Here is a 56,687-nt window from a genome sequence, read left to right as displayed (position 1 = left end):
GCATGCGGTTATCCACCACACGCTCTTCTTCCGCCTGAATCAGGAGTGTTGGCGTGTCGTCGTTGTCGACACCAGCCAGCACCTGCTCACCGGCAAGGATACCTTCCCGTACCCAGTGATATGTCGGGCCACCCACGCGCAGGCGGGGCTCATCGGCATAAAAACGCAGGTTACGACGATAGCGCTGGCGACTGTGCGTCAGCACGTTCATCGCAAACGGCAGCGCCCGCCAGCGTCCCGTCCCGATGGCATAGCCTTCCCGAATGCGCTGATGGCCCTCAGCCCAGTCGAGAATATGGCGTACCATCCAGTCAGGAAAGCGCATGACGATGCCATACATCGGCGCGGTGAGCGCAATGGCGTCGCACTGGTGAGCGTGGCGCTGTAAAAACAGCGTTGAAATCGCACCGCCCATTGAGTGCGCCAGAATATAGCGCTTCCGCCAGGGGCCTGGCTCGACCTCCTGCTGCCAGAACGCGGCGAGATCGTCGACGTAATCGCTGAAGTTATCCACGTGGCCGCGATGGGTATCCGATAACAGGCGCCCTGACAGCCCCTGCCCGCGGTGATCGATAATCAGCACATCGAAGCCCAGATGGAACAGGTCATAGGCCAGTTCGGCGTATTTGATGTAGCTCTCAATACGTCCGGGGCAGACCACAATGACCCGGTCATTTTTCTTGTCGTGAAAACGCACAAAGCGTACTGGAATATCGCCGACGCCCGTAAACTCATCTTCCTCACGCTGGCGCCAGAAATCGGTCAGCGGCCCCATGGAGAAAGCAGCAAATGCGTTTTCTCGTGTTTCCCAGTCCTTTTTCTGCTGAAACATTGGGTTTCTACTCACCTAAGCCAAGGAATATCGTTTTTTCGTAACCGGTCACAAAATGACTCAACAATAGCGTATTGTGGCATAAAAACAGACAATTCGGGAGTTTCAAATGACCTTCGAGTGGTGGTTCGCTTACCTGCTGACATCCATCATCCTTAGCCTTTCACCGGGCTCGGGCGCCATTAACACCATGACCACCTCCATCAACCACGGCTATCGCGGCGCGGCGGCGTCCATTGCCGGTTTGCAGACCGGGCTGGGCATTCATATCGTGCTGGTCGGGATTGGTCTGGGCACCCTGTTCTCCCGCTCCGTACTGGCCTTTGAAGTGCTGAAATGGGCCGGGGCGGCCTATCTGATTTGGCTCGGCATCCAGCAGTGGCGCGCGGCAGGCTCCATTAACCTGAATACGCTCGCTCAGACGCAAAACCGCGGTCATCTGTTTAAGCGTGCGGTTTTCGTCAACCTGACCAACCCGAAGAGCATCGTTTTCCTCGCCGCGCTGTTCCCGCAGTTTATCGTGCCGCATCAGCCGCAGGTGATGCAGTACGTAGTGCTGGGCGCGACCACCATTATCGTCGATATTATCGTCATGATTGGTTACGCGACGCTGGCGCAGCGGATTGCGGCGTGGATTAAAGGGCCTAAGCAGATGAAGGCCCTGAATAAAGTCTTTGGTTCGCTGTTTATGCTGGTTGGCGCGCTGCTTGCGTCAGCGCGTCATGCTTAGCGAGAAATGATGAGATGAATGCCGAAGCCGGCGAACAGCGCGCCGGCGAAGCCGTCGATCCACTTCGCAATACGCTGGTAGCCGCGGCGCATCGCCGGTAAGGCGAACAGACTGGCCACGATGGTAAACCAGGCAAAGGTTTCAACGACGATCAGCAGGAAGATGCCCCAGCGTGCGCCCGCACCGACGCTATCTCCCACAAACAGTGAGAACACGGAGCCGAAATAGATAATCGCTTTCGGGTTCGCCAGGTTGGTCAGCAGCCCTTTTACAAAGCTGCGGCCGCCCGTTGCCAGCTCGACCTTTGGCTCTTCCGGTTTTTTCTCTTCTTTTTTCAGCGCCCCGCGCAGCATCTGGTAGCCCATCCAGCACAGGTACAGCCCGCCGCCGACCATAATGATGTTATGCAGCCAGGCCATCTTCTCCAGGATCAGGTTCAGACCGAGCAGCGCAACCGCCGCCCAGACCATTACGCCCATGGTGATACCGAGCACACCCATCATCGCCTCCTTGCGGGAGCGGCTGACGGCCGTTTGCGACACGAAGAAAAAGTCAGGTCCCGGGCTCATCAGCGCAACGATGTGCACTAACGCCACGGTGAGAAATAGCATTAACATAATTAGCTCGCGGGGAAATAATTCAGTAAGTCATCATCCTGGCACTTTTTCGCCCGGCTGACTACTCCTCATCATCACCATCAACGTGGGAACGGATGAGCGCCATAAACTCTTTACCGAAGCGCTCCAGCTTGCGCGTACCGACGCCGTTGACGCTGAGCATTTCGCTGGCGCTGAGCGGCATCTGCTCGGCCATCTCAATGAGCGTCGCGTCGTTGAACACCACGTAAGGCGGGATGTTCTCTTCATCAGCGATGGCCTTACGCAGCTTGCGCAGTTTGGCGAACAGCTTGCGGTCGTAGTTGCCGCCGTAGGATTTCTGCATCACGCGCGGCTTGAGGGCGACCACGCGCGGCACGGCGAGCTTCAGTTCAACGTCACCGCGCAGCACCGGACGCGCCGCTTCGGTCAGCTGTAGCGCGGAGTGCTGAGCAATGTTCTGCGTAGCAAAGCCGAGATGAATCAGCTGGCGAATAATGCTGACCCAGTGCTCGTGGCTCTGATCCTTGCCAATACCGTAGACAGGCAGCTTGTCGTGGCCCATGTCGCGGATACGCTGGTTGTTGGCACCGCGCAGCACTTCCACCACGTAGCCCATCCCGAAGCGCTGGTTTACGCGGTAAATGGTCGAGAGCGCCTTACGCGCGTCCATCAGGCCATCGTACTGTTTTGGGGGATCCAGGCAGATATCGCAGTTACCGCACGGCTCCTGCCGCCCTTCACCAAAGTAGTTGAGCAGCACCAGACGACGGCAGGTTTGCGCTTCGGCAAACGCGCCCATCGCGTTGAGCTTGTGGCGCTCGATATCCTGCAGCTGGCCCTGCGGCTTCTCTTCCAGACAGCGGCGCAGCCACGCCATATCGGCCGGATCGTAAAACAGCATCGCTTCCGCAGGCAGGCCGTCACGTCCGGCGCGGCCGGTCTCCTGATAGTAGGATTCGATATTGCGCGGAATGTCGAAGTGCACCACAAAGCGCACGTTCGGCTTGTTGATCCCCATCCCGAACGCCACCGTCGCGACGACGATTTGCAGGTCGTCGCGCTGGAATTTTTCCTGCACGTCGGCGCGGATGTGGTTCTCTAACCCGGCATGGTATGCCGCCGCGCTAAAGCCACGGTTTTGCAGACGCGCAGCGGTGTCTTCCACCTTTGCGCGGCTGTTGCAGTAGATGATGCCGGACTTGCCGCGCTGCTCCTGGACGTAGCGCAGGAGCTGATCCAGCGGCTTGAATTTTTCCATCAGCATGTAGCGGATGTTCGGACGGTCGAAGCTGCTGACCTGAATATACGGGTCGTTCAGCCCCAGCAGGCGAACGATATCCTGGCGCGTGGTGTCATCCGCCGTGGCGGTAAGTGCCATAAACGGCAGCTCGGGGAAGCGCTGACGCAGCTGGCCGAGGGCGGCGTATTCCGGGCGGAAATCGTGTCCCCACTGGGAGATACAGTGCGCTTCATCCACCGCCAGCAGAACCGGATTCCAGTGCGCGAGATGGTCGAGGAAGTTATCCAGCATCAGGCGTTCCGGCGCGATATACAGCAGGCGGATCTGCCCGGTGCGGCACCCGGCCATCACCTCTTGCTGCTGCTCCCGGGTTTGCGTCGAGTTCAGACAGGCCGCCGCGACGCCGTTGGCGAGCAGCTGGTCAACCTGGTCTTTCATTAGCGAAATGAGCGGGGATACCACGACCGTCAGGCCGTTAAGCACCAGCGCGGGCACCTGATAACAGAGGGACTTACCGCCGCCGGTCGGCATCACCACCAGACAGTCACGGCCTTGCAGCACCGTTTCAATGATGGTTTCCTGGCCAGGGCGGAACTGCTGGTAGCCAAAGGTTTCATGCAAAACCTGTTTAGCCAGCGACTCCTGATTCAATACTTCCGCCTGCGCCACATTAACCCCATATGCGAAAAATAAAACAGGCGCTATTTTCAGCGCCTGAGAGAGAAACTTCAACGTTTAACGCAAAAACATTCGAGCAACCTAGAGAATATCGTTCAGCATCACGCCCACGCCGACGCGGGTCTGGTTGAAGTTGTAATCGATAAGCGACTCGCCGTAACCGCTGTAGACCTGCGTATAGATGCGAACGTGCTTCGTCATAGGATAGCTTAAGCCCACTTCCGCGCCGCCGTAACCTGTATTCCAGTTATACTGCCCCTTCGCGCTCAGTACGGCATCGCCCAGCTGATAGCCGACTTTGAGCTGGTAGTAGCCCATGTATTTGGTGATGTCCGGGTTGTCATCAGTGCTGCCGACCACATACCACGGCTTCACCTCCACCATCCAGTTACCGTTCTGCGCCATCAGGCGCGTATAGGCGCGGTTCCAGCTACGGGATGTCGGATCGGAACGTCCGTTAGAATCATGGTTAAAGCCCACTTCGACGTCACGCAGCGTCCAGCCGGCGAATTCATAATCCGTTGCGAACCCGAGGAACAGCTGCGGCTCGTAGTTGGTTTCGCGGAACGGCGAGGATTCCCCGCTGTTAGAGAGCTGCCACCAGGACTTCTGCGTGTAAGACGCACCAAGCACCGAGTTCGGCCCCAGAATGCCGCGCCAGAACGGGAACGCGAGGCTGAGCTGGAACTTCACCTCATCTTTACGCGCATTATCAGACCAGTTATAGGAGCTTATCGCCTCTTTGTTGAGGTCGCTGGTCTGGGTGTAAATCACGTAGTTGGTGTCGTACGGATAGAGCGTGAACGGATTGTCATGCTCCTGAAGAAGGTTCGCGATAATGCTACCGTGCACGGCAGGCTTATCATGCACCTCTTTAATTGTCGCTTCCTGCGCATAGGCTGTGAGGGGCAGCGAAATCGCCGCCAGTAACCAGGCCAGATACGTCCGCATCGGTGGTGTTCTCCTGCAAAAGAGTAAAATTACCTGAATAGTTATGTGGCGAACATTCTACAGACTTCTGCGACAACTGCTGCATCCTCGTTTCTGAAAGTAGCATTCCTAGTTGCTGAGGCATAAAATCAACATTTCGTTAACAATAAGGATGTGATGCCTCATGTCAGCCATGCTTACCGCCGAAGAAGTGTTAAAACTCGTGGGCGAGATATTTGTTTACCATATGCCGTTTAACCGCGCGCTGGGACTGGAGCTGGAGCGTTACGAGAAAGACTTTGCCCAGCTGAGTTTCAATAACCAGCCGATGATGGTCGGGAACTGGGCGCAAAGTATTTTACACGGCGGCGTGATTGCCTCCGCGCTGGACGTGGCGGCAGGACTGGTCTGCGTGGGCAGTACGTTGACGCGCCATGACACCATCAACGAAGACGAACTTCGCCAGCGTCTGGCGCGCATGGGCACCATTGATTTGCGCGTCGACTATCTTCGCCCGGGGCGCGGAAACCGCTTCACCTGTACCAGCAGCCTGCTGCGCGCCGGGAATAAAGTTGCCGTGGCGCGCGTGGAATTACACAACGAAGAACAGGTTTATATCGCCAGCGCAACCGCCACTTATATGGTGGGTTGAGGCGGCAAAATCGGGTAAAATTGATTCACTTTTTTGTAACGGATTTTCCCGATGGATGCTAAACAGACGCGGCAGGGCGTTTTACTCGCCCTTGCCGCTTATTTTATTTGGGGTATCGCCCCGGCGTACTTCAAGCTAATCGCCTACGTTCCGGCTGATGAGATCCTCACTCACCGCGTCATCTGGTCTTTCTTCTTTATGATTGCGCTGATGAGCCTCAGCCGTCAGTGGTCGGGCGTCAAAACGCTGCTGCAGACCCCGAAGAAGATCTTCCTGCTGGCGCTCTCTGCCGTGCTGATTGGCGGTAACTGGCTGCTGTTTATCTGGGCAGTGAATAACCATCACATGCTCGAAGCGAGCCTGGGGTACTTCATTAACCCGCTGGTGAACATCGTGCTGGGGATGATTTTCCTCGGTGAGCGCTTCCGCCGGATGCAGTGGGTGGCGGTGATTCTGGCCTTCTGCGGCGTGCTGGTGCAGCTGTGGACGTTCGGCTCGCTGCCAATTATCGCCCTCGGTCTTGCGTTCAGCTTTGCCTTCTACGGCCTGGTGCGTAAGAAGATTGCGGTGGAAGCGCAGACGGGGATGCTGTTTGAAACCCTGTGGCTGCTGCCGGTGGCGGCGATTTATCTCTTCGGCATCGCCGACAGCCCAACCAGCCACATGGGCAGCAATCCGTGGTCGCTGAACCTGATGCTGATGGCGGCGGGCGTGGTAACCACCATTCCACTGCTGTGCTTCACCGGTGCAGCGACGCGCCTGCGTCTCTCCACGCTGGGCTTCTTCCAGTACATTGGCCCGACGCTGATGTTCCTGCTGGCAGTGGTGTTTTACGGCGAAGTGCCGGGTGCGGATAAGATGGTGACGTTCGCCTTTATCTGGGTGGCATTGGCGATCTTTGTTGCGGATGCGATTTATACCCAGCGCAGGGGGCGCAAAGGGCTGTAGGCCTTTTTGCCGGATGGCGGCTGCGCCTTATCCGGCCTACAAGATCTGTAGGCCCGGTAAGCGTAGCGCCACCGGGCGGATTCTCAAAGCCAGTTACGACGCTTAAAGTACAGATACGGCGCCAGCCCGGCGAGGATCATGAAGATAATCGCCCCCGGGTAGCCAAAGCTCCACTTCAGCTCCGGCATAAACTCGAAGTTCATCCCGTAGCTGGACGCCACCAGCGTCGGCGGCAGGAACACCACGGACACCACCGAGAAGATCTTAATGATGCGGTTCTGCTCGATGTTGATAAAGCCCATCGCCGCCTGCATCAGGAAGTTGACCTTCTGGAACAGGGATTCGTTGTGCGGCAGCAGGGATTCGATATCGCGCAGGATCTCACGCGCCTGCTCCAGCTGACCGCCCGGCAGACGCGCCTTGCGCACCAGGAAGTTCAGCGCGCGCTGGGTATCCATCAGACACAAACGCACCTTCCAGCCGATATCTTCCAGCTCCGCCAGGGTGGAGAGCGCTTCGTCGTACTCATCGCCCTGATGGCCTTCCATGATCACGCGACTCAGCTTTTCCAGATCGCTGTAGATGTTTTCAATTTCATCCGCCAGCTGTTCAATTTTGGTCTCGAACAGATCGAGCAGCAGCTCATAGGCGTTGCCGTCCACCATCGCCTGGCTGCGGGCGCGCATGCGGTAAAGGCGGAATGCCGGTAGCTCACGCTCGCGCAGGGTAAACAGACGACCGTCGCGAATGGTAAACGCCACGGTGGAGTTGCCCGCGTGGTCTTCGGCATCTTCGAAGAAGAAGAAGGAGTGAATGTGCAGGCCGTCTTCGTCTTCAAAAAAACGGGCGGATGCTTCGATGTCTTCCAGTTCCGGGCGCGTTGCCAGGCTTTGCCCCAGCTCAGATTGTACGCGAAGGCGCTCATCGTCGTCCGGCTCGACCAGATCCACCCATACGGCATCAATGAGGGGCTGTGACTCTTCGGCTTCAAGCCGAGTCAGTCGGTTATTTTCGAGTTGAAATGCGCTCAACATGACCGGGACTCCCAATGCAAAAAATATCGGACAGTTCGGTGGGCACACAGAAACAAATTGGGTTTCAGACCATTAAACAGCCTGACTCAGCGCGACGGGAATAATGCAGTCGCTGACAACCACTAAGGCCATCAGCAAGAGGAGATAGCCTTAGGAGTTGTTCCTGGATGACAGGGAATTGAGCCAGTATCTACTGGGTGTGTCCAAGGCGAATGTCCTCTTAGCGTAATCGTGCGCGCATGTTACGCCAGCTATAACTGTGGCGTCAACACGCAACGAAACGCTGAAAGGCATTAATTGACCTTCAACGTATAAGGCTAGCAGATTATTACAAAATAATGATATTTTTCTGAAAGTTAGACTGTTTCCAGCTTCGCGTAGGCGGCCACCAGCCATTTAATCCCCTGCCCCTGGAACGCCACCTGCAGGCGGCTGTGCTCGCCGCTGCCTTCCAGATTCACAATGGTGCCTTCGCCAAACTTCGAATGGCGCACGCGCTGGCCCAGCTTGTAGCCGGTGTCGGTTTCCGCAATCGGCGAGCCCATGCGCTGATGGCTGACCGGACGGCTGATGCTCGCCCGCAGACGTACCTCTTCGACACACTCTTCCGGCAGTTCACCGATAAAGCGCGACGGACGGTGATAGACCTCTTTGCCATACAAACGGCGGGTTTCAGCGTAGGTCAGCGTCAGCTTTTGCATCGCTCGCGTCACGCCCACGTAGGCCAGACGGCGTTCCTCTTCCAGACGTCCGCCTTCATCCAGCGACATCTGGCTCGGGAACATCCCCTCTTCCATGCCAACAATAAACACCTGCGGGAACTCCAGACCTTTGGCGGAGTGCAGGGTCATGAGCTGAACCGCATCCTGCCAGGTGTCCGCCTGCCCTTCCCCCGCTTCCAGCGCGGCGTGGGAGAGGAATGCCTGCAGCGGCATCAGGTCCTCGTCTTCTTCGTTGTAGCTGAACTGGCGCGTTGCCGTGACCAGTTCCTCTAAGTTCTCAATACGGGTCTGGCCCTTCTCGCCTTTTTCCTGCTCGTACATGGTGCGCAGGCCGGAGTCTTTAATCACCCGGTCGGTCTGCACGTGCAGCGGCATGTCGGCGGTTTCCTGCGCCAGGGCGTCAATCAGTTCAAGGAAGCGCTGCAGGGCGCTGGCCGCGCGTCCGGCAAGGGCCTTTTCCTGCAGCAGCTCGCGGCACGCCTGCCACAGCGTCAGCTGACGGTCGCGCGAGGCCTGACGCACCACGTCCAGCGTACGGTCGCCAATCCCGCGGGTCGGCGTGTTGACCACGCGTTCAAACGCCGCGTCGTCGTTACGGTTGGCAATCAGACGCAGATACGAGAGCGCATCTTTGATTTCCTGACGTTCGAAGAAGCGCATACCGCCGTAAATGCGGTACGGCATCCCCACCTGCAGCAGCGCCTCTTCCAGCACGCGCGACTGGGCGTTGCTGCGATAGAGAATGGCGCACTGCTCCAGCGCGCCGCCGTTGTCCTGCCAGGTTTTGATGCGGTTGACCACGAAGCGCGCTTCGTCGAGCTCGTTGAAGGCGCAGTAAATCGAAATCGGTTCGCCGTCGACGCCGTCGGTCCACAGCTTTTTACCCAGACGCCCGTTGTTATTCTCAATCAGGGCGTTGGCCGCGCTCAGAATGTTGCTGGTTGAGCGGTAGTTCTGCTCCAGACGGATGGTTTGCGCGCCGGGGAAATCGTTGAGGAAGCGCTGAATGTTCTCCACCTGCGCCCCGCGCCAGCCGTAGATCGACTGGTCGTCATCGCCCACGATCATCACCTTGCCGGTATCGCAGGCCAGCAGGCGGATCCATGCGTACTGGATGTTGTTGGTATCCTGGAATTCGTCCACCAGAATGTTGGTGAAGCGTTCGCGGTAGTGCTGCAGGATGTGCGGCTTGTTGAGCCACAGCTCGTGAGCGCGCAGCAGCAGCTCGGCGAAATCCACTAGGCCGGCGCGATCGCACGCTTCCTGATAGGCCTTGTAGACGTTCTGCCAGGTCTGCTCGACCGGGTTGCCGAAGCTCTGAATGTGGTGCGGGCGCAGCCCCTCGTCTTTCTGACCGTTGATGTACCACATCGCCTGACGCGGCGGCCACTGCTTCTCGTCGAGGTTCATCGCCTTGATCAGGCGCTTCAGCAAACGGAGCTGATCTTCGCTGTCGAGGATCTGGAAATCCTGCGGCAGGTTGGCGTCCATGTGGTGCGCCCGCAGCAGACGGTGCGCCAGACCGTGGAAGGTACCGACCCACATCCCGCCCTGGCTGGTGCCCATCAGCTGGGCGATGCGGTGGCGCATCTCCGCCGCCGCCTTGTTGGTGAACGTGACCGCCATGATGGAGTACGGCGAGCAGTTTTCCACGCTCTGCAGCCAGGCGATACGGTGAACCAGCACGCGCGTCTTACCACTGCCCGCTCCAGCCAGCACCAGCAGGTTGGTGCGCGAGGCGGCAACCGCGTCACGCTGTTTGTCATTAAGGCTGTCGAGCAGGTAAGAAACGTCCATTGGCACCGTCACATAGTATTCAGGAACAGAGCAAAACGCCCGGTGGCGCTTCGCTTACCGGGCCTACAACAGCAAAACCCTGGTAATTTATACAATATTACTGGTGATTATATCAGCGTCGTGAGGGATGCCAACCGCGAAATTTCCACGTGCGGCAGAAGACGGCTATCGGAGGCGATCATCAGGTCAGCGTTTTCCGGCTTGATCCAGCAGGCCTGCATGCCGCAGCGGATGGCGCCCGCCACGTCTGTGGTCAGGTCATCCCCCACGTGCAGGATCTTACCCAGCGGCAGGTTAAGCTTATCCGCCGCCAGATGGTACATGTCGCTGAACGGCTTCGCGCGCCCGTGAGGACCCGCACGCAGCACGAATTCAAAGTAATCGCTGAGGCCGAACAGCTCCGGCTGGGCATTGCCGTTGGTGATGGCCACCAGCGGCCACTTTTCGGCAAGCGTCGCCAGCGTGTCGTGGGTTTCCTGCGGCACGTCGATACGGCTGCGCCATTTGGCGAAGTTTTCCATGGCCGCTTCCGCCCCAATGGCGGCATCCTGCGCACTCAGGCCTACATTCAGCATCGCCTGCTCAACCGCGCGACGACGCCATTCGGTCACGTCGTGGTAAATGTCCGGCTCGGTCTCCCGCAGGGACTGACGCAGCTTCTGGAAGTCCTTGTTCTGCATCGTCTTCAGCGCGGGATGGTAGTTCTGCACAAACGCCAGCGACTCCTGCTCGGTACGCAGGATCACCTCGCGGTTGTCATAAAGAGTGTCATCAAGGTCAAACGTCAGGGCTGAGATCTGACCGAGTGGGCGGTAAAAACGCATTATTTCCCCCGTTTGGCGCGTGGATGCGCCGCGTCATACACCGAGGCAAGGTGTTGGAAGTCTAAGTGGGTATAAATTTGAGTCGTCGACAGGTTCGCGTGGCCAAGCAGTTCCTGCACGCCGCGCAGATCGCCGCTCGACTCAAGCATGTGTGTTGCAAAAGAGTGGCGCAGCTTGTGGGGATGCACGTGGCTGTTCAGCCCCTGCTTAATGCCCCACTCCGCAAAGCGCTTCTGCACGTTACGCGCCGAGATCCGCTTGCCGAGTTTCGACAGGAACAGCGCATCTTCGTCGGTGCCAAACAGCCCGCGCAGGTCAAGCCAGTGCTCAATCCAGGAAACCGCATTGCGGCCAATCGGCAGGCGGCGCTCTTTGCTGCCCTTCCCCATTACCCACACTTCGCCCGATTCCAGGTCGAGATGCTTGAGATCAAGGTTGACGAGTTCAGATAAACGCAGCCCGGCACCGTACATCACCTCCAGCATCGCGCGATCGCGGACGGCCAGCGGATCGTTCAGATCGATATCCAGCAGGCGGTTTACGTCGTCAACGTCAATATTTTTAGGCAGATGGCGCGGCGCTTTCGGCGTGGCGATCCCTTTTGCCGGGTTGGCTTTTATGCCGCCCTGGCTGACCAGCCAGTCGAAGAAGCTGCGCAGCGCAGAGAGCCTGAGCGCCAGGCTTGCCGGGCTGAGATTTTTTTTGCGGCTACGCACAACGAACGCGCGTACCGTCGCAGCATCACATTGTTGCCAGCTTTTCAGGCCGATCTCGTCGGCGATCTGCATGATGGCATCAAGCTGACGCTGATAGTTAAGGAGCGTAATGGGGCTAAGCTGGCGTTCCACGCCGAGATAGCGCAGAAAGCGCGAGACGTCAGTGGCGAGCAGTCCGTCCGTCATACGCGCTCAATCCAGCGCTCCAGCAGCTCGGGCAGCATCAGGGCGATCTCCTGCAGCAGGTGCGTGGCTTGCCCCTGCTCATAGTGATGCGCGTCGCGGCTGGTAAATAAGATGACGCCCAGATCGCCATCGCGCCCCATCAGCGACATCGCCACCGAGCCAATCGCTTTGGCCTCCGGTAACACGACCAGCAGCTCAGGTCCGTTAAGCGGCCCCAGATAGTGGTGCTCATGGCCCAGACGCTGAATGCGCAGCGGTTCAAACGCCTGACGGCTCAGTGCCAGATGGGTAAATCCCGACGGTGCGCCGATGCGCCAGCGGTCAGGGAAAAGACGAATCGTTGCACCCGCCAGCCCCAGCTCGCGGGCCCAGCGGTGGAAGCGGCTGAGGAACTCGTCAAGACTGTGCGCCGACGCCAGACGCGCCTGCAGATGCAGCAGACGATAGAACAGGCTTTCATTGGTGCTGGCCTGCTCCATCAGCAGCGTCATGTTCTCTTCAAGCTGGCTGATGTGGTTGCGCGCGCGCGCCATGTGCCATTCTACCAGCGACACGGTTCCGCGAACCGGATGCGGCACGCGCATCTCTTCGACGACGCGTGCATTGCGAATAAAAAACTCAGGATTGCGCAGCAGATAATCAACAACAGCTCTGTCGTCCAGTTCCGTCACTGTTTCCTGCAGTTCTTCCCCTGGTTGTTTCATAGATGGATAAACCCGTCATAGACATGTGCCGCCGGGCCCGTCATATACAGTGGATGACCCGGTCCTTTCCAGGCGATATCAAGCCGACCGCCCGGTAATTCCACGCGAACCTCTTCAGCCAGTAACCCCTGGGAGATGCCCACGGCCACTGCCGCACAGGCTCCGCTTCCGCAGGCCTGCGTCTCGCCCGCACCGCGCTCGTAAACCCGCAGACGAATGTGCTCGCGCTTCACCACCTGCATAAAACCGATGTTCGCGCGCTCCGGGAAACGTTCGTGGCTTTCCAGCACCGGGCCGAGCGTTTCGACCGCGGCAGTTTCCACATCATCAACCTGAATCACGCAGTGTGGGTTACCCATAGAGACGACGCCGCACAATACTGTCTGCTCGGCCGCCCGCATAATATAGGTCTTTTCCGCTTTGTTTGCGCGAAACGGCACGACGGAAGGCTCGAAGTTAGGCTCGCCCATGTTCACGCGCACCAGCTCATCATCGGTGACGCTGAGCACCATGCGACCATTGGCTGTACTGACGCGAATATCACGCTTGTTAGTCAGCCCTTTCAGGCGGACAAAGCGGGCGAAACAGCGCGCGCCGTTGCCGCACTGGTTCACTTCGCTGCCGTCCGCGTTAAAAATACGGTAGTGGAAATCGAGGTCGGGATCGTACGGCGGCTCAACCACCAGCAGCTGATCGAACCCCACGCCCAGATGCCGATCCGCCAGACGACGGATCAGTTCCGGTGAGAAAAACACATTCTGCGTTACCGCGTCGACGACCATAAAATCGTTGCCAAGGCCATGCATTTTAGAGAACTGCATCATTTGCTCCATTGCGCGGGTACAGAACGTTGTCGTCAGAGATTAACCTGAGTCGGGCCGCCGTTGTCGCCACGGTCGTTAGTATCTGGCGTGGAAGACTCAATGCCGCTGTTAACCGGTTTCGTCGGCGGCGGTGCGGTTTTATCCGCAGGCGGAAAGTACAGTGGTCCCTTCAGCCCGCAGCCAGTCAAGCTAAACAGCGTGATGAGAACGGCAAGCGTTCGGAAAGCGTTTTTCATTATAAAGTTGCCCGTAAGTTCAAATCTGTTTCTATCATCGCAGGAGAAGACACAAAAGCAAGAGTTTGCCGCTTTCCTGCAACGGGAATTATTTAGGGTTATACTGCCGGCATCACGAAAAACAGGAACAAAACCATGAACGACAGTGAATTCCATCGCCTTGCCGACAACCTGTGGATGACCATCGAAGAGCGTCTTGACGACTGGGACGGCGACAGCGATATCGATTGTGAAATCAACGGCGGTATTCTGACCCTGAGCTTCGAAAATGGCAGCAAAATTATTATTAACCGTCAGGAGCCGCTTCACCAGGTGTGGCTGGCGGCCAAACAGGGCGGCTATCACTTCGATCTGAAGGGTGATGAGTGGGTGTGCGACCGTAGCGGCGTACCGTTCTGGGATCTGCTGGAACAGGCCGCGACCGCGCAGGCGGGTGAGGAAGTGCGTTTCAGGTAGTTTTGTTGCCCGGTGGCGGCTGCGCCTAACCGGGCCTACAACGGCTCGAACCGTAGGCCGGGTAAGCATTAGCCACCCGGCGAAAAGGCTCAGGAGAAATACTGCTGCAACAGCGGCGCGGTGTCCTGATTGGCAGGCGCGGCAGGCGTGACGGCCTGAGTGCGGAACGGGATCACCTGCGCACGGCCATCGACGTTCACAATCTGGTAGAACTGCGGCAGGTTAAAGTTGATAAAGCTTGAGCCGTAGGTAAAGCGGTCATGCGAAGAGGAGTAGAAGCGGCTGACGTCGCGCACCAGCTCCTCTTTACTGCCTTCACAATGGTGATACACCTCGGCGCGGTTGGTCTCATCCAGAATGTAGATGTTGAACCCGGCATCGTCGCCCGACTCTTCAAAGAAGAACTGAATAATCCCTTCACTGGCAAAGCCGTCCACCACCTGCGGGAGCTTAACGTGGTTGGTTTCCACCTGCACCGACAGGCCATGCAGCTTGTTATGCGAAATCGCGCCGTAGAATTCAATGGCGTTTTCCAGCTTCTGTACCGACACGTTGAGACGTTCAAAGAACAGACCCCAGGTCTGGCCGGAGACGCGCAGCGCCTTAAAGCGCCCGGTTTCCTGACGGGTACTGGAGAGACGCAGCTCGATACACTCGGAGACCAGCTGCTGCACGCGGGTACGAATCAACCCGCGCAGGTGCTGGCTGTAGCAGAACACTTCCACGCTGTCCGGCGGCGCGGCATCCTGGTGCATCTTGCCGAGAATGGTTTTCAGCGCTTCGATCATCGCCTGCTCGCCGTTGAAGTGCAGGGTACGCACTTCGTTCCACGAGTTGCGGTACAGCAGGTCCACGCTGCCCACCAGGCAGTTTTGCTGCTCGCCAAAGCTAAAGACGTCCAGCTTGCGGAAGTCAAAATGGACCACCTGATTGCGGAAGGCCGCCGTCGGGTCGTATTCCAGGTTGACGATGATCGCCAGATGGCGAATCTCGCACGGGCTGTAGAGCGCTTTTGGCGTCGGCGCAGGCAGACGCAGCGGGAAGTGGTGCGACACATCCGCGACCATCTCCTGCAGCTTAGCGAGATCGACCACCTCGTTGCCTTTGATAAACAGGCGCGTGCGCGAGGTCAGCAGGCCGTTAAACCAGGCCCAGGCCACCAGCTTGTTCAGATAGCGGTTATATTCCAGCGGCTGATGGCTGATGATGGAATCCATGCTTGGCGCACGGTTGTACAGATACCACCCGGTGCGGTTCGCGCGGCCCGGCGGCACGTAGATAAAGGTCAGGTTCGGTTCTGACAGGTCAGGCGAAATCTGCGGGTTAACCAGCGTGACTTTACCCGGCAGCGCTTCAAACGCGGCGTACAGCTTACGGGTCAATACCCCGATATCCTGCGGACTGGCGGAAACGCTGAGGTTGTTGCGGCGCGCAAAGCGGATCAGATTACGGTAGCTTTGCATCATTGCATCGAGCAGTTCGTTGTGCGCTTCACGCACCTGATCGATTTTCCAGTTGGCCCGGTTGTCGAGCATGGACAGACGCGCGTCGTCCCATCCCCACTCTTTTACTAACTGGCTGACCACTTCACGACGCCAGCCCACGCAGGCGCGTTCGCGGCTCAACTTCTCACAGACTTTGAGATAGAAACATCGACGTACCAGGTCCAGACGCGTGGTGTCATCAATGGCTTTCAGGTATTCGGTTACGCGCTCCAGCATCATGCAGTAAGCGTCCAGCCCGAAGGAGACGATCTCCCCGTCGTGCAGGCGCTGCTTGATGTCTTTCGCCAGCAGGCGCGGCGTCGGGTATTCCCAGGAGTAGGCTTCAAGCAGCAGCGTTTTCAGCACCGCTTTGTACGGTGAGTCGATACTCTTATAGAGCTGCCAGAGGCTTGCGCCGAAATACTCTTCCGCAGACAGTGAGCTGAGACCGCCGAGGTCCAGCCATTCGTTTGGCGTCAGTACGCCCTGCGCATAAAGCGACATGACGTAATCGTCGTAATGCTCTTCTTCTTCGCACGGGACCATATTCCACAGAATACGTTTCCCGGCCAGGCGAACGGCAGTACGGTAGAATTCATCCAGCAATAAGATGTGCTGGGTCGAGCCGCAGTCCTCACCACCCAGACTGCCGCTTTCGTTATGGCGGAAACGGTTTTCATCAATCAGGAAGAAGCTCACTTCCACGCCGAGCGAGGCCGCCCAGCTCTCCAGCAGGCTGCATTTACGCTGCAGCAGCTGACGCTCTTCGTTATCGAGCCAGGACTGATGACATACCCAGATGTCCAGGTCAGAAGAACAGCTTTGCCCTACTGATGAGGTGCTCCCCATAGAGTAAACGCCGGTAATCGGCAGTTCACCTTTCGGGGACTCCTGTGGCGGCATGCCCCGGTAGAGTTCCAGCTCGTTCAAATAATGCTGTTGGGTTTCATCAGGCGTGAAAAGGCAAATGCCCTGGGGAACGTTACCATCAAGGTAGCCAGGCATCAGCGGGTGGTGATAGTGCAATAATGTCGGCAGCAGACTGTATACCTGCTGGAAAGCAGGGCCCATAGCAGCAAGCGCGCGATCCACACGCAGTTGATTTATGGCATCCAGTCTCTGTTTCAGAGTCTCAATATAGAGGTACAAGACGTATCGCCTGATGTTTCCGGGTGTCGCAGCTATTCAAAACACGAGTAACAGCGGACCCGCAGTATTTCAAAAAGATAACCGTTACCCTTTTTCGCCCTTATCATTTTTGGTGGTACCGACGAAAAAATGGTCTAAAACGTGATCAATTTAACACCTTGCCGATTGACCGTAAAGAAAGATGCGCTACATACAAGTGTAGCACCGTTCTGTACGTGTAAATTCCTGAATACGGCTCTGGCTGACGAATACGCCGCCTTGTCCCTCTCACTCTTCATCAACCGTAAAACTGCCATCCCAGAGTCAACAATGTTAGGATGGTTAGCGATTGATAATGACGGTAACAAGCATGTTAGACAATGTTTTGAGAATTGCCACACGCCAAAGCCCTCTCGCGCTCTGGCAGGCACATTATGTGAAGCAGCGCCTGGAAGCCTGCCACAGTGGATTGCGCGTCGAGCTGGTGCCGATGGTCACGCGCGGTGACGTGATCCTCGATACGCCGCTGGCGAAAGTGGGCGGCAAGGGCCTGTTTGTCAAAGAACTGGAACTGGCATTGCTTGAGAACCGCGCCGATATCGCCGTACATTCGATGAAAGATGTGCCCGTCGAGTTCCCGGAAGGGCTGGGGCTAGTGACCATCTGCGAGCGCGAAGACCCGCGCGATGCGTTTGTCTCTAACCGCTATGACTCGCTCGACGCGCTGCCAGCGGGTAGCGTGGTTGGCACGTCGAGTTTACGCCGTCAGTGTCAGCTGGCGGAGCGTCGTCCTGACCTGATCATCCGCTCGCTGCGCGGTAACGTCGGCACGCGTCTGGGCAAGCTGGATAACGGCGATTACGATGCCATTATCCTCGCCGTTGCCGGCCTGAAGCGTCTGGGGCTGGAAGAACGTATTCGCGTAGCGCTGCCGCCAGAGCTCTCACTGCCCGCTGTTGGCCAGGGTGCCGTCGGCATCGAGTGCCGTCTGGACGATGCGCGTACCCGCGAGCTGCTTGCCCCACTGAATCATGACGAAACCGCTACGCGCGTAAAAGCGGAGCGGGCGATGAATACCCGCCTCGAAGGCGGGTGCCAGGTGCCAATTGGCAGCTATGCTGAATTGACGAATGGCGAACTGTGGCTGCGCGCGCTGGTAGGCGCCCCGGACGGTTCGCAGATGGTGCGCGGCGAACGTCGCGGTAACGCGCAAGATGCCGAAAAGCTTGGCGTGTCGCTGGCGGAAGAGTTACTGGATAACGGCGCCCGCGAGATCCTGGCTGACGTATATAATGGAGAGCCCCCTGCATGAGTATTCTCGTCACCCGCCCTTCTCCCGCAGGAGAGCAGTTAGTGAGCCGTCTGCGCGCACTGGGGCAGGTGGCCTGGAGTTTTCCGCTCATTGAATTCTCCCCCGGTCGCGAGCTCTCTGCGCTCGCCGACCAGATGAATACCCTTCAGGACGGTGACCTGCTGTTTGCGCTGTCGCAGCATGCCGTGGAATTTGCCCACGCACAGCTGCAGCAGCAGGACATGGCCTGGCCAACCGCCCCCGGCTATTTCGCGATTGGCCGCACAACGGCACTGGCGCTGCATACCGTAAGCGGCGCGGACGTTCGTTACCCGTTAGATCGGGAAATCACTGAAGTCTTGCTACAATTACCTGAATTACAAACTGTTGCCGGAAAGCGTGCGCTCATTTTGCGCGGCAATGGGGGGCGCGAGCTGCTGGGCGAAACGCTGCGTGAACGTGGTGCGAACGTGACGTTCGTTGAGTGCTATCAGCGCTGTGCAAAACACTACGACGGTGCGGAAGAGGCGATGCGCTGGCACGCGCGAGGCATCAATACGCTGGTGGTCACCAGCGGTGAAATGTTACAACAGCTTTGGACGCTGATACCGCTTTGGTATCGCGAAAACTGGTTACTCCGCTGTCGGCTTCTGGTCGTCAGTGAGCGTCTGGCGAACCAGGCCCGGGAACTGGGCTGGCAGGATATTCGGATCGCTGATAACGCCGACAACGATGCGCTGCTGCGCGCATTACAATAACTCTCAAATGGGAAGCCATAATGACGGAACACGACAAATCCTCCGCCGTGGTTGAAGAGACCAGGGAGACTGTGGAGACGACGCCACAGCCAGAGACGACTGAGAAAACCGCTGAGAAGAAAAACGGCAGCAACAAAACAAGCCTCACGCTGAGCGCGATTGCCATCGCCATTGCGCTGGCAGCGGGGGCTGGCCTCTACGGGCTGGTGAAGCAACAGAGCGCTAACCAGACGTCCACCAGCGATGCGCTGGTGAATCAGCTCACTGCCCTGCAAAAAGAGCAGGAGACGCAGAAAACCGAGCTGGAAGCCGTGATTAAGCAGCAGGCCGCCGCGCTTGCCGAAGCGAACAGCAAACAGGAAGAGCTGACCAAACAGCTGGGTGAAGTACAGCAGAAAGTCGCCACGATTTCCGGCACCGATGCCAAAACCTGGCTGCTCTCGCAGGCTGACTTCCTGGTGAAGCTCGCCGGACGTAAGCTCTGGAGCGATCAGGACGTCACCACTGCCGCCGCGCTGCTGAAAAGCGCCGATGCAAGCCTGGCGGACATGAACGACCCGAGCCTCATTACCGCCCGTCGCGCGATTACCGAAGACATCGCCAGCCTATCCGCCGTTTCGCAGGTGGATTACGACGGCATTATCCTTAAAGTGAATCAGCTGTCGAATCAAATTGATAACCTGCAGCTGGCGGATAACAACGACGACGACTCCCCGATGGATTCCGACGGTACCGAACTTTCCAGCTCCCTGAGCGAATGGCGCATAAACCTGCAGAAAAGCTGGCAGAACTTTATGGACAGCTTTATCACTATCCGCCGTCGCGACGAAACTGCCGTACCGCTGCTCGCGCCGAACCAGGACATCTATCTGCGCGAGAACATTCGTTCCCGCCTGCTGGTGGCGGCCCAGGCCGTGCCGCGTCATCAGGAAGAGACCTATAAACAGGCGCTGGATAACGTCTCAACGTGGGTACGCGCTTACTACAACACCGATGATGCGACGACCACCGCCTTCCTCGAAGACATTGATAAGCTGAGTCAGCAGAACATCACCATGAACGTGCCGGACAAGCTGACCAGCCAGCCGATTCTGGAGAAACTGATGCAGACGCGCGTGCGTAACCTGCTGGCGCAGCCGGGCGTGCCGGCTGAGCAAACGGGCGGAGCGGCACCTGCTCCGGCTCCTGCGCCTGAAAGCGCACCGCAGGGAGAGTAACGATGCTAAAAGTCCTCTTACTCTTTATCCTGCTGATCGCCGGGATCGTCCTGGGACCTATGCTTGCGGGTCATCAGGGTTATGTCCTGATCCAGACCGATAACTACAACATTGAAACCAGCGTAACGGGTCTGACGATCATTCTGATCCTCGGCGTGGTGGTGCTGTTTGCGATCGAGTGGATCCTGCGCCGTATTTTCCGTACCGGTGCCCATACCCGCTGCTGGTTCATTGGCCGTAAGCGCCGCCGCGCCCGTAAACAGACCGAGCAGGCGCTGCTTAAGCTCGCAGAGGGTGACTATCAGCAGGTTGAAAAGCTGATGTCGAAAAACGCCGACCATGCCGAACAGCCGGTGGTGAACTATCTGCTGGCGGCCGAAGCGGCGCAGCAGCGCGGTGATGAAGCCCGCGCGAATCAGCACCTGGAGCGAGCGGCTGAGCTGGCTCACGGCGACCCGATTCCGGTGGAAATCACGCGCGTTCGTCTGCAGCTGGCACGCAATGAGAATCACGCGGCTCGCCACGGCATCGACCGTCTGCTGGAAGTCGCGCCGCGTCATCCGGAAGTGCTGCGTCTTGCCGAGCAGGCCTATATTCGTACCGGCGCCTGGGGCTCACTGCTGGACATCATTCCGTCGATGGCGAAGGCCGAGGTGGGCGACGATGAACATCGTGATGAGCTTCAGCGTCTGGCGTGGATTGGCCTGATGGATCAGGCGCGCGCAGACCTGGGCAGCGACGGCCTGAAAACGTGGTGGAAGAATCAGAGCCGTAAAACGCGTCAGCAGGTTCCTCTGCAGGTGGCGATGGCGGAACACCTCATCGAGTGTGACGATCACGACACGGCTCAGGCGATCCTCCTCGACGGTCTGAAGCGTCAGTACGACGATCGTCTGGTGATGGTGATTCCGCGCCTGAAAACCAACAATCCTGAGCAAATCGAAAAAGTGCTGCGTCAGCAGATTAAAACCGTCGGCGATCGACCGCTGCTGTGGAGCACGCTCGGCCAGTCGTTGATGAAGCACGGCGAATGGCAGGAGGCGAGCCTCGCCTTCCGTGCAGCGCTGAAGCAGCGTCCGGACGCCTTCGACTACGCCTGGCTTGCCGATACGCTGGACAAGCAGCATAAGCCGGAAGAGGCCGCCGCCATGCGCCGTGACGGGCTGTTGCTGACCCTGCAAAACAACGGTACCCAGCAATAATCAAAAAGGAGGCCAAACGGCCTCCTTTTTTTATCGCCTTTCTGCTGCTACATTCTTTACACCTGCATCCGCAAACGAGCCCGCCAATGTAACGATCTCTTTTCATTAACTTTTTCTCACACACGCGCACATTCTGCAGCGTGGACTAAATCGTTTTTGAAAGGAAATCGTCATGAACTCGCTTCTGTATGCGCTGATTGAAGCGCTGCGCTGCCACCGCTGGCTGCGCCTCCTTGCTTGTGCTTTTATCTTTTCTTCGCTGGGGAATGGCTTAACCCAGGTCGTGGTCTTCGGCTTGCTGTTAGCATGGTCAGCCCCGCCCGCACTGCTCACCCTCGCTTTTCTTTTCGCTACGGTGCCGGGGTTTATCGGGAGTACGATCGGCGAAAAGCTGTGCTCCCGATGTTCTCCGATCGCCCTGCTGATACTGACCGAGGCACTGGGATTGCTCGCCCTGCTCTTTCCCCTCCTTGGTGTGGGTTATCACAGCGTTACCGCGTTACTCGCCGTGCAATCCACCGAAGCGCTGCTCAGCGGGATGAGCTGGCCCGCGCTGACGTTGCTCTTCAAGCGCGGTCTCAGCGAAGCGGAGCTGCCTGCTGCGACCTGTCTGGAAAATGTGATTTTTGCTTCTCAGGTTTTGCTGGGGACCGGCCTGGGCGTGATGCTGTTTCAGAAGATATCCGTATTTACCCTTCTGGCCATTGATGCCGCCAGCTTTCTCGTGTCACTGCTCATGCTATGGCTGGCTGGACGCCGGTTTTCTGCGCCATCACTCCCGTCCCTCGAGGAAGAGGAAGCCCCTGCGGCATTACGCTGGCGGACGTTGACCGTTCGGCAGAAACGCAGTCTGCTCATCCTGCCAGCGCTGGCGGCCGTCGGCTCGCCGGCCATGGCACTGCTTCCGGCACTGGCACAGCAAATCCATCCTCAGGATGCGGCGGGCCTTGCTCTGCCGCTGCTTTTCGCCAGGAGCCTGGGACAGCTTTGCGGCCCCATGTTGCTAAAAAAAGAGAGCCTGACGCGCTTTGCCGCTCGCACGCCACGCATCATCGTTTGTCTCGGCATCTTTCTGGCCGCTTATGGAATGCTGCCGTTGTTGTCCGGGTGGATGGCATGTGCGCTGGGGATGATCTTTATCGCGCATCTGGCTTCGAATGTTCTGTTCGCGGCCGGGACGTTTGGCGTTCTCAGTAGTTTTCATATTACGCAAACCGCTTCGGCCAGTGGTAAAGCCTGGCGCTGGCAAACGCTCAGCGCCTCTCTCTTCACCGGCATCGCAGCGGCAGTGGCTGCCGGGTTTGGCTCAGTAGCCGCGCTGTATGCTGTCTCGTCAGCGGCCCTTGTGATGGTTGCCCTGATCGTGCGCCGGTATCGGGAATAAGGCATAAAAAAACGCCTGCTATAAAAGCAGGCGTTAAAACAGGTCTGTAAGACAACATATTTGGTGCTTCACTCAACGTTATGTCCATGGTGTCTGATGAGGCCGAAGCGACATCTGTCAGTGGACGATAAGCACCGTAAATGGCTCTGCGTCATTCCGGAGTTTATGAGGCACGAAGGCGAACATAAGAGATGGAATGAGCATCTACACGCATATTATTGCACGTAACGTGCCAACATGACACTCTGAACTTTTACATGACGCAACATTTTAAGATAAAAGGAAATTATGCTGTTAAGCGTCGTCTTAATCGCTACAACATATCGGTCAACGCAGAAATATGTCGCCAGGAGGAGACAGCAAAACCTATGGATAGTAAATATGTTTATTTTCAATGCATTATATGTCGCTGAATCGCGACAATGAAACAGGGCGCTGTCGGGGAATCACTACAGGGGTGAAAAGTGGCACAAAACAAAAAACCCCGCCGAAGCGGGGTTCAAAATTGGTCGGCGAGAGAGGATTCGAACCTCCGACCCACTGGTCCCAAACCAGTTGCGCTACCAAGCTGCGCTACTCGCCGATGTACTGCTTTTTGAATTTTTAGTTCAATTCATTTAAAAAGTCGTGGTGCGAGGGGGGGGACTCGAACCCCCACATCCTAAGGACACTAACACCTGAAGCTAGCGCGTCTACCAATTCCGCCACCTTCGCAATTCACAACTCTTTCAATAATGGGGTGGCTAATGGGATTCGAACCCACGACAACTGGAATCACAATCCAGGGCTCTACCAACTGAGCTATAGCCACCACTGTATTCTTTCACGCGGTACTGACTACTTCTCAGACCACCGCAGCTCTAGCGCCGGGACTAAAATGGCGCGCCCGACAGGATTCGAACCTGAGACCTCTGCCTCCGGAGGGCAGCGCTCTATCCAGCTGAGCTACGGGCGCTTAGCGCCGTTGCGGGGCTGGATATTACGTACCTCCGTCCCCGCTGTCTAGTGCTTTTTTGAAAAAAATGCGCGTTTGGTTATCGTTTGCACATTTTGCCGCTTATTCCTCCACTTTCTGCGTGGTGGCACGGCGACCGAGACCAAAAAGCTTATAGGCAGCCGTTACAGCGGCCAGGAAGATCATCCCGACAAACAGCGACATGCGGGTATCTTCATTAAAGTACATTCCGATTAATACGCAAATCAGGAACGCCATCGTTAAATAGTTCGCATACGGGAACAGAATTGAACGGAACGGATGGCTTTCAATCGCCTTTTTATGCGCATGACGGAAACGCAGCTGGCTGATGAGGATAACAAACCACGGCACCATGCCCGGCAGGACGCTGGCGCTGTAGACGTAAACGAACACCCGCTGCGGATTGGGAATGATGTAATTCAGGCAAGAACCAATCAGCAGGATCGCAATCGAAACCGCCACGCCCGCCACCGGCACGCCAGCACGTGACACTTTGCTCATCGCCGCAGGCAGCTGGTTATTCTTCGAGAGCGCATAGAGCATACGCCCACAGCTGTACATCCCGCTGTTACAGCCTGACAGCGCGGCCGTCAGGACCACAAAGTTAATGATGCCCGCCGCCGCCGTGATACCAATTTTGGCAAAGGTTAAAACAAACGGGCTACCCGTCGTGCCAATTTCGTTCCACGGGAAGATGGTTACGATAACGAAGATCGCGCCCACATAGAAAATCAGGATGCGCCACAGCACTTTGCCCACCGCGCTACGCAGCGTGACCTGAGGATTTTTCGCTTCACCGGCAGTAATACCGATCAGCTCCACGCCCTGATACGAAGCCACAACGATACACAGCGCCGTCAGGAAACCCTTCCAGCCGCCGGCAAAGAAGCCGCCGTTTTCGGTCAGGTTACCGAAACCGATAGCGTGTCCACCGTTGCCAAAGCCGAAGAAAATCACGCCCAGGCCGACAACAATCATCACGATGATGGTGGTGACTTTAATCATCGCGAACCAGAACTCGATCTCACCATATAGACGCACGGCGGCCAGGTTTGCCAGCGCCACCAGCCCCACGGCAATAAGCGCGGGTATCCACTGGGCCATGTCCGGGAACCAGAACTGGACGTAGACCCCTATCGCGGTGATCTCGGAGATGCCCACCGCCATCCACATGAACCAGTATGACCAGGCTGTCAGGTAGCCGAAAAAGGGGCTCATATACCGGTGCGCGTAAACGGCGAAGGAGCCGGTTACCGGCTCCAGGAAGAGCATTTCGCCCATGGAACGCATGATGAAGAAAACAAACAGCCCGGCAATAATGTACGCCAGTAATACGGAAGGGCCTGCCCACTTGAGCGTGCTTGCGGAGCCCATAAACAGGCCCACGCCGATAGTGCCGCCCAGCGCTATCAGTTCAATATGACGAGCTTCCAGCCCACGCTGTAGCTCCTGTTTTTTCTCTGCCATAGATCCTCGATTGTGTTTGCTGTTTCCCGACTTAAGACCGGGTATTGTTTTTTAGGGGGACTAAAATACGGAGCAAATGGTTTCTTAAAATGTGCCAAATGGCAAACGATGCATAAAAAAAATGAATGCATTGCACAGATTATCAGCAGTTTTGCAGGGGAGTTGCAGCGCGAATAGCATATCGCGCTACATTTTGATTACATTTTCCCGGTGTAATGCCAGGTGAGGTAGCGAAGCAGACGGATCTGTCGTTTAATGCGTGTCGGCTGCGATAGCAGGCGATACAGCCACTCCAGCCCCAGATGTTGCCAGACCGCTGGCGCACGCTTGACGTGGCCGGTAAAGACGTCATATGTGCCGCCAACGCCCATGTAGAGGGCATCCGGGCAGACCAGACGACAGTCACGCATCAGGATCTCCTGGCGCGGGGACCCCATCGCCACGGTGACAATCTTCGCCCCGCTGTCACGAACGCGCTCAAACAGCGCCTGCCGATCTTCCGGTTTGAAGTAACCATCCTGGCTGCCGACAATATTAACATTCCATTGACGACGCAGTTTCTCTTCCGTCTGGGCCAGTATCTCCGGCTTCCCGCCAATCAGGAACACGGGCGTTCCCTGCGCGCCTGCACGGGCCATAAGCTGCTCCCAGAGATCGGCACCCGCCACGCGGGAAACATTAGCGTCAGGATACTTTTTACGGATAGAGCGAACCACGCTGATCCCGTCCGCGTATTTAAATTCGGCCGCGTCTATCAGGCTTTTGACTTCCGCGTTATCCTCAACCGCCAGCATCTTTTCCGCGTTGATGGCCACCAGCGTACCGGATTTCATCTGGCCGTCGGCGAACAGAAAATCCAGCGCGTGCTGCATGTCGCGCCAGCCAATCAGCTGCAGACCACGTAGCGCATAGCGCGGTGCAGAAATTCTATCAGTCATTACTATCCTTACTCAGACTTGCGACAGCGTTGTGCTGCCCTGCCGCTCGCGCCTGTGCACAAGCCCGGCGCTGTCAAACAGCCAGTACAACAGTTTGGCCAGTAACAGGCAGATGCCGAAAACGACCATGAAGAACACCACGCGCGAAACGAACGAGTCCAGACCTTCGCGCGCCAGAACGATCATATTGAAAATGGCACCAAAGCAGAAACTGTGCAAAATGGCCGCTTTATAGCGGTTGGTCTCTTCATTGCCACGCAGGTAAAGCCAGTCGAACCACTTGATAATCAGCCCCACGGCAACCGCTCCGGGGAGAATGAACCATGCCCCGCCCATCACCACCAGGGAACCGAGCAGCGTGGGTGAAATTGCCAGACCGGAATGGTTGTTCAGCACTTCCCAGGTGAAGTAATTCGCCGTATTCAGCACCACGCCAGGACGGTCCGGCCATAGCCAGGAAGGGATAAAGACGTAGAAGTCGCGAACAATCGGCGCCAGCCCCTGGAAATCAATCTTGTCGTAATTTTGCAGCAGCAGTGCCAGGTTTTCCCATGGCGAGAAGGTATCACGCGTGAGGTAAAGAAACGTGTAAAACGCCTCATCACCCGCCACGTTCATCCCGTAGCGCTTTAGCGCCAGCCAGAACATCCCCACAATGCCAAACACGCCTGCTGCAACCAGCATCCAGAGCGAGATCCAGCCGCGGATAATGCCGATAAACAGGAAGATCGCGAAGGCGATGATGATGTTCGCGCGCGTACCGCCCACAATCATGTAGGTCAGGATGCCAAATGCGACGGTACTGACCAGGAAGAACAGCCACGCTTTGCTGTCCTGGCGCAGGAAGAAGATCACCAGCATCGCCGGAATGAAGAAGTAGAAGAAACGCTTAAGCGCCACGCCCGAGACTTCTGCCGAAAAAATCTGGCTGTAGGAGTGGAGTTTAAAAAGCAGGAAGCCGTTATGCATGAAGAAGATGCCAACGCTGACCAGGGCGATAGTCATCAGCATCACCCATGTCAGGTGGGTTTCCACCCGATTCATGGTAAAGAGCGCCCGGCGTGGGGCTGCAGCCTGCGCTGAACGCAGACGCGTTTTATAGGTGACGTAGTAGACCGCATAGAAGCAGGTCGCCGCCAGAAGCGCCTGGAGCAGAATGTCCGGCGGCGCGACGCTCACGTCAAAACGGAAGACCAGTATGCTGGTCAACGGGAAGCCGAAAAAGAACGTCAGCAGAAACAGTAACGAGAAGAAGACGTTAAAGTTGAAGCGCACGCGCCGGAATTCAAACCAGGTGAGCGTGGCGATGAACAGGCTGCTCAGAAGCCAGACAACCAGTAAGCCGCTGAATTGCAACTGACTCATGCTTTGTCTCCTGCAGCGATACGCAGCGCGCGGTGCCACGGCGTGAGATAATTCGGGCTGAAAAAATCGATGCTGTTTTTATCCACCAGCGTGAGCTGACGTTGAGCTTCACGTACCACCTCGACATTCAGCGTGTCTGAGGTAAACAACACCGGAATATGCTGCTCGGCCATGTCCTGCCAGAACGGGTTGTCGCGGTTGAGCACGCACGGTACACCTGCCTGAATCAGCAGGCACAGCGTGCCAATCCCCTGCTGCCGGGCAAAGATGAAATAACCGAGATCGCATTTTCTCAGCAGCGCAAGATAGTCATCAAATTCCAGCTTATCGCTGAGGATGTGCAGATTTTCAGCGCTAAACAGCGCCAGCCCCTGCTGACGAACCTCGTCGATATAGGCGCTGTTGTTGGCGGGATAGCCCATCGGCACCACCACGTTCACTGTGTCGCCAAACTGCTGATGCACCGCCCTGAGCGCCGCGACATGTTCGTTACTGCGATCGCCGGAATTCCCCACCAGAATCGTCAGCTTGCCTTCTCGCACCGCGTCATTCGCCATGGCGTTCAGCGCCGGATCCATGCGGGTGGGGAAATAGAGCAACTCGCCGCGCACGTTCGGGTGCTGTTTAGCAAAATAGTTGAGATCGCCGCGGGTAGCAAAAACGCAGCCTACGCGCCCCTGAGCCATGCGGCGCAGGGGATAAAAAAGACGGAATTTCCAGCCGCGGGAGACTTCATAAAGATCGGCTCCCCAGATATGCCAGCTGCACTGGGAGGGTTTAATCCCTCCGCTGAGAAGCGCCAGCCACAGGCCGGTATTGAACTGCCCGTGGAAAAAGAAACGTTGCTTACGATCCGCTTTGGCTTTGGCAACCACCGCCTTCGCCAGTGAGGCCTTATCCGGCCAGAAGCGAATCGTCAGTGCCGGAAACGCCTCGCTCAGGCCCTTATCCTGACCTGCAACCATAAACTCACGCGCATCAGGATCGCCCGATGCCAGCTCGTCGTTGAAGAACCGCAAAACGGTCTGGTTATGGTGTGGGATATCCGATCCCAGGATGTGAATCAGTGCAGTCATGCGCGTTTACGCCACAATAAAAATACACCGCAACAGGCGGCGAAATAAACGATATAGGTTGCCATGTAGGCCTGGGCCGCCCCCAGCGCACCGTGCGTGGGTATCAGCCAGTGTGAAAATGCCGTCAGTAAAACAAACTGGCTAATTTCCGCCAGGATATAGAGCCGCAGGGACGCTTTCGCGATCACCAGATAGCCGAAAACGTAAGCCCCCACTTTCAGTACATCACCCACCAGCTGCCAGGCAAAGAGATCGCGCATGGCGGTGAACTTCGCCGAGAACAGCAGCCAGATGGCGACATCGCGCAATAACCAGACGGTAAAGCTGGCAGCCGCGACGGCCGGCAATACAAAGCGCAGCGATCGGGAAATCTCGCGCGTTATGTCCTGTCTGGACGTCAGACGCGACAGGGTTGGCAGCAGGTAAACGCTAAAGGAAGCCGTAATAAACTGAAGATAGGCATCGGAAATACTGCTTACGCCCTGCCAGATCCCGACCTCATCCCAGCTATAGTGCGCCGCCAGCAGGTTTCGCATCATCACGTAGGCCACCGGCAGCGTGACGGAGGTGATGAGCGCCATCAGAGTAAATTTACCCAGTTGGCTGGCAAGCATCGAGTCCCATTGCGGTTTCAGGTAGCTCAGCGGAATAACGCCCCGACGCATCAGCATAAATGCCGCAGGCACAATCACCAGCGCCGGAACCAGCGCCAGCCCCAGCAGCGCGCCTTCATAGCCACCCAGGCGATAGCAGAAATAATAGGCAATCACGCCGATGACGCTGCCCAGGATCAACGCAAGCGCGTTCCCGGCAGCATCACGAAACCCTTTCATCAGCGCCAGCAGCAGGTTAGCCCAGGCAATCCCCATCTGAACCAATGCGACCAGACGCACCAGCCCCTGATAGTGGGTGTGACCGAATAATCCCTGGCTGATGGGCGCCGCCGCCAGCAGAAAGATGATCGCCATCAGGGTCGAAAAACCCGTGACCATCGCCGACGAGGTGCCCACCACCCTGCGGAGCTGGGCCGCATCATCATGATACTGCGCAACGTATTTGGTGACGCCGTTGAAGATACCGGCACCAGCCAGCACTCCAAGGACGGTGACAAGCTGACGGAAATTACCCGCCTGCCCCACTCCTGACGGGCCAAATGAGACGGCCAGGAGCTTGACGACCAACAGCCCGGCCCCAATTTTTACAAGCGTGGACGCGGCGGTCCACACCGATGCTTTTGCCAGAGACATATCAGCCGAAATAACTCAGGAGGGTATTAATCACCGTACGCTGGTTAACTGGCGCGAGGTTGTAGAACAGTGGCAGACGAAGCAACCGCTCACTTTCTTTGGTGGTGTAACGGTCTTCACCCGCGAACGTTCCAAACGCTTCGCCCGCCGGGCTGGAGTGCAGCGGGATATAGTGGAACACCGCCATAATTTCGGCTTCTTTCAGCCAGGCGATGAGCTCGCTGCGGTCGTCGTTATCGCGCAGCTTGATGTAGAACATGTGCGCGTTGTGGACGCAATCCGCCGGAATCGTTGGCAGCGCAATACGCCCGGCTTTTGCCAGAGGTTCCAGCGCATCGTAATAGGTTTGCCACAGGGAGAGACGCTGCAGGTTGATGCGATCCGCGGCTTCCAGCTGCGCCCAGAGGTACGCGGCCTGCAGATCCGCCATCAGATAGCTGGAGCCAATATCGCGCCAGGTGTATTTGTCTACCTGGCCGCGGAAGAACTGGCTGCGGTTGGTGCCTTTTTCGCGGATCACTTCCGCACGCTCCACGAGCGCCCGGTCGTTAATCAGCGTCGCGCCACCCTCTCCGCCTGCCGTGTAGTTTTTGGTTTCGTGGAAGCTAAAGCAGCCGATGTGGCCGATGGTGCCCAGCGCGCGTCCCTTGTAGGTCGACATCACGCCCTGCGCGGCATCTTCCACCACAAACAGGTTATGTTTTTTGGCGATGGCCATGATGGTATCCATTTCACAGGCCACACCTGCGTAGTGAACCGGCACGATCGCGCGCGTTTTGTCGGTGATCGCCGCTTCAATCAGCGTCTCATCAATGTTCATGGTATCCGGGCGGATATCCACAAAGACGATTTTCGCCCCGCGCAGGACAAACGCATTCGCCGTGGAAACGAAGGTGTAGCTCGGCATGATCACTTCATCGCCGGGCTGGATATCCAGCAGCAGTGCGGCCATTTCCAGCGATGCCGTACAGGACGGGGTCAGCAGTACTTTGGCGCTGCGAAAACGCTGTTCCATCCACTGCTGACAGCGACGGGTGAAACCGCCGTCACCGCAGAGTTTGCCGCTGCCCATGGCAGACTGCATATAGTCGAGTTCCGTTCCGACGACGGGTGGTGCGTTAAATGGAATCATCTTGTCACCTGTATAACCAGTAGGCGGTGGCGTCGATGTTGGCACCACTCGCAATATAACGTTTAAGCGCGGCGGTGTTGCCCACCTGGGTCGCCACCCGCAGCGTCTCAACCTGCTGCTGCTGCGCCCAGTGCAGCGCCGCCTGCATAAGTTTCTCACCCATGCCGCGCCCGGCTAATAAGCCAATACGCGCCTCGCGCACGTTGAGCTTGCGAAGCGAGACGAACCCCTGGAGTTGACCGTCCCCTGCGCGGAAAACCAGGCAGACGTGGTCAAAGGTGCCTTTAACCGCATTCTCTATCCACTGGGCATAGAAACGGCCGCTATCGTCAGGTGCGTACCAGGGCGCACGAAAGCGGCTCTGCGCAAACGCCTGAGCCGCCATCTGACGCAGCACGGGAATATCCTGTTCGGTTGCGATTTCAGCGCCGGGTGCATCATGCCGGGTGAGGGTTATGGAAAGGTCTGCCTCACCTTCCACCAGCTGGAAGCCGCGTTGCTGGAGCGCATCAAGCAGGTCGGTACGGTCCGCCGGGATCTTCGCCTGAATCCGTTGCCAGGTGATGAAATCCGATTCAGCCAGTACCGGCGCATCATCGCGCAGACGCACAATGGCCGACGGCAGGCCGAAAAAGGCACTCTCCCACTGCAGGGGCTCAAGTACCCCGTTCAGGCTGTTCAACGCCAGACACCTTTGGTATCAACCACATACTTCTGACGCACCGCATCACCGGACGTCGCTTTAAACGCTTTATGATCCACCAGCAGCACCAGCACGTCCGCCGTCGCCAGCGCCTCATCCAGCGCAGCCAGCGTGCAGTGCCCCGCCAGTTTTGCCGGCAACTCATCGATATTCGGCTCAACCACCAGCGTTTCACCCTTGTGCCATTCGGCAATCATCTGAGCAATTTCCATTGCCGGGCTTTCGCGCAGGTCGTCAATGTTGGGTTTGAATGCCAGACCAAAGCAGGCAATTTTCAGCTCGCTGGCGCGCTTTCCGCTCTCTGCCAGACAATCCGCTACCGTGGTTTTGACCTGATTGAGCACCCAGTGAGGTTTGCTGTCGTTCACTTCACGCGCGGTGCGAATCAGGCGCGCCTGCGCCGGATTCTGAGCCACAATAAACCACGGATCGACGGCGATGCAGTGTCCACCCACGCCCGGGCCTGGCTGGAGAATGTTTACACGCGGATGGCGATTCGCCAGGCTAATCAACTCCCAGACGTTAATCCCCTGATCGGCGCAAATCAGCGACAGTTCGTTCGCAAAGGCGATATTAACGTCACGGAAGCTGTTTTCCGTCAGCTTGCACATCTCGGCGGTGCGGGAGTTTGTCACCATACACTCGCCTTCCAGGAAAATCTTGTACAGCGCGCTGGCGCGCTCGGAACAGACGGGCGTCATACCGCCAATGACGCGGTCGTTTTTTATCAGTTCGACCATGACCTGGCCCGGGAGGACGCGCTCCGGACAGTAGGCGATGTTGATATCCGCCTGCTCCCCCGCCTGTTGCGGGAAGCTTAAATCAGGGCGCGCGTCGGCCAGCCACTGCGCCATCTGCTCGGTAGCACCGACCGGAGAGGTTGATTCCAGAATCACCAGCGCCCCTTTCTTCAGCACAGGGGCAATGGACTTTGCCGCCGCCTCGACGTAGACCATGTCGGGCTCGTGGTCACCTTTAAAGGGCGTTGGAACGGCAATCAGGTAAGCATCCGCTTCAACGGGCGTGGTACTGGCGCGCAGGAAGCCGCCCTCCACCGCCTCTTTCACCACGCGGTCAAGATCGGGCTCGACAATATGAATCTCGCCACGGTTAATGGTTTCCACCGCACGGGCGTTGATATCCACACCGACAACCTGTTTCTGACGAGAGGCAAACGCCGCCGCGGTGGGCAAGCCAATGTAGCCAAGACCAATGACAGAGAGGGTAGTAAAACTCATAGCGATACCTGATTGTGTTTAAGTGCATGCAAAATACGGCCACAAGCCTGCCCGTCTCCATACGGATTATGGGCCCGGCTCATCGCCTGATACGTTTCGTCGTCATGCAGAAGGCGCGTGACCTCTTCGACGATGAGTTCCGCGTTGGTGCCGACCAGACGCACCGTACCGGCTTTGACCGCTTCCGGACGCTCGGTGGTTTCACGCATCACCAGCACCGGTTTGCCAAGAGAAGGCGCTTCTTCCTGAATGCCGCCGGAATCGGTAAGGATCAGCCAGGCATGGTTCATCAGCCAGACAAACGGCAGATAGTCCTGAGGTTCAATCAGAAGGACATTTTCGATATGACCCAGGATGCGGTTAACCGGCTCGCTGACGTTAGGATTGAGATGGACCGGATAGACAATCTGCACGTCGTCGTTCTGCGCCGCGATTTCAGCCAGCGCGTGACAGATTTGCTCAAAACCCCGGCCAAAGCTTTCGCGACGGTGGCCGGTGACCAGAATGGTTTTTTTGCCGTTGTGCAGGAATGGATAGCGAGCAGCGAGTTCGTTCTTAAGCTCGTGGTTTGCCAGGACCCGGTCACGTACCCAAATTAACGCATCGATGACCGTATTGCCGGTCACAAAGATTTTGTTATCGGCGATATTTTCACGCAGCAGGTTCTGACGCGAGTTTTCTGTAGGCGCAAAGTGATACATCGCCAGGTGGCCCGTTAGCGTGCGGTTGGCCTCCTCCGGCCACGGCGAATAAAGATTGCCGGTACGCAGACCCGCCTCAACATGCCCCACGGGAATTCGCTGGTAAAACGCGGCCAGGCTGGTCGCCACGGTCGTGGTAGTGTCGCCGTGTACCAGCACCACGTCAGGCTTGAATGACTCCAGGATAGGCTTCAGCTCTTGCAGAATGCGACAGGTTATCTCCGTCAATCCTTGCCCCGGTTTCATAATATTGAGGTCGTAATCCGGGACGATGGAAAAGAGCGTTAACACCTGATCGAGCATCTCACGGTGCTGGGCCGTGACGCACACTTTCGCTTCAATATCAGGATCGCTGGCCAGCGCATGAACCAGAGGTGCCATCTTAATGGCCTCCGGCCTGGTGCCAAATACGGTTAGTACTTTCACATCGATTCTCTTCGATTAGGCGATGAAGGCCGCAGCCTTCATCGTAGACGGCATTCTTAGTTTGTGCGACGACGCGTTAACGCCACGCCAGCGCCCGTCAGTGCGCCTACAATCCCCCACATGATCATCAGGAATGCACGACGCGGACTATCGCGTTTTACAGGTTCTTCAGGCGTTCGCAAATAACGATAGGTCTGAAAACGCGGGTCCAGAGAGGGACCGACATTAAGCGTATTGAGCATCGCGCGATTTTGATCGTAATCGAGGTCAAAATCAGGACCGACGGCCTGAAGGTTTTCCAGACGTGCCTGCAACATGGGGCGGCCAAGGAGGAACATCTCTGAATCAGGCAGTTCATCAGCCGGCACGTCCGTCTCAGTACGGGAAATATTGTGCTGTTCCGCAATTTTCAGCGCCTGCTCAATATTGTGTACACGGCGAGCGAAAATCGCTTTAGCCACCTCTTCCTGACGTTTCACTTGCGCTTTCATCTGGATGGTGCGAGCCGACCAGGCGCCTTTAAGCTCTTCGTTAAGATGGCTTGCGGCACGCTGGCTGGCAAACGCGACATACTGACGCAGCAGGTTGTTGGCGTCCGGCGCGGTTTCTGCAATCAGCTTGACGCTGTCATTCACGTTACGCAGGGCGTCGCCCGGCATAAATTGTATATTGTTAATCAGATCGTCCAGCAGAGCGGCATCGGCTTTGGTGTTATCAACTCGACGCTGCTTGTAGTAATCCGTCTGGGACCAGAAGTCGCGGCGCGTATCCCACGAAGCCAGTTGCATCACAAACTCTTTATAGGCCTCATCCATAACGGAGACCTGATCTGGCGTGGCGAGGTTAGCTTTGATATCCAGGTTTCGCAGGAATTGCTGTTGGGAATAGAACCCCCCAAGCATGTTAACCGTTGGTTTGTCAGTGATTGCCGTGGCGCTCCACTCTTGTTTTGCAAAGAACGTATAGGCCAGCGCTAACAGTGCAAACCCCAGCGCGATCCCCGCAATCCAAAGTTTGCCTGCCCATAACACGCGAAACAAACCCCGAATATCCAGTTCATTCTCAGTTACCACTGATTTCGCTCCCGCCAACGGTTGAGTCATCATAGTCCCGGTTTTACTTAGTTAATGTTGTGTTTTTGCCACTGTTACGACGCATCCTGCGTTTAATACGTTTAATGAACCGCGCTACTTTCCATGCGCGCTTAATGCAGTAGCCGTAAAGGAAAAACGCTAGCAAAAATAATGCCAACATAACCCATTCTGGCACAAAATGAGCATACTCCGCGGCAACACCCACTCCCGCAAGGATGGCGGCCGCCACGGTTATCAAAACAAATGCCTGCCGGGAGGTGAATCCAGCGCGCATGATCAAATGATGAATATGCTGTCGGTCGGCTGAGAAGGGACTCATTCCTTTGCGCAAGCGGCGATACATAATCGCAACCATATCCATTAACGGGATTGCGATAATCCACAACGCGGTGACAGGGCTGATAGGATGGACTTGCCCCTGAGTCGTTTCCAGCAAAATCCAGATGACGGTAAACCCAATGAGTGTGCTGCCCGCATCACCCATAAAGACTTTATAGCGACGCCCCAGCGCACCGAGGTTTAACAGGATATAAGGCAGGATGGCGGCAATCATGGCGAAGCACCACATAGCAAGACTATATTGACCGTCAAACCACAAAATAAAACCGATCGCGGCAAACGAGACGCAGGAGAGTCCCCCCAGCAAGCCATCAATACCATCGACCATGTTGAAGGCATTTATAGCAACCCATACGGCGAAAAGCGTCAGAAAATAGCCGAACGGGCCGAGCACCATCTCCCACGAGCCAAAAATATAGCCCAGGCTACTCAAGTAGAGTTTTGCTGAGACCATCATGGCAATGCCAACTGCCGCCTGCACAAAGGCGCGGATTTTAACGCTGATGTCATAACGATCGTCAAGCGCGCCGACGATGACCAGTACCGTTGAACACATCAGATATAATTTGACATGTGGGACATAGTAGTTAGCAATTGCGAAGGCATAGCAAATGCCGGCAAAAACGGAAATACCACCCACCAGGGGGATCATGCCCTGATGACGCTTCCGGAAGTTGGGTTTATCCACTAACCCCACGTATTTCGCCACCTTACGCGCAATAAACAGAAAACAGGTGGTGAATAAAAAAATACTGGTTAGATCAGTAAACGTATCGAATAGGTTCACAATGGATTCTCAACAAATGTTAGTCTCGGAAGTATAACCACGAAGGCTCATAGCCCGAAGGTAAAAGTAAACCTCTTGTGACCTCATTTGTATATTATTCAAGCTATTAATGTTTTTACTCTACGAATCGTCTTATTGTCGCACCTACACATCAAAATTGGGAGTAGGTGGTACTAGCGTATAGTCCATAAAAGAAAAACGCCACGTAAAAACGTGGCGTTCGCTGGCTTTATTTGCGTTACGAGCGTTTCATCATGTCGAAGAAATCGTCGTTGGTTTTGGTCATTGCCAGTTTGTTAATGAGGAACTCCATCGCGTCGATTTCACCCATTGGATGAATGATTTTGCGCAGGATCCACATTTTCTGCAGCTCTTCCTGGGTGGTGAGCAGCTCTTCTTTACGGGTACCGGAACGGTTGTAGTCGATAGCCGGGAAGACGCGTTTTTCAGCGATCTTACGAGAGAGGTGCAGTTCCATGTTGCCTGTCCCTTTAAACTCTTCGTAGATAACTTCGTCCATCTTAGAGCCGGTATCGATCAGCGCGGTCGCGATGATGGTCAGGCTGCCGCCCTCTTCGACGTTACGTGCAGCACCGAAGAAACGTTTTGGACGATGCAGGGCGTTAGCATCCACACCACCGGTCAGGACTTTACCAGACGCCGGGACCACGGTGTTGTAGGCACGCGCCAGACGGGTGATGGAGTCGAGCAGGATGATCACGTCTTTCTTGTGCTCAACCAGGCGTTTTGCCTTCTCGATAACCATTTCCGCAACCTGAACGTGGCGAGATGCTGGCTCGTCGAAGGTAGAAGCAACCACTTCACCTTTAACCAGACGCTGCATCTCGGTCACTTCTTCCGGACGTTCGTCAATCAGCAGCACCATCAGCACACAGTCAGGGTGGTTGTAAGCAATGCTCTGCGCGATGTTCTGCAGCAGCATGGTTTTACCCGCTTTTGGCGGCGCCACAATCAGACCACGCTGACCACGACCGATTGGTGAGGCCAGATCCAGAACGCGCGCGGTTAAGTCTTCGGTAGAACCGTTACCACGCTCCATGCGCAGGCGAGAGTTCGCGTGCAGCGGCGTTAAGTTCTCAAAGAGGATCTTATTGCGCGAGTTTTCTGGCTTATCGAAGTTAACTTCATTGACTTTCAACAGCGCAAAGTAGCGTTCACCCTCTTTAGGAGGACGAATCTTACCTGAAATGGTGTCACCAGTGCGGAGGTTGAAACGGCGGATTTGGCTGGGGGATACGTAGATGTCGTCAGGGCCGGCGAGGTAGGAGCTGTCTGCAGAGCGGAGGAAACCAAATCCGTCTTGCAATATCTCCAGCACACCGTCGCCAAAGATATCTTCGCCACTCTTAGCGTGCTGCTTCAGGATGGCGAAAATGATGTCCTGCTTGCGCATACGAGCCTGGTTTTCCAGCCCCATATTTTCGCCGAGAGTGATCAGCTCAGAAACCGGCGTATTCTTTAATTCGGTAAGATTCATAATGGTGTGGGTTCTTAAACTCGGGGTGATTCTCGAACTTAATGTTGTGAATGGTATGGCAGGGTCATCCATGCCTGTTTAGCGGCCATCAACTCATGTCTGTTCGCTGTCTGGTCACAGGGAAAGAACGCAGAACTGAAACGACAAGACGGATTGAGTGACAAGCCCGGAATTTAGCCACTTCACGCACTGTTCATGTTAACAACGGGAAGTATCGGGTAAAACAAGATTCAAACAACAAGATATGTTTAAAACGAAGTCATAGCTAACTTAGCACGACTTCAGCCGGGCGTCCAGAGTTCCGAATCATTTAGCCGGGGGCTCTGAACGCACAGCGGAGAAACCTTACGCCAGGTTAGCGTCGAGGAACTCTTTCAGTTGACCTTTGGACAGCGCGCCCACTTTGGTCGCCGCCACTTCGCCGTTTTTGAACAGCAGCAGGGTCGGAATACCACGGATACCGTATTTTGGTGCGGTGCCCGGGTTCTGGTCGATGTTCAGCTTGGCAACGGTCAGTTTGCCCTGATATTCGTCGGCGATCTCATCCAGAATCGGGGCGATCATTTTGCAAGGACCACACCATTCAGCCCAGAAATCGACGAGGATCAGCCCGTCAGCCTTAAGTACGTCCGTGTCAAAACTGTCGTCAGTCAGGTGAATAATTTTATCGCTCATATATAACTCCACAGGAATAAGCCTGGTACGTTGGTTTTGTCTCCACCAACGACGCGTTGATGTCGCATTAACCAACTAAAGGTTGACTTTATTTCACCGGATACGCTTTCGTAAAGCAATAGTAAGCTGATATTCTACCACACTATGAGCAAAACACATTTAACAGAACAGAAGTTTTCCGACTTCGCGCTGCACCCGAAGGTGATTGAAGCCCTTGAAAATAAAGGGTTTCATAACTGCACGCCCATTCAGGCCCTCGCGCTGCCGCTGACGCTGGCCGGTCGCGATGTTGCCGGGCAGGCGCAAACCGGTACCGGCAAAACGATGGCGTTTTTAACGTCAACGTTTCATTATTTACTTTCTCACCCAGCGATTGCAGACCGCAAAGTTAACCAGCCGCGCGCGCTAATTATGGCCCCGACGCGAGAACTGGCGGTACAGATCCACGCAGACGCTGAACCCCTGGCGCAGGCTACCGGCCTGAAGCTGGGCCTGGCCTATGGCGGCGACGGCTACGATAAGCAGCTGAAAGTGCTGGAAAGCGGTGTGGATATCCTGATCGGTACCACCGGCCGTCTTATTGATTACGCCAAACAGAACCACATTAACCTCGGTGCCATCCAGGTTGTGGTGCTCGATGAAGCTGACCGCATGTACGATCTGGGCTTCATTAAAGACATCCGCTGGCTGTTCCGCCGTATGCCTCCGGCCAACCAGCGCCTGAATATGCTGTTCTCTGCAACCCTCTCCTACCGCGTTCGCGAGCTGGCGTTCGAACAGATGAACAACGCTGAATACGTAGAAGTGGAACCGGAGCAGAAAACGGGTCACCGCATTAAAGAAGAGCTCTTCTATCCTTCTAATGAAGAGAAAATGCGCCTGCTGCAAACGCTGATTGAAGAAGAATGGCCAGATCGCGCCATCATCTTTGCGAACACCAAACACCGTTGTGAAGAAATCTGGGGCCACCTGGCTGCCGATGGTCACCGTGTTGGCCTGTTGACCGGCGACGTGGCGCAGAAAAAACGCCTGCGAATTCTCGAAGAGTTTACCCGCGGCGATCTCGATATTCTGGTCGCCACCGACGTGGCTGCACGTGGTTTACACATTCCGGCCGTAACGCACGTCTTTAACTACGATCTGCCAGACGACTGTGAAGACTACGTACACCGTATCGGTCGTACCGGTCGCGCGGGCGCAAGCGGTCACTCTATTAGCCTTGCGTGTGAAGAGTATGCGCTGAACCTTCCGGCCATTGAGACCTACATCGGTCACTCTATTCCGCAGAGCAAATACAATCCGGAAGCGCTGTTAAGCGAACTGCCGCCGCCTAAGCGTCTTACCCGCCCACGCTCCGGCAATGGTCCGCGTCGTTCAGGCGGCGCACCGCGTAATCGTCGTCGTTCAGGTTAAGAAAATATGCTCAGCTCCACCTCGCTTTATGCGGCAATTGATCTCGGTTCGAATAGTTTTCATATGCTGGTTGTGCGCGAGGTGGCGGGAAGCATACAAACGCTGACGCGCATTAAGCGCAAGGTCCGCCTCGCGGCGGGCCTGAGCAGCGACAATCACCTCTCGCCTGAAGCCATGGAACGTGGCTGGCAGTGCCTGCGACTCTTTGCCGAGCGTCTGCAGGATATCCCGCACGCCCAAATCACCGTTGTCGCCACTGCGACACTCCGCCTGGCGGTTAACGCCGTGGATTTTATTGCCAGAGCGCAGGAGATTCTCGGTTGCCCGGTTCAGGTTATCAGCGGTGAAGAAGAAGCTCGCTTGATTTATCAGGGTGTTGCACACACCACGGGGGGTGACGATCGCCGCCTGGTGGTGGATATCGGCGGAGCCAGTACCGAGCTGGTGACCGGCACCGGCGCGCAGGCTACGTCGCTGTTCAGCCTGTCGATGGGCTGCGTGACCTGGCTTGAGCGCTATTTTACCGATCGTAATCTGGGTAAAGAGAACTTCGACGAGGCAGAAAATGCCGCGCGCGAGGTATTACGTCCCGTGATGGACGAATTGCGCTATCACGGCTGGAAAGTGTGCGTGGGTGCGTCGGGAACCGTGCAGGCCCTGCAGGAAATCATGATGGCGCAGGGAATGGACGAGCGGATTACGCTTGCCAAACTTCAGCAGCTAAAACAGCGCGCCATCCAGTGCGGACGCCTGGAAGAACTGGAAATTGAAGGCCTGACGCTGGAACGCGCGCTGGTCTTCCCGAGCGGGCTGGCCATTCTGATCGCCATTTTCACCGAGCTCAACATCCAGTGTATGACCCTTGCCGGCGGCGCGCTGCGCGAAGGCCTGGTCTACGGGATGCTGCATCTGTCGGTCGATCAGGATATCCGCAGCCGAACCCTGCGCAACGTACAGCGTCGTTTTCTGGTTGATATCGATCAGGCAGGACGCGTATCGCAGCTGGCATCACGCTTTGCCGACCAGGTCGCTAACGCCTGGGATCTTGATCATCTGAGCCGCGATTTATTGCTGAGCGCCTGTGCGCTGCATGAAGTGGGGCTGAGCATTGATTTTAAGCAGGCCCCCGCTCACGCAGCGTATCTGGTTCGCAACCTGGATTTACCGGGCTACACGCCCGCACAGAAAAAGCTGCTGGCAACGCTGCTGCTGAACCAGACCAACGCCGTTGACCTCTCATCTTTGCATCAGCAAAACGCCGTACCGCCGCGCGTGGCCGAACATCTGTGCCGCCTGCTGCGTCTGGCGATTCTCTTTGCCAGCCGCCGTCGCGATGATTTGCTGCCTGCAATCAATCTGGTGGCCGATGACGAAAAACTGTCGCTGACGTTACCGGAAAACTGGATTGAGCGTCACCCGCTTGGGGCAGAGATGATCGAGCAGGAGTGCCAGTGGCAGAGCTATGTGCACTGGATGCTGGAAGTGAAGTAATACGCTGAACATTGCCGGGTGGCGGCTTCGCCTTACCCGGCCTACTCATCATTATCCTTTCTCTTTGGCTTTTGCCAGCATGGCGCGAATGTTCGCCACGTTAGCCTGCCCCTTATGCATCCGCTCTTCTGCGGTAATCACTTTGCGTTCCTGTTCCCAGATCAGGTCGTCCTGCGGCAGCTCCAGCAGGAAACGGCTCGGCTCCGGGCGGACGAGTTCGCCATACTGACGGCGCTCTTTACACAGTGTGAACGTCAGCTCTTTCTGCGCGCGAGTAATCCCCACGTAGGCCAGGCGGCGTTCCTCGTCGACGTTATCTTCGTCAATGCTGCTCTGGTGCGGTAACAACCCCTCTTCCATACCAACCAGATAGACATACGGGAACTCAAGCCCTTTGGACGCATGCAGCGTCATCAGCTGAACCTGATCGGCCTCTTCTTCGCTCTCGCCGCGCTCCATCATGTCGCGCAGGGTAAAGCGGGTGACGACCTGCGTCAGGGTCATCGGCTCGTCGATTTCAGAGCCTTCCAGCATTTCGGTCATCCAGCTGAACAGCTGGTTAACGTTTTTCATCCGCATCTCAGCGGCTTTCGGGCTGGCCGAGGTTTCGTACAGCCAGGACTCATAGTCGATGCCGTGAATGAGATCGCGCACCGCCGCCACCGGCTCGCGCTCCGCGAGACGCTGCACTTCGCCGAGCCAGTGGGTGAATCGCGTTAGCGAATCATAGCCGCGACCGGTTAACGTCTGGCTCAGCCCCATGTCGAAGCTGGCGGTAAACAGGCTTTTATTACGCGTCATCGCCCACTCGCCCAGCTTTTGCAGCGTCGCAGGGCCAATCTCGCGCTTCGGCGTATTCACGATGCGCAGAAACGCGCTGTCGTCATCCGGGTTCGTGAGGACGCGCAGATAGGCCAGCAGATCTTTAATCTCTGGCCGTGAGAAGAACGACGTACCGCCCGAAATTTTGTACGGGATGCGGTTCTGCATCAGCATCTTTTCAAAGACGCGCGACTGGTGATTGCCGCGATAGAGGATCGCGTAATCCTTATATTCGGTTTTATTGACGAAGTGGTGGGCGATCAGTTCGCCCGTCACGCGCTCCGCCTCATGCTCTTCATTATTGGCGCTGAGCACCTTCAATTCAGTACCGTAACCCAGCTCGGAGAAGAGACGCTTCTCAAACACGTGCGGGTTATTGGCAATCAGGATATTTGCTGCCTTCAGGATACGCCCGGAGGAGCGGTAGTTCTGTTCCAGCTTTATCACCTGCAGCGCCGGAAAATCTTTGCTCAGCAGCACCAGGTTTTGCGGACGCGCGCCGCGCCAGGAGTAAATTGACTGGTCGTCGTCGCCGACCACGGTGAAACGCGCGCGCTGCCCCACCAGCAGCTTCACCAGCTCGTACTGGCTGGTGTTGGTGTCCTGATACTCATCCACCAGCAGGTAACGGATTTTGTTCTGCCAGCGCTCGCGAACCTCTTCGTTCCGCTGCAGCAGCAGCGTGGGCAGCAGAATCAGGTCGTCAAAGTCCAGCACGTTGCACGCTTTCATGTGCGCATCGTACAGACCGTAGCAGTGGGCGAAGATCCGATCCCGTTCGCCTTTGGCGATCGCCGCGGCCTGGGCCGGGGTCATCAGATCGTTTTTCCAGTTTGAGATCGTCGAGATCAGCTGCTGCAGTAGCACCTTATCATCTTCGATCAGCCCCTCGGTGAGCTCTTTGAGCAACGCCACCTGGTCGGTGTCATCAAAGAGGGAGAAGTTGGACTTCATTCCCAGCGCAGCATACTCGCGTTTGATGATATCCAACCCCAGCGTGTGGAAGGTGGAGATCATCAGGCCGCGCGCCTCTTTTCGTCCCAGCGTCTGGCCGACACGCTCTTTCATCTCACGCGCCGCTTTATTGGTAAACGTCACCGCCGCAATGTGCCGGGCCTGGTAGCCACAGCCGCGGATCAGGTGCGCAATCTTATTGGTGATAACGCGCGTTTTGCCGGATCCTGCACCCGCCAGCACCAGACACGGTCCGGTGACAAATTCGACGGCTTGTTGTTGTCCGGGGTTTAAACGCATAAATGATCACTCAATGAAAGTCAGGAGGGGAGAATAACAGCGTGGTAGTATAGCGAGCCTAATCCATACCACTCAAGGCACGATCATGGCAAAAACAGCAGCAGCACTGCATATTCTTGTTAAAGAAGAGAAACTGGCTCTGGATCTTCTGGAGCAGATCAAAAACGGCGCCGACTTCGGCAAGCTGGCGAAGAAGCACTCTATCTGTCCGTCAGGCAAACGCGGCGGCGATCTGGGTGAATTCCGCCAGGGTCAGATGGTACCGGCATTCGATAAAGTGGTCTTCTCCTGCCCGGTGCTGGAGCCAACCGGCCCGCTGCACACGCAGTTCGGCTACCACGTGATTAAAGTGCTGTACCGCAAATAAACAAGCCGGGTGGCGGCTGCGCCTTACCCGGCCTACATCTTACGGTTTTGTAGGTCGGATAAGCGAAGCGCCACCCGACAAGGTTGTTAACCCGCTACCGCGATACGCTTCATGTCGGTCATGTAGCCACGCAGTTTGTGACCCACTTTCTCGATCTGGTGGCTGCGAATGGCTTCGTTCACGTCGCGCAGCTGCGCGTTATCCACGGCACCTTCTGCAATCGCTTTACCCAGATCGCCCGGCTGCAGAGTGGTCATAAACTCTTTCAGCAGCGGTACGCAGGCGTAAGAGAACAGGTAGTTACCGTATTCTGCGGTATCCGAGATAACCACGTTCATTTCGTACAGACGCTTACGGGCGATGGTGTTCGCGATCAGCGGCAGCTCGTGCAGTGATTCGTAGTACGCAGACTCTTCAATGATGCCGGAATCCACCATGGTTTCGAACGCCAGCTCAACGCCTGCTTTCACCATCGCAATCATCAGGACGCCTTTATCGAAGTACTCCTGCTCGCCGATTTTACCTTCGTACTGTGGCGCGGTTTCGAACGCGGTCTTACCGGTCTCTTCACGCCAGGTCAGCAGTTTCTTATCGTCGTTCGCCCAGTCAGCCATCATGCCGGAAGAGAACTCGCCGGAGATGATGTCGTCCATATGTTTCTGGAACAGCGGCGCCATGATGGTTTTCAGCTGTTCAGACAGCGCGTAAGCACGCAGTTTTGCCGGGTTGGACAGACGGTCCATCATCAGCGTAATACCGCCCTGCTTCAGCGCTTCGGTGATGGTTTCCCAGCCGAACTGAATCAGTTTTTCCGCGTATGCCGGGTCGGTGCCCTCTTCCACCAGCTTATCGAAGCACAGCAGAGAACCGGCCTGCAGCATGCCGCACAGAATGGTCTGCTCGCCCATCAGGTCGGATTTCACTTCGGCAACGAAGGACGATTCCAGCACGCCCGCACGGTGGCCGCCGGTCGCCGCAGCCCATGCTTTGGCAATCGCCATGCCTTCGCCTTTCGGATCGTTTTCCGGGTGAACCGCGATTAGCGTCGGCACGCCGAAGCCACGTTTGTACTCTTCACGGACTTCGGTACCCGGGCACTTCGGTGCCACCATCACTACGGTGATGTCTTTACGGATCTGCTCGCCCACTTCAACGATGTTGAAGCCGTGGGAGTAACCCAGCGCCGCGCCGTCTTTCATCAGCGGCTGTACGGAACGCACAACGTCAGAGTGCTGCTTGTCCGGCGTCAGGTTAACCACCAGATCCGCCTGCGGGATCAGCTCTTCGTAGGTACCCACTTTGAAGCCGTTTTCGGTCGCTTTACGCCATGAAGCGCGCTTCTCGGCAATCGCTTCTTTGCGCAGTGCGTAGGAGATATCCAGACCGGAGTCACGCATGTTCAGGCCCTGGTTCAGACCCTGTGCGCCACAGCCGACGATGACCACTTTTTTACCCTGAAGGTAGCTCGCGCCATCGGCAAATTCATCGCGCGCCATGAAGCGGCATTTGCCCAGCTGCGCCAGCTGCTGGCGCAAGTTCAGTGTATTAAAGTAGTTAGCCATGGGTGATACCTCGTGATGTTGTGTGTCTTATTGTTCGGTTCGCGTTTCAGCGAGAATGTACCCACATTACAACAGGAAATTTATTGCGGAAATTGATATATTCACAACGTCACATTGCAATTTATGCAATGTAAAAAGAGGGAGTGGAATCGGTGGATTTACGCGATCTGAAAATGTTCCTGCACCTGGCGGAAAGCCGTCACTTTGGCCGCAGCGCCCGGGCGATGCACGTCAGCCCCTCCACGCTGTCGCGCCAGATCCAGCGCCTTGAGGAAGACCTCGGCCAGCCGCTGTTCGTGCGCGATAACCGCACCGTCACCCTCACGGAAGCGGGCGAAGAGCTGCGTATTTTTGCCCAGCAGACGCTGTTGCAGTACCAGCAGCTGCGGCACTCTATCGATCAGCAGGGGCCGTCACTCTCCGGTGAGCTGCATATTTTCTGCTCCGTGACCGCCGCCTACAGCCATCTGCCGCCCATCCTTGACCGCTTTCGCGCGGCGCATCCGTCGGTTGAAATTAAGCTCACTACCGGCGACGCTGCCGACGCGATGGAAAAAGTGGTGACAGGCGAAGCGGATCTCGCCATTGCCGGGAAGCCGGAAACCCTGCCGGGCGCGGTAGCGTTCTCGATGCTGGAAAATCTGGCGGTGGTGTTGATTGCCCCGGCGCTGCCCTGCCCGGTGCGTAACCAGGTATCGGTGGAAAAACCGGACTGGTCCACGGTGCCGTTTATCATGGCCGATCAGGGCCCGGTTCGCCGCCGCATTGAGCTGTGGTTCCGCCGTCAGAAAATCAGCAACCCGTCGATTTACGCCACCGTCAGCGGCCATGAGGCGATGGTGTCGATGGTGGCGCTGGGCTGCGGCGTGGCGCTGCTGCCGGAAGTGGTGCTGGACAACAGCCCGGAGCCGGTGCGCAATCGCGTGATGATTTTAGAGCGCAGCGACGAGAAAACGCCGTTTGAGCTTGGCGTGTGCGCACAAAAAAAGCGGCTGCATGAGCCGCTTATTGATGCGTTCTGGACGATACTGCCGAACCACTAAAGCCGGGTGGCGCTGCGCTTACCCGGCCTGCATGCCGCTCAGCCCTTAGCCTGCCAGGAAGAAGCGGAACGCCGGGTTGTGGGTTTCGTCATGGCACTCGTAGCCCAGCTCGTTCAGCCGCGTTTCGAAATCCGGCTCGTGCTCGCCCAGTTCGAACGCCGCCAGCACGCGGCCGTAGTCGGTACCGTGGCTGCGGTAGTGGAACAGAGAGATGTTCCAGTGCGTGCCCAGCGTGTGCAGGAACTTGAGCAACGCGCCCGGCGATTCCGGGAACTCAAAGCTGAACAGGCGTTCCCTGAGCGGCTTCGAAGGACGGCCGCCGACCATGTAACGCACGTGCAGCTTCGCCATCTCGTCGTCGGAGAGATCGACCACGCTATAGCCGCCCTCATGCAGCAGGTTGAGGATCTCTTTGCGCTCCTCCACGCCGCGGCTCAGACGCACGCCGACAAAAATACAGGCGTCTTTAGCATCGGCAAAACGGTAGTTAAACTCCGTCACCGAACGACCGCCCAGCAGCTGACAGAACTTCAGGAAGCTGCCCTTCTCTTCCGGAATGGTCACCGCCAGCAGCGCTTCACGCTGTTCGCCCAGCTCGCAGCGCTCGGACACGTAGCGAAGACCGTGGAAGTTCACGTTGGCCCCGGAAAGCACGTGCGCCAGACGCTCGCCGCGGATGTTGTGCTGCGCGATGTATTTTTTCATGCCCGCCAGCGCCAGCGCGCCGGACGGTTCCGCCACCGCACGCACGTCTTCGAACAGATCTTTCATCGCCGCGCAGATGGCATCGCTGTCCACCGTGACGATATCGTCGAGATATTCCCGGCACAGGCGGAAGGTTTCGTCGCCAATGCGCTTCACCGCCACGCCCTCGGCAAACAGCCCGACGCGCGGCAGGTCTACCGGATGCCCGGCCTCCAGCGCCGCTTTCAGGCAGGCGGAGTCTTCCGCTTCCACGGCAATGACTTTGATCTGCGGCATCAGCTGTTTGATCAGCACCGCCACGCCTGCGGCTAAACCGCCGCCGCCCACCGGGACAAAGACGCGGTCAAGATGGGCATCCTGCTGCAGCAGCTCCAGCGCCAGCGTGCCCTGCCCGGCAATCACCATCGGGTGGTCGAACGGCGGCACCCAGGTGAACCCCTGCTGCTGAGCCAGCTCAATCGCTTTGGCTTTTGCTTCGTCAAAGTTGGCCCCGTGGAGCAAGACTTCGCCGCCGAAACCGCGCACCGCGTCGACCTTGATATCGGCGGTAGCAACCGGCATCACGATCAGCGCTTTCAGCCCCAGACGGGCAGACGAGAACGCCACGCCCTGCGCGTGGTTGCCCGCCGATGCGGTAATCACCCCGCGCGCTTTCTGCTCGTCGGTCAGCCCGGCCATCATCGCGTAGGCACCGCGCAGCTTGAAGCTGTGCACCGGCTGACGATCTTCGCGCTTCACCAGAATGACGTTGTCGAGGCGCGAAGAGAGTTTTTCCATTTTCTGCAGGGGCGTGACCTGAACGGCTTCATAGACCGGTGCGCGCAGCACCGCCCTGAGATATTCCGCCCCCTCAGGGGCGGCGGATAAGGGTTGTGACTCGGCCATCGTTAGCCCCCAAGTTTCGATTTATCGCGCACCGCGCCTTTATCTGCACTGGTGGCAAGGCTCGCGTAGGCGCGCAGGGCAAAGGAGACTTCGCGCTGGCGGTCTTTCGGCGTCCAGGCTTTGTCGCCGCGCGCTTCCTGCGCTTCACGACGGGCCGCAATTTCCTGGTCGCTCAGCTTGAGCTGAATGCCGCGATTCGGAATGTCGATTTCGATCAGATCGCCGTCTTCGATGATGGCAATGTTGCCGCCGCTTGCCGCTTCCGGGGAAACGTGGCCGATAGAGAGGCCGGAAGTGCCACCGGAGAAACGCCCGTCGGTGATCAGCGCACAGGCTTTACCGAGGCCCATGGATTTCAGGAAGGTGGTCGGGTAGAGCATCTCCTGCATGCCCGGCCCGCCTTTTGGACCTTCGTAGCGAATGACAACCACGTCGCCTTCCACCACTTTGCCGCCGAGGATGGCGTCTACCGCTTCATCCTGGCTTTCGTACACCTTCGCCGGACCGGTGAATTTCAGGATGCTGTCGTCCACGCCAGCGGTTTTCACGATGCAGCCATTTTCCGCAAAGTTACCGTACAGCACGGCCAGGCCGCCGTCTTTGCTATAGGCATGCTCCAGCGAGCGGATGCAGCCTTCAGCGCGGTCATCGTCCAGGGTATCCCAGCGGCAGTCCTGCGAGAACGCCTGGGTAGTACGAATACCAGCAGGGCCCGCGCGGAACATCTTTTTCACCGCGTCGTCTTTGGTCAGCATCACGTCGTACTGGTTCAGCGACTCAGGCAGCGACAGGCCAAGCACGTTTTTCACGTCACGGTTCAGCAGCCCGGCGCGATCCAGCTCGCCGAGGATACCGATGACGCCACCCGCGCGATGCACGTCTTCCATATGGTACTTCTGGGTACTCGGTGCGACCTTACACAGCTGCGGCACTTTACGGGAGAGCCTGTCGATGTCGCTCATGGTGAAGTCGATTTCGGCTTCCTGCGCGGCGGCCAGCAGGTGCAGAACGGTGTTGGTGGAACCGCCCATGGCGATATCCAGGGTCATGGCGTTCTCGAATGCCGCTTTGCTGGCGATGCTGCGCGGCAGCGCGCTGGCGTCGTCCTGCTCGTAGTAGCGCTTAGTCAGTTCAACGATGCGTTTACCGGCGTTGAGGAACAGCTGCTTACGGTCGGCATGGGTCGCCAGCAGCGAGCCGTTGCCCGGCTGAGACAGACCCAGCGCTTCGGTCAGGCAGTTCATGGAGTTCGCCGTGAACATACCGGAACAGGAGCCGCAGGTCGGGCACGCGGAGCGCTCCACCTGGTCACTCTGCTCGTCAGAGACTTTCGGGTCCGCGCCCTGAATCATCGCATCGACCAGGTCGAGCTTGATGATTTTGTCGGAGAGCTTGGTTTTCCCCGCTTCCATCGGGCCACCGGAGACGAAGATCACCGGAATGTTCAGGCGCAGGGAGGCCATCAGCATCCCCGGGGTGATTTTGTCGCAGTTGGAGATACAGACCATCGCATCGGCGCAGTGGGCGTTAACCATGTACTCTACCGAGTCGGCGATCAGCTCGCGCGACGGGAGTGAATAGAGCATGCCCCCGTGGCCCATCGCGATACCGTCATCCACCGCAATGGTGTTGAACTCTTTCGCCACGCCGCCGGAGGCTTCGATTTGCTCGGCAACCAGCTTACCGAGATCGCGCAGGTGCACGTGGCCCGGTACGAACTGGGTGAAGGAGTTCACCACGGCGATAATTGGCTTGCCGAAATCGGCGTCGGTCATTCCGGTGGCGCGCCACAGTGCGCGGGCACCGGCCATGTTACGGCCGTGGGTGGTGGTGGCTGAACGATACTTAGGCATGCTTTATTTACTCCCGTCTGACTATGTAATGGGACGGTGCGTGCCGTCCCAAATTTATATTTAGTGATTAACCTGATCCAACCAGCCGTATTTATCTTCTGTCTCGCCGGTGAAGAGGCCAAAGAACGCTTGCTGAATGCGTTTGGTCACCGGGCCACAGCGGCCTTCGCCCACCTGGATACCGTCTACGCTGCGCACCGGGGTGATTTCAGCCGCGGTACCGGACATAAATACTTCATCGGCCAGATAGAGGGATTCGCGGGACAGCACCTGCTCGCGCACTTCGATACCGAGGTCTTTCGCCAGCTTGATGATGGCGTCACGGGTGATGCCCGGCAGCGCGGACGAGGTGAATGGCGGCGTAAACAGAATGCCGTCTTTCACTTCAAACAGGTTTTCACCTGCGCCTTCGGAGATGTAGCCATTCACGTCGAGCGCGATACCTTCCTGGTAGCCGTGACGGCGCGCTTCGCTGCCGACCAGCAGGGAAGAAAGGTAGTTACCGCCCGCTTTAGCCGCGGTCGGGATGGTGTTTGGTGCAACGCGGTTCCAGGAAGAGACCATTGCGTCGATCCCCTGCTCCAGGGCTTCAGCACCCAGGTAGGCACCCCATGGGAACGCGGCAATGATCACATCGGTGTTGTAACCGGCTGGCGGGTTCACGCCCATGCCGACGTCGCCCACGAAGACCAGCGGACGAATATAGGCGCTGGTCAGGTTGTTCTTACGGATCACGTCGCGGCAGGCTTCCATCAGCTCATCCACGCTCTGAGAAACCGGGAAACGATAAATTTTGGCTGAGTCATGCAGACGCTGCATGTGTTCGCGATGGCGGAACACCACTGGCCCTTTGTGAGAATCGTAGCAGCGGATGCCTTCAAACACGGAGGTACCGTAATGCAGCGCGTGGGACATCACGTGGACCTTCGCGTCCTCCCAGCGAACCATCTCACCGTTGAACCAAATGTAATCAGCTTTTTTTGTCGTCATTTTTTCGTCCTGTCACGCTTAAGCGCGGATTTGTTGTGATGTGGTTGTGCTCTGGCAGATGGCAACATGGGCAACGTCTACCAGCTTTGATAACTGACTAAACAGTAAGTCGACCGGCCGCGGGCTGGCAACGGTTAATTCGATACTGATGTTTTGCGCGTCGGTGGCCGTCTCCATATTCATAGAGCAAATCTGAAAACCACGATGACGCACCACGCGCAAAACGCGTTCTAATGTTTCCGGGTTGAAGCGAGCCTGCACGGCGACCTGATGTTGCATCATGATAATTTCTCCAGCATTTGTGAGTTACTGGCACCGGGCGGTACCAACGGCCAGACGTTCTCAAGCTCGTCGATTGAGACATGAAGCAGGTATGGCCCTTCGCTTGAAAGCATGGTGTCGAGTGCCGCTTCAACCTGGTCTTTACGGGTGATGTGCTGACCAGGAATGCCGAAGGCGCTGGCCAGGGTGAGGAAATCGGGGTTATCGGTCAGGGTGGTTTCACTGTAACGTTCCTGGAAGAACAGCTGTTGCCACTGGCGAACCATCCCTAAACGCTGGTTATCGAGCAACACGATCTTCAGCGGTAACTGCTTGCGCTTCACGGTGCCGAGCTCCTGAACGTTCATCATGAAGGAGCCGTCACCGGAGATACAGATAACGGTATCGTTCGGGCGGGCAACCTGTGCGCCAACCGCGGCTGGCAGACCGAAGCCCATCGTCCCTAACCCGCTGGAAGTGATGAAGTTTTCCGGACGGGTGTAGGTCATGTGCTGGGCGGACCACATCTGATGCTGGCCGACATCGGTCGTCACCACGCTGTCGGCGGGCTTACGGTCGGACAACTGCTTCAACAGCAGCGGCGCGTAGATGGCCTCGCCGGGATGGTCGTAACGCCAGGCGTGCTCGGCGCGCATGTCGGCGGTATGCTGACGCCATGCGTTGATATCCAGCGGCTGCTGCAATGCCGGTAACAGCGCGTTGAGATCGCCCTGCAGCGCGACGTGCGCCTGACGCAGCTTGTTCATCTCCGCCGGGTCGATATCCATATGGATAACTTTGGCGTTCGGCGCAAAGGTATTCAGCTTACCGGTGACGCGGTCGTCAAAACGGGCACCGACGGCGATGAGCAGATCGCACGCCTGCACCGCCAGGTTTGCCGCTTTGGTGCCGTGCATCCCCAGCATGCCCAGATAGTAGGGGTAATCGGCATCTACCGCACCCAACCCTTTCAGCGTGCAGGTGGCAGGCATTTGCGTTGCCGCGATAAATTCGCGCAGGGCAGGAACCGCCTGCGCCATACCTACGCCACCACCAACGTACAGCATCGGCTGTTTCGCCTGCGCCAGCATCTGACGGGCCTCTTCGACTTCCGCATGCGGAAACGCGTCGTCGTTTCCAACGGTGGAGAAGTGCGGCTCCAGTTCGCCGTGTGCGACCTGGATATCTTTCGGGATATCGACCAGAACCGGACCAGGGCGGCCGGAGCTGGCAACCTCGAATGCTTCTGCCATTACGCGCGGCAGCTCTTCCAGAGACTGAACGAGAAAACTGTGTTTGGTGCAGGCCAGCGATAAACCGAGTACATCGACTTCCTGGAACGCGTCGGTGCCGATGAACGGAGAGGCAACCTGTCCAGTGATGGCAACAACGGGAACGGAATCCAGCAGCGCGTCTGCCAGACCGGTGATGAGGTTCGTTGCGCCCGGACCTGAGGTCGCCATACAGACACCGGTTTTACCGGTGGCACGGGCATAACCGATGGCGGCCATCGCTGCGCCCTGCTCGTGTCGGCACAACAGGTGCTCCACGCCGCCGTCATACAGTGCATCGTAAATCGGCATAATTGCGCCACCCGGATAACCGAATACTGTCTCGACTCCCTGCGCGCGCAACGCATGTACTACCCACTGTGCCCCATTCATAGTTAGTTCCCCGTCATAAATCGGGAGAAACAGAATTTTGTGCTACTTGTCATTCTCTGCTCCTCATTTACGTTTTTTAGTCATAAAAAAACCCCCGGACCTTTCGGTGCGGGGGTCTTAGTTCGTTAAGGCTTGATTTCTAAGCCTTTCCTCGTCCAAGTGCAGCCCCGCACGGTGGGATAATAATCACCACCACGCTAATCACGACCAGGCTAATCACTCGTAGAAGGGCTGTCATTTTCAGTTCTTTTTGCATCTTGTTCGAAGGAATACCTAAAGAGTTATCACAGTTTTTAAATCAAACACAAGATTTATTTATGACGGATTTGGTTAGCCCGCGAATCATATTTCTTAAAAGCGTTGTTTTATATACGGAAATTAGAAAATGAATATTTTTCACTTTTTTACTCCTCCGCTAACCGTCAAACCAGGTTTTTTTCGCTCTGCGAGGAGGGTTCCACGATTGTGCAATAGTTTCATTGTGCTTTTAAAATCCCTGAACAGGCAGCGTAAATTCGCTAAATAGCACTAAACAGGCATAACGCGTACTGGCATAGTCACACCAGGAGGTAGTGCAAATGTCACTGTCAGTTGTTTATACGCGTGCGGCTCTCGGGGTAAAGGCACCGCTTGTTTCCGTAGAGGTTCATTTGAGTAATGGGCTGCCCGGACTCACGCTTGTCGGGTTACCTGAAACGACGGTTAAAGAGGCCAGGGATCGCGTTCGCAGCGCAATAATAAATAGCGGTTATACCTTCCCCGCGAAGAAGATCACCATCAACCTTGCCCCCGCCGATCTGCCCAAAGAGGGCGGGCGATACGATTTACCTATCGCAATTGCGCTTCTCGCGGCTTCTGAGCAGCTTACTACGACCAGGCTAGGCTCGTACGAATTCGTGGGTGAACTCGCGCTCACAGGCGCATTGAGAGGCGTTCCCGGTGCGATATCGGGAGCGCTGGAAGCCATTCGTGCAGGGCGGCAAATCATTGTCGCCAATGAAAACGCATCAGAAGTGAGTCTTATTGCCGAAAAGGGGTGCCTTATCGCCGGGCATCTTCAGGAAGTGTGTGCCTGGCTGGAAGGCCGACATGAACTGTCCGAGCCGGAAGAGTGCGACGAGGCTGTAGCAGATGCGCCAGAAGATCTCAGTGAGATCATGGGACAGGAGCAAGGTAAACGGGCGCTGGAGATTACGGCTGCAGGCGGACACAATCTCCTGCTGATTGGCCCGCCTGGTACAGGTAAAACGATGCTGGCGAGCAGGCTGAGCGGGTTGCTCCCGCCGCTCAATAATCATGAAGCGCTGGAAAGCGCTGCCATATATAGCCTCATCAGTTCGGCATCGTTGCAAAAACAGTGGCGCCGTCGCCCTTTTCGTTCCCCACATCATAGCGCTTCACTGACGGCAATGGTCGGCGGTGGGTCTATCCCCGGACCGGGTGAGATTTCACTGGCACACAATGGCATTCTGTTTCTTGATGAGTTGCCTGAGTTTGAGCGTCGCGTGCTGGATGCACTGAGAGAACCAATTGAATCTGGTGAGATACATATCTCGCGCACGAGGGCCAAAATAAGCTATCCCGCGCAATTTCAACTGGTCGCTGCGATGAACCCCAGCCCCACGGGGCATTATCAGGGCAACCATAACCGCTGTACGCCAGAGCAGACGCTGCGCTATCTGGGAAAGCTTTCCGGCCCATTCCTCGACCGTTTCGATTTATCCCTCGAAATCCCCCTCCCGCCGCCGGGCCTGCTCAGGCAGACGGGCATAACGGGTGAGAGCTCAGTAAAAGTGCGCGAGCGGGTGATCGCTGCCCAGGCACGACAATACGCCCGTCAAAACAGGCTGAATGCTCGGCTTGATAATGCCGGGATCCGGCAGTTTTGTTCGCTTAATAGTGAAGATGCAGGATGGCTTGAGGAGACATTGACGCGCTTTGGGCTGTCTATACGTGCGTGGCAACGTTTGCTAAAAGTGGCCAGAACCATTGCTGACGTGGAGGGATGTACTGACATTGAGAGGAAACACTTGCAGGAGGCACTGAGTTACCGCGCTATCGATCGTTTGCTGCTGCACCTGCAGAAGTTGCTGGCATAAAAAAAGGGGCCGTAGCCCCTTCTTATCATCTTAGTCATCAGACTCGGTGTAGTCTTCTGCACCTTCCATCTGCGGCTTACCGCCAGACAGCGTATGGAAGCGCTTTGGACGCTTAATGCGTGCCATATACTTGATCCATACACGTTCCGCTTCAGACTGCGGCTCACGCTCACCACGGCAAACGGAAACAAACTGTTTTTCGTCTTCGGTAGCAGGCTCACGCTTGCCCAGATCCAGCTCGTTAAAGGCATAACCATGGCGCTCAAGCAGTTGAGCTTCTTTGATGGTGAAATCGCCGTGACGAGAAAACCCGCGCGGATAATGTTTATTGTCGAAAAAACGATTAGTCGTCGTAAAGCTTTCCGCCATCCTACACGCTCCTAATTCTTTGGCCGAGCTATTTATGGCGCGGAGTATTAGTTACGCTTGACAGAGTGTAAAACAAAATATTTAAATCATAACGACAAATAATTTTGCGGAGAAAGATGTGGATACGGAATTGCTTAAAACTTTCCTTGAAGTGAGCAGAACACGCCACTTTGGGCGAGCAGCTGAAGCCCTTTACCTGACGCAGTCAGCAGTCAGTTTTCGTATTCGACAGCTGGAAAATCAACTGGGTGTGAATCTTTTTACCCGCCATCGCAACAATATCCGCCTCACGCCCGCCGGCGAAAAACTACTGCCGTACGCAGAAACGCTGATGAATACCTGGCAGGCGGCACGCAAAGAGGTTGCACATACTTCGAGGCATAATGAGTTCTCGATAGGGGCCAGCGCTTCCCTGTGGGAATGTATGCTAAGTCAGTGGCTTACCCGGCTTTATCAATCTCATAGCCACTTGCAATTTGAAGCCAGGATTGCGCAACGGCAGTCGCTAGTTAAGCAACTTCATGAGCGCCAGCTTGATCTTCTTATCACAACCGAAGCCCCCAAGATGGACGAATTTAGCAGCCAGATTGTGGGCCAGTTTGGCCTGGCGCTTTATGCCTCTGAACCTTCGATGATGAAGGCAGACCTGACCTATTTGCGCCTGGAATGGGGGCCTGATTTTCAGCAGCATGAGACGGGCTTGATTGCACCTGATGACGTCCCACAGTTAACGACCAGCTCTGCAGAGATCGCCTGTCAGCAACTGCCCTTGCTGAGAGGTTGTACCTGGTTACCTGTTCGCTGGGCAGACACTAAAGCTGGGCTGCATACCGTAATGGATTCCACCACGCTTACCAGACCGCTGTATGCGATTTGGCTGCAAAACAGTGATAAGCAGTCGCAGATAAAAGATCTGTTAAAAATCAATGTAATGGATTGATACATCAGCCAGCAGGAATGCTGGCTGAATAGTAAGAAGAGGCGTTTTTACAGTCTTTCAGGCAAAAAAAAAATCCTTTGCCGAAGCAAAGGATTCTATATGGCAGGGGCGGAGAGACTCGAACTCGCGACACCCGGTTTTGGAGACCGGTGCTCTACCAACTGAGCTACGCCCCTAAAGTTTTTTGCCATTAAGCCTGCCAGTAAGGCAGGCTTAATGTCTTAATAAGTGGCGGAACGGACGGGACTCGAACCCGCGACCCCCTGCGTGACAGGCAGGTATTCTAACCGACTGAACTACCGCTCCACCGAAGACTGCTTGTAACCACCGGATTAATGCACCGGCTTACTACTAAATTTGATGCCTGGCAGTTCCCTACTCTCACATGGGGAGACCCCACACTACCATCGGCGCTACGGCGTTTCACTTCTGAGTTCGGCATGGGGTCAGGTGGGACCACCGCGCTAAAGCCGCCAGGCAAATTCTGTTAATCTGTATCAGGCTGAAAATCTGTCTCGTCGCCAAAACATCTTCGGCGTTGTAAGGTTAAGCCTCACGGTTCATTAGTATCGGTTAGCTCAACGCATCGCTGCGCTTACACACCCGACCTATCAACGTCATCGTCTTTAACGTTCCTTCAGGAGACTTAAAGTCTCAGGGAGAACTCATCTCGGGGCAAGTTTCGTGCTTAGATGCTTTCAGCACTTATCTTTTCCGCATTTAGCTACCGGGCAG

51 protein-coding genes, 6 tRNA genes and 2 rRNA genes (1 of these 59 running past the window's edge) are annotated in these 56,687 nt (G+C 56.6%); 15 read left to right on the top strand and 44 right to left on the bottom strand.

Annotated elements, in window-relative coordinates:
* On the bottom strand, positions 1 to 832 hold the 5' portion of the coding sequence (pldB, locus tag ACOTXI_RS21575) for a lysophospholipase L2 (RefSeq protein ID WP_008501532.1). 161 nt of this gene lie to the left of the window's left edge; the window shows 832 of its 993 coding nt (coding positions 1-832); it begins with the start codon at positions 830 to 832; its stop codon lies beyond the left edge, outside the window.
* Positions 833 to 941: 109 nt separating this feature from the next.
* Here pldB and rhtB point away from each other — a divergent pair, with 109 nt between their 5' ends.
* On the top strand, positions 942 to 1,562 hold the full coding sequence (gene rhtB / locus ACOTXI_RS21570; RefSeq protein WP_008501533.1) for a homoserine/homoserine lactone efflux protein: 621 nt from the start codon (positions 942 to 944) through the stop codon (positions 1,560 to 1,562).
* Here rhtB and rhtC read toward each other — a convergent pair.
* The 3 genes from rhtC to pldA all read right to left on the bottom strand — a co-directional run bounded on the left by rhtC (position 1,559) and on the right by pldA (position 5,030).
* Positions 1,559 to 2,179: a threonine export protein RhtC gene (rhtC, locus tag ACOTXI_RS21565; RefSeq protein WP_008501534.1), complete on the bottom strand. Its 621-nt coding sequence runs from the start codon at positions 2,177 to 2,179 to the stop codon at positions 1,559 to 1,561. The genes rhtB and rhtC overlap by 4 nt on opposite strands.
* Positions 2,180 to 2,240: 61 nt before the next feature.
* Positions 2,241 to 4,070, bottom strand: coding sequence for an ATP-dependent DNA helicase RecQ (gene recQ, locus ACOTXI_RS21560; protein ID WP_008501536.1), 1,830 nt, complete (start codon positions 4,068 to 4,070; stop codon positions 2,241 to 2,243).
* Between the two features lie 90 nt (positions 4,071 to 4,160).
* Positions 4,161 to 5,030, bottom strand: coding sequence for a phospholipase A (pldA, locus tag ACOTXI_RS21555; protein ID WP_008501537.1), 870 nt, complete (start codon positions 5,028 to 5,030; stop codon positions 4,161 to 4,163).
* A 163-nt stretch (positions 5,031 to 5,193) separates the two neighbouring features.
* Between pldA and yigI the strand changes: the two genes are divergently transcribed.
* The gene (yigI, locus tag ACOTXI_RS21550) at positions 5,194 to 5,661 is read left to right on the top strand and encodes an acyl-CoA thioesterase YigI (protein WP_008501538.1); all 468 of its coding nucleotides are present in this window, start codon (positions 5,194 to 5,196) and stop codon (positions 5,659 to 5,661) included.
* A 51-nt stretch (positions 5,662 to 5,712) separates the two neighbouring features.
* Complete coding sequence (rarD, locus tag ACOTXI_RS21545; RefSeq protein ID WP_008501539.1) at positions 5,713 to 6,609, top strand: EamA family transporter RarD; 897 nt, start codon at positions 5,713 to 5,715, stop codon at positions 6,607 to 6,609.
* Between the two features lie 83 nt (positions 6,610 to 6,692).
* Here rarD and corA read toward each other — a convergent pair whose 3' ends face one another.
* From corA to lptM, 8 genes are all read right to left on the bottom strand, one after another.
* Entirely contained in the window at positions 6,693 to 7,643 is a 951-nt protein-coding gene (gene corA, locus ACOTXI_RS21540) for a magnesium/cobalt transporter CorA (protein ID WP_008501540.1), read from the bottom strand.
* A 150-nt stretch (positions 7,644 to 7,793) separates the two neighbouring features.
* Complete coding sequence (gene ysgD / locus ACOTXI_RS21535; protein WP_212743980.1) at positions 7,794 to 7,850, bottom strand: YsgD/CorL family protein; 57 nt, start codon at positions 7,848 to 7,850, stop codon at positions 7,794 to 7,796.
* Positions 7,851 to 7,999: 149 nt separating this feature from the next.
* The gene (gene uvrD, locus ACOTXI_RS21530; RefSeq protein ID WP_058653882.1) at positions 8,000 to 10,162 is read right to left on the bottom strand and encodes a DNA helicase II; all 2,163 of its coding nucleotides are present in this window, start codon (positions 10,160 to 10,162) and stop codon (positions 8,000 to 8,002) included.
* Between the two features lie 107 nt (positions 10,163 to 10,269).
* Complete coding sequence (gene yigB, locus ACOTXI_RS21525) at positions 10,270 to 10,986, bottom strand: 5-amino-6-(5-phospho-D-ribitylamino)uracil phosphatase YigB (protein ID WP_023293565.1); 717 nt, start codon at positions 10,984 to 10,986, stop codon at positions 10,270 to 10,272.
* Complete coding sequence (xerC, locus tag ACOTXI_RS21520) at positions 10,986 to 11,888, bottom strand: tyrosine recombinase XerC (RefSeq protein WP_008501543.1); 903 nt, start codon at positions 11,886 to 11,888, stop codon at positions 10,986 to 10,988. The genes yigB and xerC overlap by 1 nt, the downstream gene beginning before the upstream one ends.
* The gene (locus ACOTXI_RS21515) at positions 11,885 to 12,592 is read right to left on the bottom strand and encodes a DUF484 domain-containing protein (RefSeq protein ID WP_008501544.1); all 708 of its coding nucleotides are present in this window, start codon (positions 12,590 to 12,592) and stop codon (positions 11,885 to 11,887) included. The genes xerC and ACOTXI_RS21515 overlap by 4 nt, the downstream gene beginning before the upstream one ends.
* The gene (dapF, locus tag ACOTXI_RS21510; RefSeq protein WP_008501545.1) at positions 12,589 to 13,413 is read right to left on the bottom strand and encodes a diaminopimelate epimerase; all 825 of its coding nucleotides are present in this window, start codon (positions 13,411 to 13,413) and stop codon (positions 12,589 to 12,591) included. The genes ACOTXI_RS21515 and dapF overlap by 4 nt, the downstream gene beginning before the upstream one ends.
* A gap of 35 nt (positions 13,414 to 13,448) precedes the next feature.
* Positions 13,449 to 13,652: an LPS translocon maturation chaperone LptM gene (gene lptM, locus ACOTXI_RS21505; protein ID WP_021242847.1), complete on the bottom strand. Its 204-nt coding sequence runs from the start codon at positions 13,650 to 13,652 to the stop codon at positions 13,449 to 13,451.
* 135 nt (positions 13,653 to 13,787) lie between these two features.
* Between lptM and cyaY the strand changes: the two genes are divergently transcribed.
* Positions 13,788 to 14,108: an iron donor protein CyaY gene (gene cyaY / locus ACOTXI_RS21500; RefSeq protein WP_008501546.1), complete on the top strand. Its 321-nt coding sequence runs from the start codon at positions 13,788 to 13,790 to the stop codon at positions 14,106 to 14,108.
* Positions 14,109 to 14,197: 89 nt separating this feature from the next.
* Here cyaY and cyaA read toward each other — a convergent pair whose 3' ends face one another.
* Entirely contained in the window at positions 14,198 to 16,741 is a 2,544-nt protein-coding gene (gene cyaA / locus ACOTXI_RS21495; protein ID WP_008501547.1) for a class I adenylate cyclase, read from the bottom strand.
* 349 nt (positions 16,742 to 17,090) lie between these two features.
* On the opposite strand from cyaA, the gene hemC reads away from it, so the two are divergent.
* The 5 genes from hemC (at position 17,091) to ACOTXI_RS21470 (ending at position 22,572) form a co-directional block, all read left to right on the top strand.
* Positions 17,091 to 18,032 (top strand): hydroxymethylbilane synthase, encoded by a 942-nt coding sequence (hemC, locus tag ACOTXI_RS21490; RefSeq protein WP_045408972.1) that lies wholly within the window; start codon positions 17,091 to 17,093, stop codon positions 18,030 to 18,032.
* Positions 18,029 to 18,769: a uroporphyrinogen-III synthase gene (gene hemD, locus ACOTXI_RS21485; protein ID WP_021242845.1), complete on the top strand. Its 741-nt coding sequence runs from the start codon at positions 18,029 to 18,031 to the stop codon at positions 18,767 to 18,769. The genes hemC and hemD overlap by 4 nt, the downstream gene beginning before the upstream one ends.
* Positions 18,770 to 18,789: 20 nt before the next feature.
* Positions 18,790 to 19,986, top strand: coding sequence for a uroporphyrinogen-III C-methyltransferase (hemX, locus tag ACOTXI_RS21480; RefSeq protein WP_023345089.1), 1,197 nt, complete (start codon positions 18,790 to 18,792; stop codon positions 19,984 to 19,986).
* Between the two features lie 2 nt (positions 19,987 to 19,988).
* Positions 19,989 to 21,188 (top strand): protoheme IX biogenesis protein HemY, encoded by a 1,200-nt coding sequence (gene hemY / locus ACOTXI_RS21475; protein WP_058653881.1) that lies wholly within the window; start codon positions 19,989 to 19,991, stop codon positions 21,186 to 21,188.
* A 172-nt stretch (positions 21,189 to 21,360) separates the two neighbouring features.
* A complete protein-coding gene (locus ACOTXI_RS21470; RefSeq protein ID WP_087855385.1) occupies positions 21,361 to 22,572 on the top strand; it encodes an MFS transporter in 1,212 nt (403 codons plus the stop codon).
* A gap of 506 nt (positions 22,573 to 23,078) precedes the next feature.
* On the opposite strand, the gene ACOTXI_RS21465 is transcribed toward ACOTXI_RS21470, so the two are convergent.
* The 17 genes from ACOTXI_RS21465 to trxA all read right to left on the bottom strand — a co-directional run bounded on the left by ACOTXI_RS21465 (position 23,079) and on the right by trxA (position 38,234).
* Positions 23,079 to 23,155: transfer RNA gene (locus ACOTXI_RS21465), tRNA-Pro, on the bottom strand.
* Positions 23,156 to 23,200: 45 nt separating this feature from the next.
* A tRNA-Leu gene (locus ACOTXI_RS21460) sits at positions 23,201 to 23,286 on the bottom strand.
* Between the two features lie 21 nt (positions 23,287 to 23,307).
* Positions 23,308 to 23,383: transfer RNA gene (locus ACOTXI_RS21455), tRNA-His, on the bottom strand.
* Positions 23,384 to 23,450: 67 nt separating this feature from the next.
* Positions 23,451 to 23,527, bottom strand: a tRNA-Arg gene (locus tag ACOTXI_RS21450).
* A gap of 102 nt (positions 23,528 to 23,629) precedes the next feature.
* Positions 23,630 to 25,015: a bifunctional threonine/serine APC transporter ThrP gene (gene thrP / locus ACOTXI_RS21445; RefSeq protein ID WP_021242842.1), complete on the bottom strand. Its 1,386-nt coding sequence runs from the start codon at positions 25,013 to 25,015 to the stop codon at positions 23,630 to 23,632.
* A gap of 197 nt (positions 25,016 to 25,212) precedes the next feature.
* Positions 25,213 to 25,953: a lipopolysaccharide N-acetylmannosaminouronosyltransferase gene (gene wecG, locus ACOTXI_RS21440; RefSeq protein ID WP_044597485.1), complete on the bottom strand. Its 741-nt coding sequence runs from the start codon at positions 25,951 to 25,953 to the stop codon at positions 25,213 to 25,215.
* A 12-nt stretch (positions 25,954 to 25,965) separates the two neighbouring features.
* Complete coding sequence (wzyE, locus tag ACOTXI_RS21435) at positions 25,966 to 27,318, bottom strand: ECA oligosaccharide polymerase (RefSeq protein WP_008501555.1); 1,353 nt, start codon at positions 27,316 to 27,318, stop codon at positions 25,966 to 25,968.
* Positions 27,315 to 28,394, bottom strand: coding sequence for a TDP-N-acetylfucosamine:lipid II N-acetylfucosaminyltransferase (locus tag ACOTXI_RS21430; RefSeq protein ID WP_008501557.1), 1,080 nt, complete (start codon positions 28,392 to 28,394; stop codon positions 27,315 to 27,317). Before ACOTXI_RS21430 ends, wzyE begins: the two co-directional genes overlap by 4 nt.
* Entirely contained in the window at positions 28,391 to 29,641 is a 1,251-nt protein-coding gene (wzxE, locus tag ACOTXI_RS21425; protein ID WP_058653880.1) for a lipid III flippase WzxE, read from the bottom strand. The genes ACOTXI_RS21430 and wzxE overlap by 4 nt, the downstream gene beginning before the upstream one ends.
* Position 29,642: 1 nt before the next feature.
* Positions 29,643 to 30,773, bottom strand: a complete 1,131-nt coding sequence (gene rffA, locus ACOTXI_RS21420; RefSeq protein WP_008501559.1) for a dTDP-4-amino-4,6-dideoxygalactose transaminase — start codon at positions 30,771 to 30,773, stop codon at positions 29,643 to 29,645.
* A gap of 4 nt (positions 30,774 to 30,777) precedes the next feature.
* Entirely contained in the window at positions 30,778 to 31,455 is a 678-nt protein-coding gene (gene rffC / locus ACOTXI_RS21415) for a dTDP-4-amino-4,6-dideoxy-D-galactose acyltransferase (protein ID WP_045353404.1), read from the bottom strand.
* Positions 31,452 to 32,714: a UDP-N-acetyl-D-mannosamine dehydrogenase gene (gene wecC / locus ACOTXI_RS21410; protein ID WP_421633964.1), complete on the bottom strand. Its 1,263-nt coding sequence runs from the start codon at positions 32,712 to 32,714 to the stop codon at positions 31,452 to 31,454. The genes rffC and wecC overlap by 4 nt, the downstream gene beginning before the upstream one ends.
* Entirely contained in the window at positions 32,711 to 33,841 is a 1,131-nt protein-coding gene (gene wecB / locus ACOTXI_RS21405) for a non-hydrolyzing UDP-N-acetylglucosamine 2-epimerase (RefSeq protein ID WP_023615519.1), read from the bottom strand. Before wecB ends, wecC begins: the two co-directional genes overlap by 4 nt.
* 56 nt (positions 33,842 to 33,897) lie before the next feature.
* Positions 33,898 to 34,944, bottom strand: a complete 1,047-nt coding sequence (gene wzzE / locus ACOTXI_RS21400; protein WP_008501563.1) for an ECA polysaccharide chain length modulation protein — start codon at positions 34,942 to 34,944, stop codon at positions 33,898 to 33,900.
* Between the two features lie 13 nt (positions 34,945 to 34,957).
* A complete protein-coding gene (gene wecA, locus ACOTXI_RS21395) occupies positions 34,958 to 36,061 on the bottom strand; it encodes a UDP-N-acetylglucosamine--undecaprenyl-phosphate N-acetylglucosaminephosphotransferase (protein ID WP_008501564.1) in 1,104 nt (367 codons plus the stop codon).
* Between the two features lie 238 nt (positions 36,062 to 36,299).
* A complete protein-coding gene (rho, locus tag ACOTXI_RS21390) occupies positions 36,300 to 37,559 on the bottom strand; it encodes a transcription termination factor Rho (protein WP_008501566.1) in 1,260 nt (419 codons plus the stop codon).
* Between the two features lie 345 nt (positions 37,560 to 37,904).
* Complete coding sequence (gene trxA, locus ACOTXI_RS21385; protein ID WP_006179218.1) at positions 37,905 to 38,234, bottom strand: thioredoxin TrxA; 330 nt, start codon at positions 38,232 to 38,234, stop codon at positions 37,905 to 37,907.
* A 144-nt stretch (positions 38,235 to 38,378) separates the two neighbouring features.
* Here trxA and rhlB point away from each other — a divergent pair, with 144 nt between their 5' ends.
* Positions 38,379 to 39,647: an ATP-dependent RNA helicase RhlB gene (gene rhlB / locus ACOTXI_RS21380; protein WP_008501567.1), complete on the top strand. Its 1,269-nt coding sequence runs from the start codon at positions 38,379 to 38,381 to the stop codon at positions 39,645 to 39,647.
* Positions 39,648 to 39,653: 6 nt separating this feature from the next.
* A complete protein-coding gene (gppA, locus tag ACOTXI_RS21375) occupies positions 39,654 to 41,138 on the top strand; it encodes a guanosine-5'-triphosphate,3'-diphosphate diphosphatase (protein WP_058653879.1) in 1,485 nt (494 codons plus the stop codon).
* A 51-nt stretch (positions 41,139 to 41,189) separates the two neighbouring features.
* Here the strand turns inward: gppA and rep are convergent, their stop codons facing one another.
* On the bottom strand, positions 41,190 to 43,214 hold the full coding sequence (gene rep, locus ACOTXI_RS21370) for a DNA helicase Rep (protein ID WP_008501569.1): 2,025 nt from the start codon (positions 43,212 to 43,214) through the stop codon (positions 41,190 to 41,192).
* Positions 43,215 to 43,299: 85 nt separating this feature from the next.
* Here rep and ppiC point away from each other — a divergent pair, with 85 nt between their 5' ends.
* A complete protein-coding gene (gene ppiC / locus ACOTXI_RS21365) occupies positions 43,300 to 43,581 on the top strand; it encodes a peptidylprolyl isomerase PpiC (RefSeq protein WP_008501570.1) in 282 nt (93 codons plus the stop codon).
* A gap of 86 nt (positions 43,582 to 43,667) precedes the next feature.
* Here ppiC and ilvC read toward each other — a convergent pair whose 3' ends face one another.
* The gene (gene ilvC / locus ACOTXI_RS21360; RefSeq protein ID WP_008501571.1) at positions 43,668 to 45,143 is read right to left on the bottom strand and encodes a ketol-acid reductoisomerase; all 1,476 of its coding nucleotides are present in this window, start codon (positions 45,141 to 45,143) and stop codon (positions 43,668 to 43,670) included.
* Positions 45,144 to 45,295: 152 nt separating this feature from the next.
* On the opposite strand from ilvC, the gene ilvY reads away from it, so the two are divergent.
* Complete coding sequence (gene ilvY, locus ACOTXI_RS21355; RefSeq protein WP_023293577.1) at positions 45,296 to 46,186, top strand: HTH-type transcriptional activator IlvY; 891 nt, start codon at positions 45,296 to 45,298, stop codon at positions 46,184 to 46,186.
* Between the two features lie 45 nt (positions 46,187 to 46,231).
* Here ilvY and ilvA read toward each other — a convergent pair whose 3' ends face one another.
* The 7 genes from ilvA to ilvL form a co-directional block, all read right to left on the bottom strand.
* Entirely contained in the window at positions 46,232 to 47,776 is a 1,545-nt protein-coding gene (gene ilvA / locus ACOTXI_RS21350; RefSeq protein WP_058653878.1) for a threonine ammonia-lyase, biosynthetic, read from the bottom strand.
* A gap of 2 nt (positions 47,777 to 47,778) precedes the next feature.
* A complete protein-coding gene (gene ilvD / locus ACOTXI_RS21345) occupies positions 47,779 to 49,629 on the bottom strand; it encodes a dihydroxy-acid dehydratase (RefSeq protein WP_021242828.1) in 1,851 nt (616 codons plus the stop codon).
* 60 nt (positions 49,630 to 49,689) lie between these two features.
* The gene (gene ilvE, locus ACOTXI_RS21340) at positions 49,690 to 50,619 is read right to left on the bottom strand and encodes a branched-chain-amino-acid transaminase (RefSeq protein WP_023326297.1); all 930 of its coding nucleotides are present in this window, start codon (positions 50,617 to 50,619) and stop codon (positions 49,690 to 49,692) included.
* An 18-nt stretch (positions 50,620 to 50,637) separates the two neighbouring features.
* Complete coding sequence (gene ilvM, locus ACOTXI_RS21335) at positions 50,638 to 50,901, bottom strand: acetolactate synthase 2 small subunit (protein WP_003860184.1); 264 nt, start codon at positions 50,899 to 50,901, stop codon at positions 50,638 to 50,640.
* Complete coding sequence (ilvG, locus tag ACOTXI_RS21330) at positions 50,898 to 52,544, bottom strand: acetolactate synthase 2 catalytic subunit (protein WP_021242826.1); 1,647 nt, start codon at positions 52,542 to 52,544, stop codon at positions 50,898 to 50,900. Before ilvG ends, ilvM begins: the two co-directional genes overlap by 4 nt.
* A gap of 2 nt (positions 52,545 to 52,546) precedes the next feature.
* Positions 52,547 to 52,597: a peptide IlvX gene (gene ilvX, locus ACOTXI_RS21325; protein WP_192930497.1), complete on the bottom strand. Its 51-nt coding sequence runs from the start codon at positions 52,595 to 52,597 to the stop codon at positions 52,547 to 52,549.
* Between the two features lie 86 nt (positions 52,598 to 52,683).
* Complete coding sequence (gene ilvL, locus ACOTXI_RS21320) at positions 52,684 to 52,782, bottom strand: ilv operon leader peptide (RefSeq protein WP_001311244.1); 99 nt, start codon at positions 52,780 to 52,782, stop codon at positions 52,684 to 52,686.
* Positions 52,783 to 53,122: 340 nt separating this feature from the next.
* Between ilvL and ACOTXI_RS21315 the strand changes: the two genes are divergently transcribed.
* Positions 53,123 to 54,643: a YifB family Mg chelatase-like AAA ATPase gene (locus ACOTXI_RS21315; protein WP_008501576.1), complete on the top strand. Its 1,521-nt coding sequence runs from the start codon at positions 53,123 to 53,125 to the stop codon at positions 54,641 to 54,643.
* Between the two features lie 30 nt (positions 54,644 to 54,673).
* On the opposite strand, the gene ACOTXI_RS21310 is transcribed toward ACOTXI_RS21315, so the two are convergent.
* Positions 54,674 to 55,012 carry a DUF413 domain-containing protein gene (locus tag ACOTXI_RS21310; RefSeq protein WP_008501577.1) on the bottom strand — a complete coding sequence of 113 codons (339 nt, stop codon included), beginning with the start codon at positions 55,010 to 55,012 and terminating at the stop codon, positions 54,674 to 54,676.
* A 118-nt stretch (positions 55,013 to 55,130) separates the two neighbouring features.
* Between ACOTXI_RS21310 and hdfR the strand changes: the two genes are divergently transcribed.
* Positions 55,131 to 55,952 carry an HTH-type transcriptional regulator HdfR gene (gene hdfR, locus ACOTXI_RS21305; protein ID WP_021242824.1) on the top strand — a complete coding sequence of 274 codons (822 nt, stop codon included), beginning with the start codon at positions 55,131 to 55,133 and terminating at the stop codon, positions 55,950 to 55,952.
* Between the two features lie 100 nt (positions 55,953 to 56,052).
* Here hdfR and ACOTXI_RS21300 read toward each other — a convergent pair.
* From ACOTXI_RS21300 to ACOTXI_RS21285, 4 genes are all read right to left on the bottom strand, one after another.
* Positions 56,053 to 56,128 (bottom strand) — tRNA-Trp (locus ACOTXI_RS21300).
* Between the two features lie 53 nt (positions 56,129 to 56,181).
* Positions 56,182 to 56,258: transfer RNA gene (locus ACOTXI_RS21295), tRNA-Asp, on the bottom strand.
* A gap of 56 nt (positions 56,259 to 56,314) precedes the next feature.
* Positions 56,315 to 56,430: ribosomal RNA gene (rrf, locus tag ACOTXI_RS21290) — 5S ribosomal RNA — on the bottom strand.
* A gap of 64 nt (positions 56,431 to 56,494) precedes the next feature.
* Positions 56,495 to 56,687, bottom strand: a 23S ribosomal RNA gene (locus tag ACOTXI_RS21285); the annotation flags it as partial.

Source organism: Enterobacter cloacae complex sp. BZL2005, assembly GCF_049238885.1.
In the GTDB taxonomy this organism is placed as follows: Bacteria; Pseudomonadota; Gammaproteobacteria; order Enterobacterales; family Enterobacteriaceae; genus Enterobacter; species Enterobacter roggenkampii.
The sequence above is the reverse complement of the archived record's forward strand: the minus strand, read 5'-3'. Positions and strand labels throughout refer to the sequence as shown.

What these genes read in the sequence shown, in the direction of transcription:
- rhtB (WP_008501533.1), top strand. Translation starts at nt 942, where the DNA reads ATGACCTTCGAGTGGTGGTTCGCTTACCTGCTGACATCCATCATCCTT.
- rhtC (WP_008501534.1), bottom strand. Translation starts at nt 2,179, where the DNA reads ATGTTAATGCTATTTCTCACCGTGGCGTTAGTGCACATCGTTGCGCTG.
- pldA (WP_008501537.1), bottom strand. Translation starts at nt 5,030, where the DNA reads ATGCGGACGTATCTGGCCTGGTTACTGGCGGCGATTTCGCTGCCCCTC.
- yigI (WP_008501538.1), top strand. Translation starts at nt 5,194, where the DNA reads ATGTCAGCCATGCTTACCGCCGAAGAAGTGTTAAAACTCGTGGGCGAG.
- rarD (WP_008501539.1), top strand. Translation starts at nt 5,713, where the DNA reads ATGGATGCTAAACAGACGCGGCAGGGCGTTTTACTCGCCCTTGCCGCT.
- corA (WP_008501540.1), bottom strand. Translation starts at nt 7,643, where the DNA reads ATGTTGAGCGCATTTCAACTCGAAAATAACCGACTGACTCGGCTTGAA.
- uvrD (WP_058653882.1), bottom strand. Translation starts at nt 10,162, where the DNA reads ATGGACGTTTCTTACCTGCTCGACAGCCTTAATGACAAACAGCGTGAC.
- yigB (WP_023293565.1), bottom strand. Translation starts at nt 10,986, where the DNA reads ATGCGTTTTTACCGCCCACTCGGTCAGATCTCAGCCCTGACGTTTGAC.
- xerC (WP_008501543.1), bottom strand. Translation starts at nt 11,888, where the DNA reads ATGACGGACGGACTGCTCGCCACTGACGTCTCGCGCTTTCTGCGCTAT.
- ACOTXI_RS21515 (WP_008501544.1), bottom strand. Translation starts at nt 12,592, where the DNA reads ATGAAACAACCAGGGGAAGAACTGCAGGAAACAGTGACGGAACTGGAC.
- dapF (WP_008501545.1), bottom strand. Translation starts at nt 13,413, where the DNA reads ATGCAGTTCTCTAAAATGCATGGCCTTGGCAACGATTTTATGGTCGTC.
- lptM (WP_021242847.1), bottom strand. Translation starts at nt 13,652, where the DNA reads ATGAAAAACGCTTTCCGAACGCTTGCCGTTCTCATCACGCTGTTTAGC.
- cyaY (WP_008501546.1), top strand. Translation starts at nt 13,788, where the DNA reads ATGAACGACAGTGAATTCCATCGCCTTGCCGACAACCTGTGGATGACC.
- hemC (WP_045408972.1), top strand. Translation starts at nt 17,091, where the DNA reads ATGTTAGACAATGTTTTGAGAATTGCCACACGCCAAAGCCCTCTCGCG.
- hemD (WP_021242845.1), top strand. Translation starts at nt 18,029, where the DNA reads ATGAGTATTCTCGTCACCCGCCCTTCTCCCGCAGGAGAGCAGTTAGTG.
- hemX (WP_023345089.1), top strand. Translation starts at nt 18,790, where the DNA reads ATGACGGAACACGACAAATCCTCCGCCGTGGTTGAAGAGACCAGGGAG.
- hemY (WP_058653881.1), top strand. Translation starts at nt 19,989, where the DNA reads ATGCTAAAAGTCCTCTTACTCTTTATCCTGCTGATCGCCGGGATCGTC.
- ACOTXI_RS21470 (WP_087855385.1), top strand. Translation starts at nt 21,361, where the DNA reads ATGAACTCGCTTCTGTATGCGCTGATTGAAGCGCTGCGCTGCCACCGC.
- thrP (WP_021242842.1), bottom strand. Translation starts at nt 25,015, where the DNA reads ATGGCAGAGAAAAAACAGGAGCTACAGCGTGGGCTGGAAGCTCGTCAT.
- wecG (WP_044597485.1), bottom strand. Translation starts at nt 25,953, where the DNA reads ATGACTGATAGAATTTCTGCACCGCGCTATGCGCTACGTGGTCTGCAG.
- wzyE (WP_008501555.1), bottom strand. Translation starts at nt 27,318, where the DNA reads ATGAGTCAGTTGCAATTCAGCGGCTTACTGGTTGTCTGGCTTCTGAGC.
- ACOTXI_RS21430 (WP_008501557.1), bottom strand. Translation starts at nt 28,394, where the DNA reads ATGACTGCACTGATTCACATCCTGGGATCGGATATCCCACACCATAAC.
- wzxE (WP_058653880.1), bottom strand. Translation starts at nt 29,641, where the DNA reads ATGTCTCTGGCAAAAGCATCGGTGTGGACCGCCGCGTCCACGCTTGTA.
- rffA (WP_008501559.1), bottom strand. Translation starts at nt 30,773, where the DNA reads ATGATTCCATTTAACGCACCACCCGTCGTCGGAACGGAACTCGACTAT.
- wecC (WP_421633964.1), bottom strand. Translation starts at nt 32,714, where the DNA reads ATGAGTTTTACTACCCTCTCTGTCATTGGTCTTGGCTACATTGGCTTG.
- wzzE (WP_008501563.1), bottom strand. Translation starts at nt 34,944, where the DNA reads ATGACTCAACCGTTGGCGGGAGCGAAATCAGTGGTAACTGAGAATGAA.
- rho (WP_008501566.1), bottom strand. Translation starts at nt 37,559, where the DNA reads ATGAATCTTACCGAATTAAAGAATACGCCGGTTTCTGAGCTGATCACT.
- trxA (WP_006179218.1), bottom strand. Translation starts at nt 38,234, where the DNA reads ATGAGCGATAAAATTATTCACCTGACTGACGACAGTTTTGACACGGAC.
- rhlB (WP_008501567.1), top strand. Translation starts at nt 38,379, where the DNA reads ATGAGCAAAACACATTTAACAGAACAGAAGTTTTCCGACTTCGCGCTG.
- gppA (WP_058653879.1), top strand. Translation starts at nt 39,654, where the DNA reads ATGCTCAGCTCCACCTCGCTTTATGCGGCAATTGATCTCGGTTCGAAT.
- rep (WP_008501569.1), bottom strand. Translation starts at nt 43,214, where the DNA reads ATGCGTTTAAACCCCGGACAACAACAAGCCGTCGAATTTGTCACCGGA.
- ppiC (WP_008501570.1), top strand. Translation starts at nt 43,300, where the DNA reads ATGGCAAAAACAGCAGCAGCACTGCATATTCTTGTTAAAGAAGAGAAA.
- ilvC (WP_008501571.1), bottom strand. Translation starts at nt 45,143, where the DNA reads ATGGCTAACTACTTTAATACACTGAACTTGCGCCAGCAGCTGGCGCAG.
- ilvA (WP_058653878.1), bottom strand. Translation starts at nt 47,776, where the DNA reads ATGGCCGAGTCACAACCCTTATCCGCCGCCCCTGAGGGGGCGGAATAT.
- ilvD (WP_021242828.1), bottom strand. Translation starts at nt 49,629, where the DNA reads ATGCCTAAGTATCGTTCAGCCACCACCACCCACGGCCGTAACATGGCC.
- ilvE (WP_023326297.1), bottom strand. Translation starts at nt 50,619, where the DNA reads ATGACGACAAAAAAAGCTGATTACATTTGGTTCAACGGTGAGATGGTT.
- ilvM (WP_003860184.1), bottom strand. Translation starts at nt 50,901, where the DNA reads ATGATGCAACATCAGGTCGCCGTGCAGGCTCGCTTCAACCCGGAAACA.
- ilvG (WP_021242826.1), bottom strand. Translation starts at nt 52,544, where the DNA reads ATGAATGGGGCACAGTGGGTAGTACATGCGTTGCGCGCGCAGGGAGTC.
- ilvL (WP_001311244.1), bottom strand. Translation starts at nt 52,782, where the DNA reads ATGACAGCCCTTCTACGAGTGATTAGCCTGGTCGTGATTAGCGTGGTG.
- ACOTXI_RS21315 (WP_008501576.1), top strand. Translation starts at nt 53,123, where the DNA reads ATGTCACTGTCAGTTGTTTATACGCGTGCGGCTCTCGGGGTAAAGGCA.
- ACOTXI_RS21310 (WP_008501577.1), bottom strand. Translation starts at nt 55,012, where the DNA reads ATGGCGGAAAGCTTTACGACGACTAATCGTTTTTTCGACAATAAACAT.